At 70.9% G+C, this 57,283-nt stretch carries 50 protein-coding genes (1 of these 50 only partly in view); 25 read left to right on the top strand and 25 right to left on the bottom strand.

Going from position 1 to position 57,283, the window contains the following annotated elements; all coding sequences use genetic code 11:
- Both sthA and IEZ27_RS31670 read left to right on the top strand, forming a co-directional pair.
- Positions 1-580, top strand: the 3' end of a protein-coding gene (gene sthA / locus IEZ27_RS31675) for a Si-specific NAD(P)(+) transhydrogenase (RefSeq protein ID WP_189650580.1). It extends 824 nt beyond the left edge of the window; only the last 580 of its 1,404 coding nucleotides appear in the window; its start codon lies beyond the left edge, outside the window; its stop codon occupies positions 578-580.
- A gap of 71 nt (positions 581-651) precedes the next feature.
- Positions 652-1,566 (top strand): DMT family transporter, encoded by a 915-nt coding sequence (locus tag IEZ27_RS31670; protein ID WP_189650579.1) that lies wholly within the window; start codon positions 652-654, stop codon positions 1,564-1,566.
- Here the strand turns inward: IEZ27_RS31670 and IEZ27_RS31665 are convergent.
- Complete coding sequence (locus IEZ27_RS31665; RefSeq protein ID WP_189650578.1) at positions 1,552-2,211, bottom strand: DoxX family protein; 660 nt, start codon at positions 2,209-2,211, stop codon at positions 1,552-1,554. The genes IEZ27_RS31670 and IEZ27_RS31665 overlap by 15 nt on opposite strands.
- A 35-nt stretch (positions 2,212-2,246) precedes the next feature.
- Complete coding sequence (locus IEZ27_RS31660) at positions 2,247-3,776, bottom strand: MFS transporter (protein ID WP_189650577.1); 1,530 nt, start codon at positions 3,774-3,776, stop codon at positions 2,247-2,249.
- Between the two features lie 255 nt (positions 3,777-4,031).
- Here IEZ27_RS31660 and IEZ27_RS31655 point away from each other — a divergent pair, with 255 nt between their 5' ends.
- The 8 genes from IEZ27_RS31655 to IEZ27_RS31620 all read left to right on the top strand — a co-directional run bounded on the left by IEZ27_RS31655 (position 4,032) and on the right by IEZ27_RS31620 (position 16,028).
- A complete protein-coding gene (locus IEZ27_RS31655) occupies positions 4,032-5,762 on the top strand; it encodes a CHAT domain-containing protein (RefSeq protein ID WP_229824526.1) in 1,731 nt (576 codons plus the stop codon).
- A 15-nt stretch (positions 5,763-5,777) separates the two neighbouring features.
- Entirely contained in the window at positions 5,778-6,674 is an 897-nt protein-coding gene (locus tag IEZ27_RS31650; protein WP_189650575.1) for a haloalkane dehalogenase, read from the top strand.
- A gap of 64 nt (positions 6,675-6,738) precedes the next feature.
- Complete coding sequence (locus IEZ27_RS31645; protein WP_189650574.1) at positions 6,739-9,087, top strand: AAA family ATPase; 2,349 nt, start codon at positions 6,739-6,741, stop codon at positions 9,085-9,087.
- 83 nt (positions 9,088-9,170) lie between these two features.
- Positions 9,171-10,154, top strand: a complete 984-nt coding sequence (locus IEZ27_RS31640; RefSeq protein WP_125639749.1) for an ABC transporter permease — start codon at positions 9,171-9,173, stop codon at positions 10,152-10,154.
- Complete coding sequence (locus tag IEZ27_RS31635; protein WP_189650654.1) at positions 10,154-11,053, top strand: ABC transporter permease; 900 nt, start codon at positions 10,154-10,156, stop codon at positions 11,051-11,053. Before IEZ27_RS31640 ends, IEZ27_RS31635 begins: the two co-directional genes overlap by 1 nt.
- Positions 11,050-13,080: an ABC transporter ATP-binding protein gene (locus IEZ27_RS31630; RefSeq protein WP_189650573.1), complete on the top strand. Its 2,031-nt coding sequence runs from the start codon at positions 11,050-11,052 to the stop codon at positions 13,078-13,080. Before IEZ27_RS31635 ends, IEZ27_RS31630 begins: the two co-directional genes overlap by 4 nt.
- A gap of 20 nt (positions 13,081-13,100) precedes the next feature.
- Positions 13,101-14,795, top strand: a complete 1,695-nt coding sequence (locus tag IEZ27_RS31625) for an ABC transporter family substrate-binding protein (RefSeq protein WP_189650572.1) — start codon at positions 13,101-13,103, stop codon at positions 14,793-14,795.
- A gap of 126 nt (positions 14,796-14,921) precedes the next feature.
- Complete coding sequence (locus IEZ27_RS31620) at positions 14,922-16,028, top strand: DNA glycosylase AlkZ-like family protein (protein WP_189650571.1); 1,107 nt, start codon at positions 14,922-14,924, stop codon at positions 16,026-16,028.
- 9 nt (positions 16,029-16,037) lie between these two features.
- Here IEZ27_RS31620 and IEZ27_RS31615 read toward each other — a convergent pair whose 3' ends face one another.
- Both IEZ27_RS31615 and IEZ27_RS31610 read right to left on the bottom strand, forming a co-directional pair.
- On the bottom strand, positions 16,038-16,289 hold the full coding sequence (locus IEZ27_RS31615) for a hypothetical protein (protein WP_189650570.1): 252 nt from the start codon (positions 16,287-16,289) through the stop codon (positions 16,038-16,040).
- Between the two features lie 81 nt (positions 16,290-16,370).
- A complete protein-coding gene (locus tag IEZ27_RS31610; RefSeq protein ID WP_189650569.1) occupies positions 16,371-17,477 on the bottom strand; it encodes an MFS transporter in 1,107 nt (368 codons plus the stop codon).
- Positions 17,478-17,556: 79 nt separating this feature from the next.
- On the opposite strand from IEZ27_RS31610, the gene IEZ27_RS31605 reads away from it, so the two are divergent.
- From IEZ27_RS31605 to IEZ27_RS31595, 3 genes are all read left to right on the top strand, one after another.
- Positions 17,557-18,012 (top strand): hypothetical protein, encoded by a 456-nt coding sequence (locus tag IEZ27_RS31605; RefSeq protein ID WP_189650568.1) that lies wholly within the window; start codon positions 17,557-17,559, stop codon positions 18,010-18,012.
- An 89-nt stretch (positions 18,013-18,101) separates the two neighbouring features.
- Entirely contained in the window at positions 18,102-18,548 is a 447-nt protein-coding gene (locus IEZ27_RS31600; protein ID WP_189650567.1) for a carboxymuconolactone decarboxylase family protein, read from the top strand.
- A gap of 398 nt (positions 18,549-18,946) precedes the next feature.
- Positions 18,947-19,105, top strand: coding sequence for a hypothetical protein (locus tag IEZ27_RS31595; protein ID WP_189650659.1), 159 nt, complete (start codon positions 18,947-18,949; stop codon positions 19,103-19,105).
- Positions 19,106-19,183: 78 nt separating this feature from the next.
- Here IEZ27_RS31595 and IEZ27_RS31590 read toward each other — a convergent pair whose 3' ends face one another.
- Positions 19,184-19,804, bottom strand: coding sequence for a pyridoxamine 5'-phosphate oxidase family protein (locus IEZ27_RS31590; RefSeq protein ID WP_189650566.1), 621 nt, complete (start codon positions 19,802-19,804; stop codon positions 19,184-19,186).
- A 34-nt stretch (positions 19,805-19,838) separates the two neighbouring features.
- Positions 19,839-20,357 carry a winged helix-turn-helix transcriptional regulator gene (locus tag IEZ27_RS31585; RefSeq protein WP_125639725.1) on the bottom strand — a complete coding sequence of 173 codons (519 nt, stop codon included), beginning with the start codon at positions 20,355-20,357 and terminating at the stop codon, positions 19,839-19,841.
- Between the two features lie 54 nt (positions 20,358-20,411).
- On the opposite strand from IEZ27_RS31585, the gene IEZ27_RS31580 reads away from it, so the two are divergent.
- Positions 20,412-21,746: an MFS transporter gene (locus IEZ27_RS31580; RefSeq protein ID WP_229824525.1), complete on the top strand. Its 1,335-nt coding sequence runs from the start codon at positions 20,412-20,414 to the stop codon at positions 21,744-21,746.
- Between the two features lies 1 nt (position 21,747).
- On the opposite strand, the gene IEZ27_RS31575 is transcribed toward IEZ27_RS31580, so the two are convergent.
- Together IEZ27_RS31575 and IEZ27_RS31570 are read right to left on the bottom strand one after the other, a co-directional pair.
- Positions 21,748-22,833 carry a PrsW family intramembrane metalloprotease gene (locus tag IEZ27_RS31575; RefSeq protein ID WP_189650565.1) on the bottom strand — a complete coding sequence of 362 codons (1,086 nt, stop codon included), beginning with the start codon at positions 22,831-22,833 and terminating at the stop codon, positions 21,748-21,750.
- Positions 22,834-22,908: 75 nt separating this feature from the next.
- Entirely contained in the window at positions 22,909-24,114 is a 1,206-nt protein-coding gene (locus IEZ27_RS31570) for an amidohydrolase (protein WP_189650564.1), read from the bottom strand.
- Positions 24,115-24,231: 117 nt separating this feature from the next.
- Between IEZ27_RS31570 and IEZ27_RS31565 the strand changes: the two genes are divergently transcribed.
- The 3 genes from IEZ27_RS31565 (at position 24,232) to IEZ27_RS31555 (ending at position 25,642) form a co-directional block, all read left to right on the top strand.
- Positions 24,232-24,696 carry a hypothetical protein gene (locus IEZ27_RS31565; RefSeq protein WP_189650563.1) on the top strand — a complete coding sequence of 155 codons (465 nt, stop codon included), beginning with the start codon at positions 24,232-24,234 and terminating at the stop codon, positions 24,694-24,696.
- Positions 24,697-24,725: 29 nt separating this feature from the next.
- The gene (locus IEZ27_RS31560; protein WP_189650562.1) at positions 24,726-25,127 is read left to right on the top strand and encodes an ester cyclase; all 402 of its coding nucleotides are present in this window, start codon (positions 24,726-24,728) and stop codon (positions 25,125-25,127) included.
- Between the two features lie 62 nt (positions 25,128-25,189).
- Entirely contained in the window at positions 25,190-25,642 is a 453-nt protein-coding gene (locus tag IEZ27_RS31555) for a pyridoxamine 5'-phosphate oxidase family protein (protein ID WP_189650561.1), read from the top strand.
- Here IEZ27_RS31555 and IEZ27_RS31550 read toward each other — a convergent pair.
- Positions 25,602-26,993, bottom strand: a complete 1,392-nt coding sequence (locus IEZ27_RS31550) for an MFS transporter (RefSeq protein WP_189650560.1) — start codon at positions 26,991-26,993, stop codon at positions 25,602-25,604. The genes IEZ27_RS31555 and IEZ27_RS31550 overlap by 41 nt on opposite strands.
- Before the next feature lie 99 nt (positions 26,994-27,092).
- On the opposite strand from IEZ27_RS31550, the gene IEZ27_RS31545 reads away from it, so the two are divergent.
- Positions 27,093-29,654, top strand: a complete 2,562-nt coding sequence (locus IEZ27_RS31545; protein ID WP_229824524.1) for a glycosyl hydrolase family 18 protein — start codon at positions 27,093-27,095, stop codon at positions 29,652-29,654.
- Positions 29,655-29,872: 218 nt separating this feature from the next.
- Positions 29,873-30,703 carry a glycerophosphodiester phosphodiesterase gene (locus IEZ27_RS31540; RefSeq protein ID WP_189650559.1) on the top strand — a complete coding sequence of 277 codons (831 nt, stop codon included), beginning with the start codon at positions 29,873-29,875 and terminating at the stop codon, positions 30,701-30,703.
- A 103-nt stretch (positions 30,704-30,806) separates the two neighbouring features.
- Here IEZ27_RS31540 and IEZ27_RS31535 read toward each other — a convergent pair whose 3' ends face one another.
- Complete coding sequence (locus tag IEZ27_RS31535) at positions 30,807-33,611, bottom strand: vitamin B12-dependent ribonucleotide reductase (RefSeq protein ID WP_189650558.1); 2,805 nt, start codon at positions 33,609-33,611, stop codon at positions 30,807-30,809.
- Positions 33,608-34,063 carry a transcriptional regulator NrdR gene (gene nrdR, locus IEZ27_RS31530; RefSeq protein ID WP_103955744.1) on the bottom strand — a complete coding sequence of 152 codons (456 nt, stop codon included), beginning with the start codon at positions 34,061-34,063 and terminating at the stop codon, positions 33,608-33,610. The genes IEZ27_RS31535 and nrdR overlap by 4 nt, the downstream gene beginning before the upstream one ends.
- 2,121 nt (positions 34,064-36,184) lie before the next feature.
- Between nrdR and lexA the strand changes: the two genes are divergently transcribed.
- Together lexA and IEZ27_RS31520 are read left to right on the top strand one after the other, a co-directional pair.
- Positions 36,185-36,892 (top strand): transcriptional repressor LexA, encoded by a 708-nt coding sequence (gene lexA / locus IEZ27_RS31525; protein WP_125639695.1) that lies wholly within the window; start codon positions 36,185-36,187, stop codon positions 36,890-36,892.
- 780 nt (positions 36,893-37,672) lie between these two features.
- The gene (locus IEZ27_RS31520; RefSeq protein ID WP_229824523.1) at positions 37,673-38,782 is read left to right on the top strand and encodes a MalY/PatB family protein; all 1,110 of its coding nucleotides are present in this window, start codon (positions 37,673-37,675) and stop codon (positions 38,780-38,782) included.
- A gap of 35 nt (positions 38,783-38,817) precedes the next feature.
- Here IEZ27_RS31520 and IEZ27_RS31515 read toward each other — a convergent pair whose 3' ends face one another.
- Entirely contained in the window at positions 38,818-41,964 is a 3,147-nt protein-coding gene (locus IEZ27_RS31515) for a S41 family peptidase (protein ID WP_189650557.1), read from the bottom strand.
- 157 nt (positions 41,965-42,121) lie between these two features.
- On the opposite strand from IEZ27_RS31515, the gene IEZ27_RS31510 reads away from it, so the two are divergent.
- Positions 42,122-42,565 (top strand): hypothetical protein, encoded by a 444-nt coding sequence (locus IEZ27_RS31510; protein ID WP_189650556.1) that lies wholly within the window; start codon positions 42,122-42,124, stop codon positions 42,563-42,565.
- 28 nt (positions 42,566-42,593) lie between these two features.
- Positions 42,594-43,562, top strand: a complete 969-nt coding sequence (locus IEZ27_RS31505; protein WP_189650555.1) for a TIGR03557 family F420-dependent LLM class oxidoreductase — start codon at positions 42,594-42,596, stop codon at positions 43,560-43,562.
- Between the two features lie 30 nt (positions 43,563-43,592).
- Here IEZ27_RS31505 and leuS read toward each other — a convergent pair whose 3' ends face one another.
- Entirely contained in the window at positions 43,593-46,073 is a 2,481-nt protein-coding gene (gene leuS / locus IEZ27_RS31500; RefSeq protein ID WP_189650554.1) for a leucine--tRNA ligase, read from the bottom strand.
- A 546-nt stretch (positions 46,074-46,619) separates the two neighbouring features.
- On the opposite strand from leuS, the gene IEZ27_RS31495 reads away from it, so the two are divergent.
- The gene (locus IEZ27_RS31495) at positions 46,620-48,320 is read left to right on the top strand and encodes a chromosomal replication initiator protein DnaA (RefSeq protein WP_189650553.1); all 1,701 of its coding nucleotides are present in this window, start codon (positions 46,620-46,622) and stop codon (positions 48,318-48,320) included.
- A 42-nt stretch (positions 48,321-48,362) separates the two neighbouring features.
- On the opposite strand, the gene IEZ27_RS31490 is transcribed toward IEZ27_RS31495, so the two are convergent.
- Positions 48,363-49,604, bottom strand: coding sequence for a cytochrome P450 (locus tag IEZ27_RS31490; RefSeq protein ID WP_189650552.1), 1,242 nt, complete (start codon positions 49,602-49,604; stop codon positions 48,363-48,365).
- Positions 49,605-49,822: 218 nt separating this feature from the next.
- On the opposite strand from IEZ27_RS31490, the gene IEZ27_RS31485 reads away from it, so the two are divergent.
- Entirely contained in the window at positions 49,823-50,425 is a 603-nt protein-coding gene (locus IEZ27_RS31485; protein WP_189650551.1) for a YdcF family protein, read from the top strand.
- A gap of 96 nt (positions 50,426-50,521) precedes the next feature.
- Here IEZ27_RS31485 and IEZ27_RS31480 read toward each other — a convergent pair whose 3' ends face one another.
- The 11 genes from IEZ27_RS31480 to IEZ27_RS31430 all read right to left on the bottom strand — a co-directional run.
- Positions 50,522-50,833 (bottom strand): gas vesicle protein K, encoded by a 312-nt coding sequence (locus IEZ27_RS31480; protein ID WP_125639672.1) that lies wholly within the window; start codon positions 50,831-50,833, stop codon positions 50,522-50,524.
- On the bottom strand, positions 50,817-51,056 hold the full coding sequence (locus IEZ27_RS31475) for a gas vesicle protein (RefSeq protein ID WP_189650550.1): 240 nt from the start codon (positions 51,054-51,056) through the stop codon (positions 50,817-50,819). Before IEZ27_RS31475 ends, IEZ27_RS31480 begins: the two co-directional genes overlap by 17 nt.
- Positions 51,043-51,825, bottom strand: a complete 783-nt coding sequence (locus tag IEZ27_RS31470; RefSeq protein ID WP_189650549.1) for a GvpL/GvpF family gas vesicle protein — start codon at positions 51,823-51,825, stop codon at positions 51,043-51,045. Before IEZ27_RS31470 ends, IEZ27_RS31475 begins: the two co-directional genes overlap by 14 nt.
- A complete protein-coding gene (locus IEZ27_RS31465) occupies positions 51,815-52,225 on the bottom strand; it encodes a gas vesicle protein (protein ID WP_379478546.1) in 411 nt (136 codons plus the stop codon). The genes IEZ27_RS31470 and IEZ27_RS31465 overlap by 11 nt, the downstream gene beginning before the upstream one ends.
- Positions 52,222-52,599: a gas vesicle protein GvpO gene (locus tag IEZ27_RS31460; protein WP_229824522.1), complete on the bottom strand. Its 378-nt coding sequence runs from the start codon at positions 52,597-52,599 to the stop codon at positions 52,222-52,224. Before IEZ27_RS31460 ends, IEZ27_RS31465 begins: the two co-directional genes overlap by 4 nt.
- Positions 52,600-52,676: 77 nt before the next feature.
- On the bottom strand, positions 52,677-52,901 hold the full coding sequence (locus IEZ27_RS31455) for a gas vesicle protein GvpG (protein ID WP_125639663.1): 225 nt from the start codon (positions 52,899-52,901) through the stop codon (positions 52,677-52,679).
- Positions 52,902-52,944: 43 nt separating this feature from the next.
- Positions 52,945-53,739, bottom strand: a complete 795-nt coding sequence (locus tag IEZ27_RS31450; protein ID WP_189650548.1) for a GvpL/GvpF family gas vesicle protein — start codon at positions 53,737-53,739, stop codon at positions 52,945-52,947.
- A gap of 1 nt (position 53,740) precedes the next feature.
- Entirely contained in the window at positions 53,741-54,160 is a 420-nt protein-coding gene (gene gvpJ, locus IEZ27_RS55820; protein ID WP_189650547.1) for a gas vesicle protein GvpJ, read from the bottom strand.
- Positions 54,161-54,216: 56 nt separating this feature from the next.
- Positions 54,217-55,500 carry an SRPBCC family protein gene (locus IEZ27_RS31440; RefSeq protein WP_229824521.1) on the bottom strand — a complete coding sequence of 428 codons (1,284 nt, stop codon included), beginning with the start codon at positions 55,498-55,500 and terminating at the stop codon, positions 54,217-54,219.
- 5 nt (positions 55,501-55,505) lie between these two features.
- Complete coding sequence (locus tag IEZ27_RS31435; protein ID WP_189650546.1) at positions 55,506-56,042, bottom strand: hypothetical protein; 537 nt, start codon at positions 56,040-56,042, stop codon at positions 55,506-55,508.
- Between the two features lie 808 nt (positions 56,043-56,850).
- Positions 56,851-57,283 (bottom strand): DUF4097 family beta strand repeat-containing protein (locus IEZ27_RS31430; protein WP_189650545.1); only part of this gene is annotated, 433 nt, incomplete at its 5' end.

The following is a 57,283-nucleotide window of genomic DNA, read 5'->3' as shown; positions in this document are numbered from 1 at the left end:
TCTGGAGGCCGCCGGGCTGGCCGCCGACGACCGCGGCAGGATCCGGGTGGACGCCCACTACGCCACGGCCGTGCCGCACATCTACGCGGTCGGCGACGTGATCGGCTTCCCCGCCCTGGCCGCCACCTCGATGGAGCAGGGCAGGGTGGCCGCCCAGCACGCCTGCGGCGAGCCCGTCGAGGAGCTGCGGGAGCTGCCGCCGATCGGGATCTACACCATCCCCGAGATCAGCTTCGTCGGGAAGTCGGAGGACGAGCTGACCCGCGACAGGATCCCGTTCGAGGTGGGCGTCTCGCGCTACCGGGAGCTGGCGAGGGGGCAGATCATCGGCGACTCGTACGGGATGCTCAAGCTGCTGGTCTCCTCGGAGGACCGGCGGCTGCTCGGCGTGCACGTGTTCGGCACGGGCGCGACCGAGCTGGTGCACATCGGCCAGACCCTGATGGGCTGCGGCGGGACCATCGACTATCTGGTCAACGCGGTGTTCAACTATCCGACGCTGGCCGAGTCGTACAAGGTGGCGGCGCTGGACGCGATGAACAAGATGCGTGTGGTGGCCCGGCTCACCGCTGACATGTGAGTCCGTTTCGAAACACTTTCTGTCGGTTCCACTCGCTACGCTCTCGCTGGTTCATCTACAGGAGGCGTCGAGTGCAGAGCAAGGCCGCGGGGAGGTGGCTGCCGGCGTTCCTGCTGCTGGCCGCCATCTGGGGCAACAGTTTCTTCTTCATCAAGATCGCGGTGGGGGCGCTGCACCCGTTGCAGGTGTCGTTCGGCCGCATGGCGGTCGGGGCGGTCACCCTGCTGCTCGCGCTCGCGGTCACCAGCCAGGGGCTCCCCCGCGACCCGCGGCTGTGGGGGCACTTCCAGATCGCCTCCGTCGTCCTCACCACCCTGCCCTTCACCCTGTTCGCCTACGGCGAGCAGTACGTCTCCTCCGTCGTCGCCGCCATCTGGAACGCCACCACCCCCCTGTGCACGCTGGCCTTCACCCTGCTGCTGCGCGCCGAACGGGCGACCGCGGCGCGGGCGGCCGGGCTGGGCCTCGGGTTCGCGGGCGTCATGGTCGTGCTCGGGGTGTGGCAGCCCATGGCGGGCGGGCAGCTCGGCGGCAGCCTGGCCTGCTTCGGCGCGGCGCTGTGCTACGGCGTCGGAGGGGCGTACATGGGCCGGTTCATCACCGGGCGCCGCTCGGAGCCGCCGGTGGTGCTGGCCGCGGGCCAGCTCCTGACCGGCGCGGTCCAGCTCGCGGTGATCACGCTGGTGGCCGGCGTGCCGCTGGTGGACAGCGCGGCGCCCGCCGAGGTCTGGTGGAGCATGCTGGGGCTCGGCGGCCTCGGCACGGGCGTGGCCTACCTGCTGCTGTACTGGGTGCAGGCCAGGGCGGGCGTGACGACGACCTCGACGGTGACGTATTTGCTGCCGGTGTTCGCGGTGGTCTCCGGCGTGCTGGTGCTCGACGAGACGATCAGCTGGAACCAGCCGGTGGGCGCGCTCGTCATCCTGCTGGCCATCGCGCTCACGCAGGGCGCGTTGCGCGTGCCCGCCCGCTCAGCCCTCCGCTGAGGGACGCCGGCCGCGCGGCGCGGGCTTCTTGCGGCCCGCCACCAGCGTGTCCCCGGCGACCGGCGCCGGAGCGGGCTCCTCGGCCGCGGGCTTCTTGACGGGCTCGGCGCGCGGCCGGGGGTGCGGCGCGGTGTCCTCCCCCGGTGACACGGCGTCCTTCGCGGGCTCGGGCGCGGGTTCGTCGGAGTCGCGCAGCGAGGCGATGACGCGGTCGGCCTCGGCGTCGGCGGCGAACTCGTTGGCCGCCTCGGTCTCCCTCCTGCGGATCACGACCATGTGGTCGACCGACAACCGTCCCGCGCCCACGACGGCGAGCAGGATGGAGGCCGTGCCGAGGAGGATCAGCTCGTTCAGGCTGATGGGATTGAGCGGCGGGGCCACCACGAAGACCGCCAGCGCCTCGGCGAACAGGATCAGCCCGGTGGCGGAGACCGCGAGCCCGGCGATCAGCAGCGCGCCGCCGATCAGCTCGGTGAGCATGGTGACCGTGGCCCACGCGCCGGGGGCGGGCGCCCCCTGCTGGAGGAACTTCGCGCCGGTGGCCGTGAGACCGTCTTCAAGCTTGGTCCAGCCGTTGGCGAAGAAGATGCCGCCCACGCCGACGCGGGCGACTAAAGCGGCGATATCACGAAGGCCCTGTTTCACGGTACTTGTCTGCCCGGAGCGGGACATGGCACACCTCAATCACGGCCGAGCAGCACGGCCACGGCAACGGCGGTCAGGCTGAGCAGGACGACGCTGACGACCACGGTCGTGTGCAGCGCGTTGACGAACGCCCAGCGGGCGGCGTCGAGCAGCGCGCCGCCGGTGCTGCCGCCGATCTCGCGGGCGACGTGGGCGGCTCCGGCTAGCGACTGCCTGGCCTGGTCCATGCCGCCGGCGGACACGCCGGGCACGGCGGGCAGCGCGGGCGCGTAGGCGATCGTGGTGATCGTGCCGAGCACGGCGACGCCGAGGCCCGCGCCCAGCTCGTACGCGGTCTCCTCGATGGCCGCGGCCCCGCCCGCGCGGGACTCCGGGACCGTGGACATGATCGTGTCGGAGGCGGCCAGCAGCGCCACCTGCACGCCGAACCCGATGCCCACGAAGCAGACCGCCAGCATGACGGGATGGCCCTCGACGCCCCAGCTCAGCGTGGGCGTCAGGGCCAGCGCGACCAGCCCGAGCCCGCCGCTCATGGTGGCGCGCATGCCGATCCTGGGCAGGATGTGGGCCGCCGCCAGCCCGCCGGTGACGGCCGACAACACCAGGGGCAACATCCTGACCGCCGCGCGCAGCGGGCTGTCGCCCAGCACGAGCTGCAGGTATTGGGCCAGCATGAGCTGGAGGCCGACCAGCGCGAACACGCCCAGCAGCACGCCGGCCACGCCGGTGGTGAACTCCCGCCGCCGGAACAGCCCGAGCTCCAGCAGGGGCGCCGTCAGGCGGGACTGGCGGCGTACGAACGCGACCAGCAGCCCGGCCCCGCCGAGGAACACCAGCACCGAGGCCCAGAACGGCAGCAGGCTCCCCGACCCGGCCTCCTTCAGCCCGAAGGCCAGGGCGAGGATGCCGAGCACCGACAACACGGCGCTCGGGGAGTCCCAAGGGCGTTCCGTACGCCGCGGCGACTCCGGCAGCAGCCGTACGGCCGCGGGCAGCAGCACCAGCAGGATCGGCACGTTGATCAGGAAGACCGCGCCCCACCAGACGCCGACGAGCACGCCGCCGATCAGCGGGCCGACCGCCGCGCCGGCCGCGGCGACCGCGCTCCAGACGCCGAGCGCGACGGCCCGCTCGCGCCGGTCGGTGAACACCTGGCGGATCAGCGAGAGCGTGGCCGGCATGATCATGGCCCCCCCGACGCCGAGCAGCGCCCTGGCCATGATCAGGGTCAGCGGGGTGGGCGCGAACGCCGCCCCCGCCGAGGCCAGGCCGAACAGCACGAAGCCGCCCAGGACCAGCCGCTTGCGCCCGTAACGGTCGCCGAGCGTGCCGAACACGATGAGCAGCGGCGCGACGACGAGCGAGTAGATGTCGATGATCCACAGCAGCTGCACGGCGGACGGCTCCAGCGCGGCCGTGAGCGCGGGCACCGCGATGTGCAGGACGGTGGCGTCGACCGTGATCAGGAGCAGGCTCAGGCAGAGCAGGACGAGGACGGCCCAGCGGTTGTCCCGGGGTTCGCGGCCGGCACGCCGTACGAGGGGTGCGGCCTGTGTGACGGTCATGGGCCTCCTCGCAGGCCGATCCGGTCACCAGGGCCCGCACGTGCAAAATGGTCGAAAGCGGCGAAACTCGCGGGGGGCGATCTCCTGCCCTCTCCTGCCGCGGCTCTCCACTCCGGCTTGCGTGGCAGCTTAAGCCATGCCAGGCGCCGGGGATAGCGGTATCGGCGCATCCACGACCCGCCATACCTCTCTAGAGAGATACAGCCATATGTCGGGATCTACCCAACGCTCCCCCGCCACCAGATCATGGAAGCCGTGGGGATCGATGGCAGTGCCGGGAAAGACGATATTTCCGATAAGTCCTCACGCGAGTGGTGCGCCGAGGCGCTGACCAGGCTGAACGCCGGCCGTCCCGAGTCGGCGCTGGAGGCCGCGCGCCGGGCGGCCGACCTCGACCCGGCCGACGAATGGGCCCACCGCCTCATCAGCCTGGCCCACGAGCGGCAGGGACGCGACGCCGACGCCCTGCCCCCCGCCGAGCGCGCGGTGGACCTCGCGCCCGGCTCCTGGTCGGCCCGCCTGCGCCTGGCCGCGATCTCCCGCCGGATCCCCGGCCGCTGGGCGGGGGCGGTCGCCGACGCCGTCCTGGCCGCCCGGTTCGCCCCCGAGGAGCCCGACCCGGAGGTCCTGCTCGGGGACCTGGCGCTGCTGCGCGGGGACCACCCGGACGCCGAGCGGGCCTACCGCGCCGCGCTCGCCCGCGATCCCGGCCATCCGCAGGCCCGCGTGAACCTGGCCCTGACCCTGCTGCGCTGGGACCGGCCGCGTCCGCACCACGACCCCGCCTGGCCGGTCGATCCCCGCCAGACGGGACGGGCCCGGCGGGCGCTGGAGGTGTGGGCGCGCCAGACCCGGTTGTTGCTCGCCCTGGCCACGATCGCCGTCACGGCGGCCGCGCCGGCGCTTGAGGCGGGGGTGTGGGCCCAGGTGTGCGGGATCGGCGCGCTGGCCGCGCTGGTGCCCCTGACGGTGCGGCAGGCGCGGCGGGTGGGCGTCTGGGCGTACGTGCCGGCGATGGCGGGGCGCGATCCCTGGCTGGGCGCGGCCGTGTTGTCGGCCGGGTTGTCGGTGCCGGCGTTCGCCGCCTGGCTGCTGTTGGGCGCTGTGCCCGCGACGCCGTCCTGGCTCGACCCGGTCTGGGCGGGGCTGGCCGGGATCGTGGTCCTGGGGTGGCCGGCGCTGGCGGTCGTACGGGTGCTGGCGGAGGCGTGGCGGGGGCGGCCGATGTCGGCCCTGGCCGAGCTGGGGGCCGTACCCGGGGAGCGCACGGCGGCGCGCGACACCGGGGTGACGTTGTGGATCGTGCTCATCAGGACGTGGTCGGTGCTGGTGGCGCTGGCGGCCGGGGCTCTGGCGGTCGAGCCGCGGGCCGCGGTGGCGGCGGTGGCGGTGCCGTACCCGATGGTGCGGGCCTGCCTGCGCGCCCGGCGGAGGGGCGACGCCGGACTACTGGCCGCGGGAGCGCTGGTGTCGCTGGCCGCGCTGGGCTGCGCCGCGGGCGGCGCGCTGGGGTCGGCGTGGGGATGGCGGGCGGGCCTGGGCGCGCTCGGCGCGGCGGTGGCGGTGTTCGCGGTACGCGCCCTGCGCGCGTGGTGGCACGGCGCGCCGGGACCCTGGCGGGCCTCCCTCGTCATGTGCGACCTGCCCATGGGCGGCGCGCCCTCGGTGGCGCTGACCTCCGAGGTACGCCAGGCGTTCGCCTACGCCAGGAGCCTCGTGCTGTCCTACGGCGACTCCATGGGCCCGCGGGTCGTCGGCGCGGCCGGCTCCCTCACCTCCTCGGGCGAGTTGCGGCTGATCGCCGAACCCCGGGTGTGGGAGGCCGTCGAGGCCGACCCCCGGGTCGCGGTGTTCGCGGCCGACCCGCTGCAACGCCGGTTCTGGGTCGAGGTGCGCGGCATCGCCAGGGCCGGCCCGGACGTGCTGCGCATCACCCCCAAACAGGTGCTCGTCGGCGAGTTCCCCGGACGTCACCAGCGACGCTGACTAGAGTTTTGTTCTATGCGGACTCTGCGCACCCCCGAAGACCGCTTCGCCGGCCTGCCCGGCTTCCCCTACGAGCCCCGGTACGCCGACCTGCCCGACGGCCCGCGCATGGCCTACGTCGAGGCGGGCCCGAAGGACGGCGAGCCGGTCGTCCTGCTGCACGGCGAGCCGAGCTGGTCCTTCCTCTACCGCCACGTCATGCCCGAGCTGGCCGCGGCCGGGCTGCGCGCGATCGCCCCCGACCTCATCGGCTTCGGCCGCTCCGACAAACCGGCCGACCCGGCCGACCACACCTACGCCCGGCACGTCGAGTGGACCCGCGCGCTGCTGTTCGACGCCCTCGGCCTGAACGGCGTCACCGTCGTCGGCCAGGACTGGGGCGGCCTGATCGGGCTGCGGATCGCCGCCGAGCATCCGGGGCGCGTCGCCAGGATCGTGGCCGCCAACACGGGCTTGCCCACGGGTGACATTCCCATGCCCGAGGTCTGGCACCGCTTCAAGGACGCCGTCACCGGCGCCCCCACGCTGGACATCGCCCGGTTCGTCCAGGCGGGCTGCCGGACCCGGCTCGGCGACGAGGTACGCGCGGCCTACGACGCGCCGTTCCCGGACGAGTCGTACAAGGCGGGGCCGCGCGCCCTGCCCGGACTCGTGCCGACCACGCCCGACGACCCCGCCGCGCCCGCCAACCGCGCTGCCTGGCAGATCCTCACGACGCTCGACCGGCCGTTCCTGGTGGCCTTCTCCGACGGAGACCCCATCACCGGCGGCATGGCGCCCGTCATGCTCAAGGCGATCGCGGGCACGGCCGGGCTGTCCCATCCCGTGATCGCCGGCGCCGGCCATTTCCTCCAGGAGGACGCCGGGACCGAACTCGGACGTCAGATCGCCCTTTTCGTGACCTCCGCCTAGCGTGTCAGGCCCGCCCAATCGTCGGTCCGGTGCGGTATAACCGGGGGCGGACCGGGGAGGCGTGATGCGTGAGTCCGACAGGGCCCAGGCCGCGGGGCGGGCCGCGGCGCGGGATCTGTTCGAGCAGGTGCGGCTGCGTTATTTCCAGATTCCCCCGGCTGTGCGCCGGGTGCTCTACGCCGTGCTGCTCGTGGCCGCCATGGGGGTGGGGGCGGCGCTCGGCTGGGATCTGCTGAAGACGTTCCCTCTTGTGCTGCTGGCGCTCGCCTTCGTGGCGCTGACCATGCGCTTCCCGCGGGCCGCGGCGACCGCGCTGGTCGTGGCCGGCTGGGCCGTGCTGGCGCTGCCGCTGTTCTCCGGGCTCTTCCCGGCCGGTTCCCTGGCGGTGCACGCGATGCTCGGGCTCGCCCTGCCGGTCGCCGCCGCCGCCCATCTCATCCGCTGGGTCACGCCTTGGGTGACCACGCTGGCGGCGCTCGTACCGGCGGGGGTGGTGGCCGCCGCGCTCTCCCCCCTGTCGGCGACGATCGCGCTCTGGGGCGCCTGCCTGGTGGCCGCCGTCGTCCTCGTCTACCGGTTCCTCCAGGCGCGCCGGGCCAGGGCCGAGCTGACCGTCGAGGAGCAGCAGGTCCGCGTACGGGGCCGCGAGAGCAAGCCGGAGCAGCAGTCCGACAAGGCGGGGGCGCCGCCGCAGATCTCCGTCGAGGACGCGCTGGCCGAGCTGGAGGGCATGATCGGGCTGGCGCCCGTCAAGGAGCAGGTGCGCTCGATCGCCGCCTCCATCGAGGCCACCCGGCTGCGCGCCGAGGCCGGCTACACCGCCGGGCGTCCGACCAGGCATTTCGTGTTCGTCGGCCCCCCCGGCACCGGCAAGACCAGCGTGGCCCGCGCGCTGGCCAAGATCTTCTACGCGTTCGGCCTGCTGGAGACGCCCTACGTGGTCGAGGCCCAGCGGGCCGACCTGGTGGGCGAGTTCCTGGGCGCGACCGCGATCAAGACCAACGAGCTGGTCGACCGGGCGCTCGGCGGCGTGTTGTTCATCGACGAGGCCTACAGCCTGGTCAACTCCTCCGACGGCCAGCCCGACAGGTTCGGCGCCGAGGCCGTGCAGACCCTGCTCAAACGGGCCGAGGACGACCGCGACCGCCTGATCATCATCCTGGCCGGCTACGAGCAGGAGATGGCCTCGTTCCTGTCCAGCAACCCGGGCCTGGCCAGCAGGTTCGCCACCCGGGTGCGCTTCCCCAGCTACTCCGCCGCCGAGCTGGCCGAGATCACCGAGGTGCTCCAGCGGCGCAGGGGCGACACGATGGGCCCCGACACCAAACGAGCACTGCTCGGCCTCTACGACGACGTCCAGCGGCGCGGCCTGGTCGACGAGCTGGGCAACGCCCGGTTCGTCCGCACGCTGGTCGAGGCCGCCGCGCAGGCCAGGGACGTCCGGGTCGTGGGCGCCGGCGGCACCCCGACCACGCAGGACCTGGTGACCACCGCCACGCCCGACGTGACCAAGGCGTTCGAGGAGCTGACCGCCCGCTTCCGCGGCTACGTGGCCACCCCCACGCTGGAGGAGGCGCTGGCCGACCTCGACAGGATGGCCGGCCTCGAACCGGTCAAACGCCAGGTGCACGCCATCGCCGCCCAGCTCCAGGTGGCCCGGATGCGGCAGGAGCGTGGGCTGCCCACACCGCCGCAGATGCGCCACTTCGTCTTCGCCGGGCCGCCCGGCACCGGCAAGACCACCGTCGCGCGGGTGCTCGGCCGGGTCTTCGCCGCGCTCGGCCTGCTGGCCAGGCCCGACGTGGTCGAGGCCCACCGGGCCGACCTGGTCGGCCAGCACCTCGGCGCGACCGCGATCAAGACCAACGAGCTGGTCGACCGGGCCCTCGGCGGCGTGTTGTTCATCGACGAGGCCTACAGCCTGGTCAACCCCGGCTACGCGGGCGGCGACGCCTTCGGCTCCGAGGCCGTGCAGACCCTGCTCAAACGGGCCGAGGACGACCGCGACCGCCTGGTCGTCGTGCTGGCCGGCTACCCCCGCGAGATGGACTCCTTCCTGGCCACCAACCCCGGCCTGGCCAGCCGGTTCAACCAGCGTGTGGCCTTCCCCAGCTACGCCCCGCGCGAGTTGTCGCAGATCGCGGTGCTGCTGGCGGAGAAGGCCGGCGACACCTTCGACGAGCAGGCCCAGCGCGACCTCGACGAGGTGTTCGCCTGGGTGTGCGAGGAACGGCTGATCGACGGGCTGGGCAACGGCCGCTTCGCCCGGTCGCTGTTCGAGCGGGCCGCGATGCGCCGCGACGTACGCCTGGCGGCCCAGGCGGCGGGCGGCGGGGCGGCCACCGCCGCCGACCTCACCACGATCACCAGCGACGACGTGCGCACCGCCGTGGACGAACTTTCCGGACGTTAACCCCTCTTTGGCATTTCCCCGCGCCACGATGCTGCTGCCTGTAGCAGTATGACTACCTATCGTGTGCGTCCGGGAGGGGGACGATGGCGGGGTTCCTGGCCCGCAGGCTGCTCAACTACGTGGTGCTGGTCGCCGTGGCCGCGAGCCTGGCGTACCTGCTGGCGGCCGGGGCGCTCGACCCGCGCTCCAACTACGCCGACCGCACCCCCAAGCCGCCGCCCGCCGTCGTCGACGCCCAGCTCACCGCGCTCAACCTCAACGACAAGACCCCGCTGCTGCAGCGCTACGCCACCTGGGCCTCGGGCGTGCTGCACGGCGACTTCGGCAAGACCGTCACCGGCTCGCCGGTCAACGAGGACCTCAAACGCCGGATGGGGGTCACGTTCCGGCTGGTCATCCTGGGGCTGCTGTTCGGGAGCCTGCTCGGGGTGCTGCTGGGCGCGTACGCGGCGGTCAGGCAGTACGGCTGGTTCGACCGGCTCTCGACCGGCCTGTCGTTCGTGGTGCTCGCGGTGCCCGTCGTGGTGCTGGCCAACATGCTGATCCTGGCCGGCACCTGGGCCAACGACAACGTCTTCGGCCGCCAGGTGCTGCTGGTGAGCGGCGAGTACAGCGACGGCCTGCAGACCGGGTTCTGGGGTCACGTGCTCGACCGGCTGCAACACCTGGTGCTGCCGACGATCTCGTTGTCCGTGGGCCTGATCGCGGTCTTCAGCCGCTACCAGCGCAACATGATGCTCGACGTGCTCGGCGCCGACTTCGTCCGTACGGCCAGGGCCAAGGGGCTGAGCAGGCGCAAGGCGCTCACCCGCCACGCGCTGCGCACCGCGCTGATCCCGGTGGCCACCTACTTCGCCTTCACGTTCGGCAGCCTGCTGACCGGGGCCACCTTCACCGAGAAGATCTTCGGCTGGCACGGGCTGGGCGAGCAGCTGATCAACTCGATCTTCACCAACGACGTCAACACCGTGGCCGCGATCTCCTTCCTCGCCGCCGTGGCCGTGTTGTGCGCGGCGCTCGCCTCCGACCTGGTGCACGCCGCGCTCGACCCGAGGGTGCGGGCGTGATGACGCTCTCGGACGAGGAGCTGGCCGAGGAGCTGACCACCGACCTGGGCCGGGCGCCGTCGCGGTTGCAGGTGGTGGCCGCGCGCTTCTTCCACTCGGCGCAGGGGATCATCGGGTTCGCGGTGCTGGCGCTGATGTTCCTGCTGGCGTTCGCGGGGCCGCTGTTCAGCCCGTGGACGTACACCGACAAGGACTTCACGGCGTTCCTGCAGCCGCCCTCGGCCCGCCACTGGTTCGGAACGCTCCAGACGGGCGCCGACGTCTACGCGGTGACCCTGCGCGGCATGCAGAAGTCGCTGATCGTGGGCCTGCTGGCGGCGCTGGTCTCGACGGCGGTCGCGGCCGTGGTGGGGGCCTTCTCCGGCTACTTCCTGGGCTGGACCGACCGGACGCTGAGCTGGGTGACCGACCTGCTGCTGGTGCTGCCCGCGTTCCTGATCCTGGCGATCATGTCGCCGCTGTTCGGGGCCGGGCAGTGGGTGCTGTTCGTGATCATGCTGGCGCTGTTCCTGTGGATGGTGACCTCGAAGATCGTCCGGGGGATGACGATCTCGCTGAAGGAGCGCGAGTACATCCAGGCCGCCCGTTTCATGGGGGTGACGCCGGTGCGGATCATCTTCCGGCACGTGATCCCCAACCTGTCCTCGCTGCTCATCGTGGACGCCACGCTCAACGTCAGCGCCGCCATCCTGACCGAGACCTCGCTGTCGTACTTCGGGTTCGGCATCCAGCCGCCCGACGTCTCCTTCGGCACGCTGATCGCCGACGGCTCGCGTACGGCGGTCTACGCCCCGTGGACGTTCTGGTTCGTGGCGGGGCTGCTGGTGGTGACCGTGCTCGCGGTCAACCTCATCGGCGACGCGCTGCGCGACGCCTTCGACCCGGCGGCCCGGCGATGAGCCCCGAGGCGAACCCGGTCCTGGAGGTCAACGACCTCCACGTGTCCTTCGGCGACGTACGCGCGGTGCGCGGGGTCAGCTACTCCGTCGGCCCGGGTGAGGTGCTGGGCATCGTGGGCGAGTCCGGATCGGGCAAGTCGGTCACCTCGGCGGCGGTCATGGGCCTGCTGCCGCCGTCGGCCCGGGTCACCGGATCCGTACGCCTGCACGGCAAGGAGCTGATCGGCGCCTCCGAACGGGAGCTGACCCGCTTCCGCGGCAAGACCGTGTCGATGGTGTTCCAGGACCCGCTGTCGGCACTCACGCCCGTCTACCGGGTGGGCGACCAGATCGCCGAGGCCGTACGCATCCACCAGCGGGTGAGCAAGGAGAACGCCGCGGTCAAGGCCGTCGAGCTGCTGGAGCTGGTCGGCATCCCGTCGCCGAGCGAACGGGCGCTGGCCTTCCCGCACGAGTTCTCCGGCGGCATGCGGCAGCGCGTGATGATCGCGATGGCCATCGCCAACGACCCCGACGTGATCATCTGCGACGAGCCCACCACCGCGCTCGACGTGACCATCCAGGCGCAGGTCCTGGAGGTGCTGAAGAAGGCCCAGCGGGAGACCGGCGCGGCGATCGTCATGATCACCCACGATCTCGGCGTGGTGGCCGGGTTCGCCGACCGCGTGCTGGTCATGTACGCCGGGCGTCCGGTCGAGGTGGGCGACGTCGACGACATCTACTACCGGATGCGGATGCCGTACACGGCGGGGTTGCTGGCCTCGATCCCGCGGGTCGACCGGGGCGGGCGGCAACCGCTGATGCCGATCGCCGGGAACCCGCCCTCCCCCGCGGCGCTGCCGCCGGGCTGCCCGTTCGCGCCGCGCTGTCCCCTCCACATCCCCGACTGCGACACGGCCGAGCCGCCGCTGTTCGAGGTGGGCGTTCACCACCGGGCGGCGTGCATCCGCTGGGAGGAGGTGCACCCCCAGGGCCCCGGCCGTCACGCGGCCGGGGAGCCGGCCGCGCCGCCGGTTCGCGGCGAGCGCACGGTCCTGGAGGTGGACGGCCTGGTCAAGGACTATCCGCTGCTCAAGGGGGCGCTGTTCAAGCGCCGGGTCGGCACGGTGCACGCGGTGGCCGGCGTCAGCTTCGACATCCGGCAGGGCGAGACCCTGGGCCTGGTCGGCGAGTCGGGCAGCGGCAAGACCACGACGCTGACGCAGATCCTGGAGCTGGTTCCGCCGCAGGAGGGGCGCGTGGTCGTGCTGGGGCGCGACACCGCCCGGCTCGGCAGTGCCGGGCGCACCGAGATCAGGCGGGACATGCAGGTCGTCTTCCAGGACCCGATGGCCTCGCTCGACCCGCGCATGACGGTCTACGACATCCTGGCCGAGCCGCTGCGCACCCACGGGGAGCGCCGTCCGGGCCGCCGGGTCGGCGAACTGCTCGCGCTGGTGGGCCTCGACCCGGCGCACGCGGCCCGCTACCCGCAGGACTTCTCCGGCGGCCAGCGGCAGCGCATCGGCATCGCCCGGGCGCTGGCGCTGGAGCCCAGGCTGCTGGTGCTGGACGAGCCGGTGTCCGCGCTCGACGTGTCGATCCAGGCTGGCATCATCAACCTGCTCGGGTCGCTGCGTGCCAGGCTCGGGTTGTCGTACCTGTTCGTGGCGCACGACCTGGCCGTGGTGCGGTACATCGCCGACCGGGTGGCGGTCATGTACCTGGGCAGGATCGCCGAGATCGGGCAGGTGGACGCGGTCTACGGGGCTCCGGCGCATCCGTACACGCAGGCTCTGCTGTCGGCGATCCCGCTGCCCGACCCGGCGCGCGAGCGCCGACGCGAACGCATCCTGCTCGAAGGCGACCTGCCCAGCCCGGCCGACCCGCCGACGGGCTGCCGCTTCCGTACCCGGTGCCCGAAGTTCCGTTTGGAGCTCGACGACGACGAACGCTCGCTCTGCGTGCGGGTCGAGCCCGAGGTGCTGCCGGTGGGCGACGACCAGGGCGCGGCCTGCCATTACGCCGAGAGGCGCGACGTCGTCTAGATCAGGAGGAATGCGCGCAGATGAAAGCTTCACGTCTTGTCGTGGCCGTCGCGGTGACCGGCTCACTGTCCCTGGTGGGCTGCGGCGGCGGCGGTTCGGGGGGCGGCTCGACGAGCAGCCCGGAGGGCACGCACAAGACCATCAGAGCCTTCGACATCAACCCGCAGCCGCGTGACAAGGTCAAGGACGGCGGCACGCTGCGGTGGGGCATCAACGAGTTCCCCACCCAGTGGAACCGCAACCACGTCGACGGCAACCTGGCGATGGCGGCCGTGATCAGCAACGCGCTGCTGCCCTCGCCGTTCGTCTCCGACGAGAAGGCGGAGATCTCCGTCGACCGCGACTACGTGCTCGACGCCAAGGTCACTGACCAGAGTCCCAAGCAGGTCGTCACCTACACCCTCAACCCCAAGGCCAAGTGGTCGACCGGGCAGCCCATCACCTGGGCCGACTACCAGGCGCAGTGGCAGGCGCTGAACGGCCGCAACCCCGAGTTCCACATCGTCTCCTCCACCGGCTACCAGGACATCCAGAAGGTGGAGCGGGGCAAGGACGACTACGAGGTGAAGGTCACCTTCATCCGGCCGTTCGGCGACTGGCAGTCGTTGTTCGGGCCGCTGCTGCCGGCCTCCACCAACAAGACGCCGCAGGCGTTCAACAACGCCTGGCTGAACCAGATCCCGATGACCGCCGGGCCGTTCAAGTTCAAGGGCTTCGACCAGACGGCCAAGACCATCACGATCGTGCGCGACGACACCTGGTGGGGCGACCGGGCCAAGCTCGACCAGATCATCTACCGGGCCTCCGAACAGGACTCCCTGATCGGGGCGTTCAGCAACGGCGAGCTCGACCTCATCGACGTCGGGCCGTCGGCGCCCGACTACGCGCGGGCCAGGGGCACCCAGGGGGCGCACGTACGCCAGGCCGCCGGGCCCGACTTCCGGCACTTCACCTTCAACGGGTCGAGCGAGCTGCTCAAGGACGTGAACGTGCGGCAGGCCGTCCAGCTCGGCATCAACCGGCAGGCCATCGCGCAGTCCGACCTGCAAGGGCTCGACTGGCCGATCGCGCTGCTGAACAACCACTTCTTCATGAACACCCAGGAGGGATACCTGGACAACGCCGGAAACCTCGGCGTCTACAACCCCGAACGCGCCAAGCAACTGCTGGACGCGGCCGGCTGGAAGCTGAACGGGACCGTCAGGCAGAAGAACGGGAAGCCGCTCGACCTGCGGTTCGTCGTGCCGTCGGGGGTGCAGTTGAGCAAGTCGGAGGGTGAGCTGGCCCAGAACATGCTGGCCCAGATCGGGGTGAAGCTCACGATCAAGGCGGTGCCGAGCGACGACTTCTTCACCAAGTACGTCATCCCTGGCAACTTCGACATAACGCCATTTGCCTACATTGGGACGCCTTTTCCGATTTCGAGCAGCTATGGGATCTATGCGAACTCGGCGGACGGGAAGACCTGGAACGCCAACTTCGGGCGTACGGGCTCGGCGGAGATCGACCAGGCCATGGACAAGGCGGCCCAGAACCTCGACCCGGCGGGGGCCCGTACGCAGACGAACGAGGCCGACGGGCTGATCTGGAAGCTGGTCAACGTCCTGCCGCTCTACCAGCGTCCGCAGAACGTGGCGGCCAAGCAGACCCTGGCCAACGTCGGCGCCCGCGGCTTCTACGACCTGCGCTACGAGGACATCGGCTTCACCGGCTGACCCGGGCCCGGCGGTGGGCGAACGCCGGAAGGCGGCCGTCGAATGCTGTCCGGTATCCTCCCCTGTCTCCCGCTTCGGCACTCCGGTGGCGGCGGAGTGTCGGTGGCGGGCGATAGAAGTGGACGCATGATGCTGGAGCTCACCTGGCCGCAGATCCTCGGCTGGCGGCTGCGCAGGCAGTTCGTGGCCGGCGCCGACGGGCCCGACGCGGTGTCGGTGGCCCGCCGGCTGTGCGGGGTGCAGGCGCAGGTCGCCTCCTCCGCCCAGCTCGCCGTGGCGGTCAGGAGCGCCCGGCCCGACCCCGGCGAGATCGACAGGGCCCTGTGGACCGACCGCACCCTGGTGAAGACCTGGCTGATGCGCGGCGGCACCCTCCATCTGGTGCCCGCCGACGAGCTGGCCGGCCTGTGCTCGGCGCTGGCCACGCTGCGGTCCTGGGAGAAGGGGTCCTGGCAGCGCGGCCACGGGGTGACCGCCGCCGAGATCGCGGCCGTCATCGAGGCCGTGCCCGAAGCGCTCAAAGGCGCGCCGCTGACGCGGGAGGAGCTGGTCGACGAGGTCGTCGCGCTGACCGGCGAAGCCCATCTGCGCGAGGCGCTGACGTCCGGCTGGGGGGCGCTGCTCAAGCCGCTGAGCCGCCTGGGCGAGTTGTGCTACGGCCCGCCCCGCGAGGGCAAGGTGACCTTCACCTCGCCGCGTTCGTGGGTGCCGGGCTGGCCGGAAGCTCTCCCGCCGCAGGAGGAGGCGGGCGTACGGGTGTTGCGGGCGTTCCTGGGGGCCCACGGGCCAGCCACGCCGGAGATGTTCGACACGTGGCTGTTCGGCGGGGTGGCCAAGAAGGCGGTGCTCAAGGGGTGGGTCAAGGCCCTCGCGCCGGAGCTGGTGGAGGTCAGGGCCGACGACGGCACGACCCTTCTTGCCCTGGCCGAGCACGCCGACGACCTGGCCGCCGCCCGTCCCTCGGCGGACGTCCACCTGCTGCCGGGCTTCGACCAGTTCATCCTGGGGGCGCCGCGGTCCCTCGCGCCGCTCCTCCCGCCGTCGCTCAAGCCCAAGGTGAGCCGTCAGGCGGGCTGGATCTCCCCCGTGGTGGTCCACGAGGGGCGGGTGGCCGGCGTCTGGGAGGCGAAGAACGGCGCCATCACCCTCGACCTCGCCGCCCCGGTGCCGCAGGACGCGCTCGACCGCGCCCTGACCCGCATGCGCCTGCTGCTGGGTCCGGCGGCGGCGTAGCGGGGCCGGTCAGCCGGTGGTGGTCGCCATCACCCGGTCGACGATGCCCTTGTTGCCCTCCTCGCGGGCGCAGTGGGCGCAGCAGTACCAGTGCTCGCCCGACTGCACGCCGTGCCCGATGACCTTGGTGCTGCAGTGCTCGCAGATGGGCGCCATGGCCTCGATCGCGCACTGGAAGCAGTCGAAGGTGTGCACGGCTCCCTGCGCGCGCACCTCGAACGCCATGTCGTAGTCGTTGCCGCAGTTATCGCAGACGGCCATGATGATCCCCTCTTCACACGTCCGAATCAATTCGGGCAATACCCGGATCCGTGGCGTCCTTTCCCCAACGAACCGCCATTTTCAGGCCGAGTCACCATCGATCACAGCAAAGCGCGCAATAAGCGGAAGCCCGAGAAGGCCGAGGGCGGCGAGCGCGGCGGGCAGCCCGAACGGGCCGGTCAGGCCCGCCACCAGCAGCGGGCTGATGACGAACCCGGTGTAGGAGACCGTGGAGACGCCCCACACCAGCGTCCCGGTGGGGTCGTCGGCGGCCGAACGGCTGAGCAGGGCCGGCACCAATGGCCCGAGCGTCAGCCCGGTCAGGGCGAAGCCCGCCAACGTCGTCGGCACGCCGCCGCCGAGCCCGGCCAGGCCGATCCCGGCCGCGCCTCCCACCCCCGCGACCAGGTACAACCCGCGCAGCGGCACCCGGGGCAACGCCTGGGCGGCCAGTCGCCCGGCCGTGAGCGCCGCCATGTAGACCGAGGGAGCGAGGCTGGCGGTCAGGGGGCCGGCGTCCCGGTGTTCCTCCAGCAGGAGCACCGACCACTGCTCGACCGCGTTCTCGATCACCAGCACACCCGCGGCCAGCGCCCCGAGCAGCAGCGCGAGCCCCCACAGCGCGCGCCTCTCGCTTGGGTCGCCGGAGGCGGCGGGCAGGCCGCGTCCGACCGCCAGGCCCGGCAGTGACAGGGACGTCGCCACCACCAGCAGCGCGATGACCACGAGCACGGTCCCGACGCCGATCCCCAGCGACCGGGCCAGCCCGGCGAGCGGCGCGGCCACGATGACCGCGACGGGGAAGGCCGCGTGCACCGGCTGGAAGAGCCGCCGCCCGCTCTCGCGTTCGACGCGGCCGGTGGTCAGGTTCAGTGTCACGTCGAGCGCGCCGCTGGCCGCGCCGAGCAACAGCAGCCCGGCCGCGAGCTGCCACAGCTCGGTGACCGCGGCGAGCCCCGCCACGGTCAGCCCGAACAGCGCGGTCGCGGCCGTCAGGGCCCGGCGCTCGCGCCCGCGCGCCAGCCGTCCGGTCAGCACCATCGCGGGCAGGGCTCCGAGCGGCACGGCGCTCAGCGCCGTGCCGAGCTCGGCCGCCGAGACGCCGAGCTCCAGCTTCACGGCCGGCAGCAACGCCGACCACGCCCCCCAGAACACGGCCCAGACGGCGGACACCGCGATGAGCGGCATTCACCAACCCCCTTGAATTACGGTTAAGTCTCCGTAAAGATCGACGACGTCCTTAATATCCCCCGTCGAAGGGAATATCGTGCTGACACGAACGGTCATCGCGGCCGGTCTGGTCGCCGCCGGTATCGCCGCCACCCCCGCCTCGGCCGCCGCCTCCACCGCTGCGGCCACCGAGTCGCCGGAGCAGGTCTGCGGTCCGGGCTACCACCGGGTCCAGGACGGCCACCGTGCGATGAAGACCCGCGAGGGTGCGGTGTTCGGGCACGTCTACCTGATGTACAACAAGCGCGCCGGCAAGAACTGCGTGGCCGCGATCAAGACCGCCTACCGCGGCAGCCGTACGGTCACCGGCGCCTCCATCGAGGTCCGCGGCGGCGGCCGGAGCGAGGACGTGCAGCGTTACCGCTTCTACGCCGAGACCGGCCACATCGACGGCAGCTGGAAGTGCGTGAAGTACGCGGGCTGGACGCGCGACCCGGACGGCCGAGTCGAGGCGTGGGGCGGCCGCAACTCCTGGGGCAACTGCGGGGGCTGAGCCGGAAATCCCGTCCTTCTCTCCGGAGCTGTCACAACCCGCCGGGCTGTCTCGTCCTGTGTCATGGAACCGACACCTAGGAGGATCGCATGACCCAGCGGATCGACATCGCCAAGCTCGCCCCGGAGGCGTACCGGGGGTTCCTGGCAGTGGAGAAGTACATGCACGACAGCGACCTGCCGGACGCCACGATCGAGCTGGTCAAGCTGCGCGCCAGCCAGATCAACGGCTGCGGCTACTGCGTGCACATGCACAGCGGCGACATGAAGAAGGCCGGGGAGAGCGACGAGCGGCTGTGGTCGGTCGTGGCCTGGCGGGAGGCCACGGTCTTCACCCCGGCCGAACGGGCGGCGCTGGCGCTGACCGAGGAGGCCACCCGGCTGGCCGACCGCGGCGAGGCCGTGCCGGACGAGGTGTGGCAGCAGGCGGCCGAGCACTACGACGACAAGCAGCTCGCCGCGCTCGTCGTGTCGATCGCGATGATCAACGCCTGGAACCGGGTCGGCGTGGCCACCCGCATGGTCCCCGGAACCTGACGCGGCCCGGCCGGCGCTCGCGCGGCGTCGTCCGTAGAAACGGCGTCGCCGTGGAAAGCGGCGTCGCCGTGGAAAGCGGCGTCGCCGTGGAAATGCGTTGAACGCACCTGTCAGGCCCGGTTAGGTTGGCGCGCAAGGCGGGTGGCCACCACCCGCCGAGCCGCCATCAGGCGCGATGCATGATCGCGGCGCTGGGAGGGGGAGGACCATGAAGCGGGTCAGAGTCCTGAAGTCGACGTCCAGAAGGCGTCCGCACCCGTCGGCCGAGCCGGATCTGCGCACCCCGTCGGGGCGCAAATTGCCCTATTAGTTACCCTTTACACCGAACTTACGGGTGTCTCGATAGACACAGAGGTAACAGAAACATCACGGGGGGGCTCACCATGAAGAGGCTTGCGGTGGTACCACCGCAGATTGCCAGGCACAAGATCCGCGACATCCGCGCGGCCGTCCGCCGCAGGAGGTCCGTGGTCGCCGACCCCAAGGTCGTCGACCTACGGGCCTACAGCGGCCGGAACGTCATCCGCTTCCCCGGCGGGCCGACACCCGCCGCGTAGCCGGCCCGCACACAGCCGGCCCGCACGTAGCCGGCCCGCGCGCCGAAGGCTCCCGACCGGCCTCCCCCCGCCGGACGGTCAGCCGTAGAGCCTCTTGGCGTACGACTCGCCGTAGTACGTCTCCAGCTGCTCCAGCGTCTCCTCCACGACCTGCAGCTCCTTGATCAGCTTGGCGTGCGAGGGCAGGACCGAGGGGTTCCAGGAGTCGGGCGTCCAGAGCTGCGAGCGCAGGAACGCCTTGGCGCAGTGGAAGAAGATCTGCTCGATCTCCACCACCAGGGCGAGCCGCGGCCGATGACCTTTGACGATCATCTCGTCGAAGAACGGCGCCTCGCGGACGAGCCGGGCGCGGCCGTTCACGCGCAGGGTCTCGTTGCGGCCGGGGATCACGAAGATCAGCCCCACGTGCGGGTTCTTCAACACGTTGAGGAACCCGTCGGCCCGGCGGTTGCCCGGACGGTCGGGGATGGCGATCGTGGTGTCGTCGATGACGTGCACGAATCCGGCCGGGTCGCCCTTGGGTGAGACGTCGCAATTGCCCTGCTCGTCGGAGGTGGCGATCAGGCAGAACGGGGATGCCGCGAGCCAGTCGCGGTCACGTGGGTGCAGCCGGACCCGTTCCTTGGTCACGGCCCTTGGCATGACCTCGCCCAGCAATTCCCGCAGTTCGTCCTCGGACTCGATCTCCGCCCAGCTCATCTGATCTCCTCTCGGGGGTTCCCGCCCGATTTTGTCAGGTGATCGGGGTCAGCATGCGGCGGGGTCCCCGCAGTACCACGCTGACCGGATCGTCCCGGTTGCCCTCCAGGCCCGGGCCGGGACGCACCTCGATCTCCTCCAGCCCGACGTACGCGCCGCAGGACGGGCACCGGGACACGGGGTCGAGCCGGGCGCCGCAGGTCGCGTGGTGGAACAGGCGGCGCGGCCCGGCCCCGCCGAGGTTGCGTTCGCCCCACTGGGACATGGCCAGCAGCGGCACCCACAACTCGCGGCCCATCGGGGTCAGGACGTACTCGTCGCGGGGCGGGTTGTCCTGGTAGCGGCTCCTGACCAGGACCCCGGCCTCGACCAGCGCGCCGAGCCGCTGGGACAGGACGGCCCTGGGGATGTCGAGGTGGGCCAGGAAGTCGCCGAAGCGGCGTACGCCGTACATGGCGTCGCGGACCACCAGGAGCGTCCACCGTTCGCCGATCACTTCCAGGGCCTTGGCCAGCGAGCAGTCCTGGCCTTCGTAGTTCTTGCCGAGTGCCATGGACCCCATGTTAGTTCATTCACCGAACCGTGTTACGGTCCACGAATGAGTTCAATGACCGAACTGACCCGGGTGCGGCCGGGCACGCTCGCCGTGGCGTCGGCGGCGCCGCTGCTGGTGCTGACGAACTACACCGTGCCGATGGTGACATTGCCGCAGACCGCCGCGTCCCTGGGCGCGGGGCCGACGGGACCGGTGTGGATGCTGGGCGGCATCTCGCTCGGGTTGTCGGCGCTGCTGCTGGTCTCCGGCGGGCTGGCCGACGACCACGGGCGGCGGCGGGTGCTGGTGTGGGGGTCGGCCGTACTGGCCGCCGCCGGGGTCGCGGCTGCCCTGAGCACGTCGGTCCTGGTGTTCGTGCTGGCCAGGCTGGCGCAGGGCGGGGCGAGCGCGGCCGTCCTGGCCGCCAGCCTCGGCATCGTCGGCCACGCCTACCCCTCGGGCGCCGAGCGGGTGCGCGCCACCAGCCTCTACGGCGCCATGATCGGCCTGGGCACCGCCGTCGGCCCGCTGGCCTCGGGCGTACTGGCCACGGCGACGAGCTGGCGGGCGGTGTACTGGGTGTTGTCGGGCGCCGCGCTCGCCCTCGCGGCTGCGTCGGCGCGGCTGCTGGCCGAGTCGCGCTCCCCTGCGCCCCGCCGGTTCGACGTGCCGGGTGTGGTGCTGCTCAGCCTGGGCGTGGCGGCGCTGGTGGCGGGCGTGACGGAGGGGCGCGCCGGCTGGGGACGGCCGGTCGTGGTCGGGGCGTTCGTGCTGGCGGTGGCGCTGGTGGCGGCGTTCGTGTCGGTGGAACGCCGGCGGGCCGAGCCGCTGCTCGACCTGGAGCTGTTCCGGCGGCCGGTGTTCCTGGTGGCCACGGGTGGGGCGCTGGTCGTCGGGGCGGCGGTCGTGGGCCTGCTCAGCTACCTGCCGACCGTGCTGCAGGCCGCCCACGGGCTGACGCCGCTGCAGACGGGCCTGCTGTTCTGCCTGTGGTCGGGCACGTCGTTCGTGGTGTCGCTGCTGTCCCGGCTCGTACGCCTGCGCACCGCCGCCCGCCTGGCCCTCGGCCTCGGCCTGACCGCGCTCGGGTTCGCCGGCCTGCTGGGCATGGGCGGCTCGCTGGACCTGCCGCTGGTCACGGCCGGGCTGCTGGTGAGCGGCGCGGGCTCCGGACTGATCAACTCCTCGATCACCCACCTGGCGATCGAGAGCGTGCCCGCCCACCGGGTCAGCATGGGCTCGGGCGCCAACAACACCGCCCGGTACGTCGGCTCCTCGCTAGGCGCGGCCGGCGTGGCCGCGCTCGTCGGCGCGTACGGCCTGGACGTGGGGACGACGGTCGCCGTGGCGGGCTGCGTCGTGCTGGCGGCGGCCACGGCGCTGGCCGCGCTGCTCACCCGGCCGTGAGCTACCAGCGTCTGGCCTGGGCCATCGAGTTCAGCAGCGCGTCGCGCTCGTCCGTGAACCTGTGCGGTTCCATGCCCTGCCGTTCGGCCCGCAGGTGCAGCATGGTCAGCTCGGTCGCCGCCTGCTGGTAGTCGCTCATCGCGCGGCCGAGCCCGGCGCCCCTGGCCCACTTGCGGGCCTCCTTGCGGCCCTTGAGCGTGCTCAGCATCCGCAGGTCGTCCTCGGCGACCAGGCCCGTCGAGGCGTAACCGGGCAGGTAGACGCCCATCTTGGAGATGAGCTGGCGGCGTTCGGCCACGGTCACGACGATGAGCAGGACGAGCGCCACCATGATCACCAGGTACGCCGTGCCGAGCCAGGCCAGCGACTGGGTGGAGGCGGCGCCGTTCCAGAGCCCGTGCAGGAAGACCGCGGCCAGGTAGCCCAGCGGGATCGCGGCGAACCTGGCGGGCGTGCGGCGGGTGAGCGCGTAGGCGACCCCGAGGCCGATCATCGAGGTGTAGATGGGATGGCCGAGCGGGTCGATCAGCCCCCTGAGCACGAACAGCCGCACCGCCGCGCCGGTGCCGTCCTGGCCGAAGGCGATCAGGTAGTAGCCGATGTTCTCCACGGCGGCGAAGCCGAGGCCCGCCATGGAGGCGTAGACGATGCCGTCGGTCAGGCCGTCGATCTCCTGTTTCCGGCGCAGGAGCAGCAGCAGCGCCGAGCCCTTGAGCGCCTCCTCGATCACCGGGGCCAGGAACACCGTGCCCACGTCGTTGACGAGCTGGGTGCCGTAGCCGGCCCGCAGGAACAGCGCCTGGCCCGCCAGCGTCAGCCCGACGCCCAGCACGATCGCCACGCCGCCGCCCCACGCGAAGGCGAAGGCGAGGTGCAGCTTGGGCTCGGGCTCCAGCCGGTCGAGCGAGAGCACGGCCGCCAGCAGTACCGGCAGCGGCGCGATGCCCAGCAGCGCCGACAACCCGAACCCGACCGGCCCGCCTTTGCGCAGCATGAGCCCCAGGACGATGAGGGCGATGACGCCCGAGACCACCAATCCGATCAGGAGGGCCTTGCTGGGTCTCTTGGCGGGCTGCGGTGCTGTCATGGGGGGCGCCTTTCTCCGACTCGGTGCACCTACTATGAGCGTTCCCGGCCGTCGCACACTTGACAGTCGCTTACATCACCGTGACTCGCGGTAATAGGGGTCGGCCACGACGGATTCCCCGTCCACGTACGAGTACACCTCGCGCCCGGAGACGAACACCCGCAGTGCTCTGCTCATGACGTCGAGCGGGTCGCCGGACCAGATCACCACGTCGCCGTCGAGGCCGGGCCGCAGCGCGCCCACGCGGTCGTCGATGCCCATGATGCGGGCCGGGTTGACGGTGATCGAGCGCAGGGCGGTGTCCCGGTCGAGCCCCTCCTTGACGGCGAGGGTGGCCTGGTGGACGAGGAAGTGGATGGGCACCACGGGATGGTCGGTGGTGATCGCCAGCTCGACCCCGGCACGCGCCAGGATGCCCGGGTTGCGCAGGGCGCGCTGCCGCAGCTCGACCTTCGACCGGCTGGTGAACAGCGGGCCGATGATGACGGGCACGTTCCGCTCGGCCAGCGTGTCGGCCAGCAGGTGGCCCTCGGTGCCGTGGTTGATGATCACCCGGTAGCCGAACTCGGCGGCCAGGCGCAGCGCGGTGGCGATGTCGTCGGCGCGGTGGGTGTGCTGGCACCACGGCAGCTCGCCGTCGAGCACCCGGACCAGGATCTCCAGCGTGCCGTCACGGTCGAACGGCTTGTCCTCACGCTCGGCCGCGGCCTTCCTCGCCTTGTAGTCCTGCGCCTTCATGAGCGCGTCGCGGATCACCGCGGCCACGCCCTGCCGGGTGGAGGGCAGCTTCTTCTGGTCCCCGTAGACGCGCTTGGGGTTCTCCCCCAGCGCGCTCTTCACGCTCACCGGCTCCTTGACCAGCATCTCGTCGACGGACCTGCCCCAGCACTTGACCGCGACCGTCTGGCCGCCGATCGGGTTGCCGGACCCCGGCTTGATCACGGCCGTGGTGACGCCGCCGGACAGCGCGTCGGCGAAGCCCTGGTCGGCCGGGTTGATGGCGTCGAGGGCGCGCAGCCGGGCGCCGTTGGGGTCGGTCATCTCGTTGGTGTCGTCGCCGGCCCAGCCTTCGGCCTCCTCGTACACGCCGAGGTGGCCGTGCGCCTCGACGAAACCGGGCAGCACCCAGCCGCCGCCCGCGTCCACGACGGTCGCCGACTCGGGGATCTCCACGTCCCTGCCCACCGCGACGATCTTTCCGTCCGCGACGAGGACGGTGGCGTCCTCGATGGGGTCGCCGTCGACGGGCACGACATATCCGTGGGTGATGGCAAGAGTCATGGCGGCAACTTACAGTCACCTCGGTTCTGGGCCTAAAGCCTGGACCGATAACCATGTTTCGGGCATGCTTGTCGAGATCTTGAGTCAAGGCCAACCGAAAGGGACGTACTAGTGCGTATGCCGTCAAAGGCAATCCTTCTCACGGCGGCGATCGGCCTCAGCGGCGTTGTCGCGGCCCCGGCGAACGCCACGGCCGCGAGCAGCCCGCAGAGCATCTGCGGCTCCGGCTTCGGGCTGATCTCCGACGGCACGAAGCCCGTCAAGACCCAGAGCGGCCAGCGCTACGGCACGGTCTACCTGCTCTACAACCGCGGGACCGGCGAGAACTGCGTCGTCACGATCAAGTCGAGCTTCATCGGCTCAAAGACGCAGATGAGCGCCAGGCTCACCGTCATGCCCAAGGCGCGCAAGGACGAGAAGCAGGACCCGATCGTCCGCATGGACGCCGGCAAGTTCGGGCAGTACGCCGGGCCGGTCAAGTACTGGGCCAAGAGCGCCTGCGTGAAGTTCTGGGGCACGATCCAGGGGACCAACGGGCACATCGCGGGCGGTGGCCGTACCAGCTGGGGCAACTGCGGCTGAGCGCGTCCCGCGCGGGTAGGGCTGCCGCCATGCTGACCGAACTGTACGAGCGCTGGCTGCTCGAACTGTGGAACGGCGACCTCACCCTCGTGCCCGACCTGGTCACCCAGGAATTCGTCGGCCACTGGCCCGGCCTGGACGTGCACGGCCCCGAAGGGCTGGCCGAGGCGATCCGGCAGGGCCGCGAGCCGTTCGACGACGTCCGGGTCACGCTCGACGTGGGCCCGGCCGTCGACGGTGACCTGGTCGCCGCCCGGTGGACGTTCAGCGGCGCCTACCGGGGCGGCGGCCTGCCCGGCGCGAGCGCCCCGCCGGGCACCCGGATCTCGTTCTCCGGGCACGACCTCCTGCGTGCGACGGACGGACGATTCTCCGAATATTGGGTGATCTCCGACGCACAGTCACTCTCCCGACAACTCGGGATAGGCTGATATCTCCGCATCACGACGGGGGTCGAGGGATGTCACAGGAGGCAATAGGCGGTATGGGGGCGATGGGGGCACAGCCGCTGGAGCTGCCCGAGGAGGCTCTGTCGGCACTGCTCGCCGGCCAGCGCTTCGGCGCGCTCGCCACCAACGGCGCAGGCGGCCCCCCGCAACTGTCCACCGTGGTCTACACCTGGGACCCGCGGCCCCGGGTGGTGCGGATCTCGACCGTCGCCGACCGGCTCACGGTACGCCGCCTGCACAAGGACGCCCGCTGCGCGCTCTACGTCGCCAGCGACGACTTCGGCTCCTACGCCGTCGCCGAGGGCGAGGCCGAGCTGTCCCCCGTGAGCGACCGGCCGGGTGACGAGGTGGGGCTGGAGCTGCTGGCCATGCAGCCGTCGTTCGGCGACGCCGGGGGCGAGCTGGCGTTCCTGCACCGCATGGTCGCCGACCGCCGGCTGGTGGTCAGGATCAGGGTCAGGCGCCTCTACGGGACCCTGCTGCCGATGCCTTCCTGACGGCGCGCCGCCGGTTGTAGGCCACCATCGCGACCACGAGCAGGATCAGCGCCAGGTCGATGGCGGCCGACCAGCGCATGGCCCGCGCGTGGTGGCCGCCCTCGGCGACCGCGAAGTAGACCGCCCCGATCACGGCGACGCCGCCCGCGCCGGCAAACTGCTGCGCCGTGCTGAGCACCCCCGACCCGATGCCGGCCTGGTGCGGCGCGACCTCCACCAGCGCGGCGCCGATGAGCCGGGGCAGGACCAGGCCGTTGCCCGCCCCCACGAGCACGAGCGCGACCATGATGTACGGCAGCCCGCGCCCGGCCCCCACCACCAGCAGCGCCAGCCCGAGGGCGGTGACCAGGCCGCCCACCATGACGACGACGAGCCCGTACCGGCCGACCAGGCGGGTGCCCAGCAGCGAGGTCACGGTGAACAGCACGCCCATCGGCGCGAACGCCAGCCCCGCCTGGAACGCGGTGAGCCCGAGCCCGTTCTGCAGCAGCAGCGTCAGCGTGAACATGAACGAGGCGAAGTACGCCATGAACGCGACGATCGCGCCGACGCCCGCCAGGTAGGAGTGGACCTTGAGCAGGCCGAGGTCGAGCACCGGCTGCCCGCCGCGGGCGGCCAGGGTCCGCTGCCACCACCAGGTCAGCGCGAACACCGGCGCGCTCGCCGCCATGGCGCCCCACGTCCAGGCGGGCCAGCCCAGGCTGTTGCCCAGGCCCAGCGGCACCAGCAGCAACGCCAGCCCGGCGGCGAGGCCCGCCGCGCCCGGCAGGTCGAACCCGACCGCCTCGCGCGGGTCGGCCTCGGGCAGCAGCCATCGGGCCAGCGGCACGACGACCAGGCCGACCGGCAGGTTGATCAGGAAGATGACCCGCCAGCCTAGGCCGAACACGTCGGCGGTCAGCAGCAGGCCGCCGAGCACCTGGCCGGCGATGGAGCCGAGGCCGCCGGCGGCGCCGTACCAGCCGATGGCGCGGCCGCGCCGCTCCGGCGGGTAGACGGCCGAGATCATGGCCAGCACCTGGGGCACCATGACGGCGCCCGCCAGGCCCTGGAGCAGGCGGGCGGCCACCAGCCAGGCCGCGCCCGGGGCGAGCCCGCACAACACCGAGGCGACGGTGAAGCCGGCCACGCCGTAGACGAAGAGGCGCCGGTAGCCGTAGCGGTCGCCGAGCCGGCCGCCGGTGATCATGCCCGCGGCGTACGTGAAGGCGTACCCGGCCACGATCAGCTCCAGGGCCGCCGGACCGGCGCGCAGGTCGTGCTCGATGGCGGGCGCGGCCACGTTGACCACGAAGAAGTCGAACTGGGCCATGAACCAGGCCGACAGCAGGACCGGCAGTACCCCTCTCATCTTGTCAGGCTAGATCAGCCGGGCTCTTGCAAGTTCAGTGGGACGGGCTTACTATCCGCGTAATTGTTAGGAAACTTTCTTTAAAGAAAGGTCCTTGACGTGCGCCGATTAGTCACCCCCCTGATCGCCGTTCTCGTGATCATCGGCATGTGCACCCTTCCCGCACAGGCCGCGAGCCGCCTCATCGCCACGTTCTCCCTCTCCGGGAACACCGGCACCTTCCTCGTGAACAACCCCGGCACGACCGCCGTCAGCGGCTGGTCGATCGTCTTCGAACTGCCGTCCGGGGTCACCGCGAGCAATCCCCAGAACGCCACCATCCGCCAGAACGGCACCAAGGTGACGCTCACCCCCGCTTTCTATATCAACACCGTGCAAGCGGGGAAGAACACCGAGCCGTACAGTCCCAAGGTCACGCTGAGCTCGGCCGTCCAGCCGACGAACTGCCTGATCAACGGCGCCAACTGCGACGGCACCGGAGGTGACCCGCCCGCCAAGCCGCCGGTCAGCGCCACGTACGACGTGAGCGGCACCTCGGCCAAGTTCATCGTCGCCAACAACAGCACCACCGCGCTGAACGGCTGGTCGATCGTCTTCGACCTGCCCGCCGGCGTCACCGCGAGCAACGCCTCGAACGGCTCGCTCACCCAGAGCGGACGGACCGTCACCCTGACTCCCGTCCACTACAACACGACCGTGAACGCGGGCGCGACCACCGAGCCGTACAGCCCGAGCTTCACCGTGAGCACGGCCAACGCCGAGCCGACGAGCTGCCGGATCAACGACGTCAACTGCGACGGCACCCCCGACGCGCCGCCCGGCGCCCCCGGGAACCTGCGCTCGCCGGTCAGGACCACCAAGACCGTCTCCCTCGCCTGGGACGCCGCCACCCAGGGCAGCCTCCCCATCGTCGGGTACGAGATCTACAACGGCACGGCCCTGGCCGCCTCGGTCACCGAGACCTCGGGCACCGTCTCCGGCCTGACGCCGAACACCGAGTACACCTTCACCGTCAAGGCCAAGGACCGCAAGGGCACGCTCTCGGCCGCCTCCGCACCGGTGAAGGTCACCACCCGCAACCCGGCCGACGACACGCAGGCGCCCACGGTTCCGTCGGGCCTGCGCAGCACGGCCAAGTCGTCCAGCAGCGTCACCCTGGCCTGGACGGCCTCCACCGACAACTCCGGCGTGGCCAACTACGACGTCTTCGTCGGCCCGACCCTGGCCACGACCGTCACGGGCACCACGGCGGTCGTCTCCGGCCTGTCCCCCTCGACCGAGTACCCCTTCACGGTCAAGGCCCGCGACCTGTACGACAACGTCTCCGCCGCCTCCGCCGAGGTGAAGGTGACGACGTCGGACATCGTCGAGACCGGGTACGCCCGCGTCGGCTACTTCGTGCAGTGGGGCATCTACGGCCGCCAGTACTTCGTCCGCAACCTGGACACCACCGGCGCCGCGGCGAAGCTGACCCACATCAACTACGCCTTCGCCAACATCGATCCGAGGAACCTGACCTGCCTCCAGGGCGTCACCAAGGGCACCACGTCCGACCCGCAGGACCCGAGCCAGGGCGACGGCGCCGGTGACGCCGAGGCCGACTACGGCAGGCCGTTCAGCTCCGCCCAGTCGGTGGACGGTGTCGCCGACACCGGCTGGGAGAAGCTCCAGGGCAACTTCAACCAGCTCAAGAAGCTCAAGGCGAAGTACCCGAACCTGAAGGTGCTGATCTCGCTCGGCGGCTGGACGTACTCCAAGTACTTCTCCGACGTGGCGGCGACCGACGCCTCGCGCAAGAAGTTCGCGGCCTCCTGCATCGACACCTACATCAAGGGCAACCTGCCCGACTACAACGGCAAGGGCGGGCCGGGCACGGCCGCCGGCATCTTCGACGGCATCGACCTCGACTGGGAGTGGCCGGGCGCCGAAGGGCACGCGGGCAACCACATCAGTCCGAACGACAAGGCCAACAACACGCTGCTCATCGCCGAGTTCCGCCGCCAGCTCGACGCGCTGACGACGACGACCGGCAAGCGGTACCAGCTCACGGCGTTCACCCCGGCCGACCCGGCCAAGATCGCCGCCGGCTGGGACCTGCCCGAGGTCGCCAAGTCGCTGGACATCTTCAACATCCAGGGCTACGACTTCCACGGCGCGGGCAGCGACAACTCCTGGGAGCCGAACCGCACCGGCCACCAGGGCAACCTGTACCTCGACGCGGACAGTCCGTACAACCCGGACTTCAGCGTGGAGAAGGCCGTGAACGTCTACCTCCAGGCAGGCGTCAACCCGCGCAAGCTCACCATCGGCCTGGCCTACTACGGCCGCGGCTGGCAGCAGGTGACCGACGGCGGCAAGAACGGCGAATGGCAGGACGCGCACGGCGCCGCGCCCGGCCAGTTCCAGGAGGAGGCGGGCACGCGCGGCTACAGCAACCTGCTCGCCATGGTCCCCGGCTGCACGATCCGGCACGACGAGGTCGCCGTGGCCACCTACTGCTACACCGGGAACAACGGGCAGTGGTGGTCGTTCGACGACGCCTGGTCGATCGGCAAGAAGACCGCCTGGCTGAAGAGCAAGGGGCTGCTGGGCGCGATGATCTGGGAGATGTCCGGTGACCCCGGCGTCCTGACCACCGCGCTGGACGCAGGTCTGAGGTAACACCAGCACACAGAAGGGGCGGACCGCCGGGGGGCGGGCCGCCCCTTTCGACGTTCCGGCGTGCGTTCCGGCGCGTGTTCCGGCCGCTGTACCGGCGGGTGTACCGGCGTGTCGAAGGCTCATCGGACGGGCACCTCTGCGTTACTCTGCCCTCAACTGACAGTCATCCGGCCTTGTCACGGTCGAGTTTGTCGGTCTCTCCCCAACCGAGGAGATCCATGTTCCGGCGACTCGCCCTGTTCCTGCCCCTCGCCCTCCTCCCCCTGGCCTCTCCGCCCGCCACCGCGTCGGCCACCGCGTCGGCCACAGTGGTCAACGTCGCCCATCGGGGCGCTTCGGCGTACGCGCCGGAGAACACCATCGCCGCCTTCCAGCTCGCCGCCCGCCAGGGGGCCGACATGTTCGAGCTGGACGTCCAGGAGACCAAGGACCACGAGCTGGTCCTGATGCACGACACCACCCTCGCCCGGACCACCGACGCCGAACGTGTCCTGCCCGGCCTGGCCCCCTGGCGGGTACGCGACCTCACGCTGGCGCAGATCCGCAGGCTGGACGCGGGTTCCTGGTTCGACCGGGAGTACACCGGCGAACGGGTCCCGACCCTGCGCGAGGCGCTGCGCGCGATGGCCGGCACCGGACTCGGCCTGCTGCTGGAGGTCAAGGAGCCGAGGCTCTACCCGGACATCGAGTCCCGCGTCGTCCGCGCGCTGCGCGACGAGCCCGCCTGGCTCGTGCCCGGACGGCTGGTGGCGCAGTCGTTCGACTGGGACTCGATGCGCGCCTTCCACCAGTTGCTGCCCGAAGTCCCGATCGGCCTGCTCGGCACGCCGGACACCGCCGCGCTGCCCGACCTGGCCAAGTTCGCCGACCACGTCAATCCGCCGTACACCGCGCTCACCTCGTCGTACGTGAAACGCGCCCACGAACTCGGCATGAAGGTCTTCACCTGGACCGTGGACAGTCCGGACGTCATGCGGCGCCTGCTGACGTACAACGTGGACGGCATCATCACCGACAAACCAGACGTCCTACGCGACCTAACCCTGTAAGCGACGGCTGAACCGCTGGAATACGAACGGGGATCCGGGTCATGACCCGGATCCCCGTTCTCACCCCTGCCGGCTCCTCAAGCCGTCAGTACGTGTCGTCGCGTCAGCTGCAACCGCTGGTCGAACCGCAACCCTCGCACACGTAGCAGCTTCCGGCGGGCCGCATCTTGGTGCCGCAGGTCATGCAGAGCGGCGCGTCGGCCGTGAAGCGCTGGTGGCTCTCCAGCGTCAGCTCCTTGACCGGCTGCTCCTTCGGCTTCTCCTCGATGGGCGCCGACTGGGCCAGCGCCTCGCGGTCGACCGCCTCCTGCAGCGCAGCTGGGTCCTCGCCACGCTGCTGCGCGGCGCGCTCGGCCGCCGAGAAGATGCCCAGGGCCGCCCGCTCGTCGTACGGCAGGTGGTCGAGGGCCAGGCGACGGAAGATGTAGTCCATCACCGACGTGGCCATCCGGATGTCCGGGTCGTCCGTCATGCCCGCCGGCTCGAACCGCATGTTCACGAACTTGCTCATGTACGTCTCCAGCGGCACCCCGTACTGGAGGCCGATGGAGATCGCCACCGAGAAGGCGTCCATGACGCCCGCCAGCGTCGAACCCTGCTTGGACATCTTGAGGAAGACCTCGCCGAGCCCGTCGTCAGGGTAGGACGAAGCGGTCATGTAGCCCTTCGCGCCGCCCACGGTGAAGCGGGTGGTCATGCTGGGGCGCTGGTTGGGCATGCGCCGCCGGGTCGGCCGGTTGACCTCGATGACCTTGACCTCGGGCTCGGCGGCCTTCGGCTCGTCCTTCTTGGCGCCGTTGCCGACCGACAGCGGCTGGCCGACCTTGCAGTTGTCGCGGTAGACGGCCAGGGCCTTGAGGCCGAGCTTCCAGCCCTCCATGTAGACCTGCTCGATGTCGTCGATCGTCGCCGACTCCGGCAGGTTGACGGTCTTGGAGATGGCGCCGGACAGGAACGGCTGGGCCGCCGCCATCATCCGCACGTGGCCCATCGGCGCGATGGCCCGCTCGCCCATCGCGCAGTCGAACACCTCGTAGTGCTCCTTGCGCAGGCCGGGGGCGTCGACCACGTGGCCGTGCTCGGAGATGTACTCGACGATCGCCTCGATCTGCTCCTGCTGGTAGCCGAGCTGCTTGAGCGCCCGCGGGATCGTCTGGTTGACGATCTGCATCGAGCCGCCGCCGACCAGCTTCTTGAACTTGACCAGCGCGAGGTCCGGCTCGATGCCGGTGGTGTCGCAGTCCATCATCAGGCCGATGGTGCCGGTGGGCGCGAGGAGGCTGGCCTGGGCGTTGCGGTAGCCGTTCTTCTCGCCGACCTTCAGGCACTCCGACCACTGGCGCGACGCCTCGGCGTGGATCTTCGCGTCCATGGTGCCGACCGCGCGCAGGTTGTCGTTGGCCGCGGCGTGCTTGCGCATGACGCGCTTGTGCGGCTCGGCGTTGCGGGCATAACCGTCGTACGCCCCCACCACCCCGGCCAGCTCGGCGCTGCGCCGGTAGGACACACCGGTCATCAGCGACGTGATCGCCCCGGCCACCGCGCGCCCGCCGTCGGAGTCGTAGGCGTGGCCCGTGGCCATGAGCAGCGCGCCCAGGTTGGCGTAGCCGATGCCGAGCTGGCGGTAGGCCCGCGTGGTCTCGCCGATCTTCTCGGTCGGGAAGTCGGCGAAGGTGATCGAGATGTCCATCGCGGTGATGATCAGCTCGGTCAGCTTGACGAAGTCGGCGACGTTGAAGGAGTTGTCGTCCTTCAGGAACTTCAGCAGGTTGATGCTGGCCAGGTTGCACGAGGAGTTGTCCAGGTGCACGTACTCGGAGCACGGGTTGCTGGCGGTGATCCGGCCGGTCTCCGGCGTGGTGTGCCAGTCGTTGATCGTGTCGTCGTACTGCAGGCCCGGGTCGGCGCACTCCCAGGCGGCCTTGGCCATCTTGCGGAACAGGTCTTGAGCGTCGACCTTCTCGATGATCTCGCCGGTCAGGCGGGCACGCAGGCCGAACTCCTCGCCCTTCTCCACCGCCTTCATGAACTCGTCCGAGACGCGCACCGAGTTGTTGGCGTTCTGGTACTGGACGGAGACGATGTCCTTGCCGCCCAGGTCCATGTCGAAACCGGCGTCACGCAGGGCGCGGACCTTGTCCTCCTCGCGCGCCTTGGTCTCGATGAACTCCTCGATGTCGGGGTGGTCGACGTCGAGCACGACCATCTTGGCCGCCCGGCGTGTCGCGCCGCCCGACTTGATCGTGCCCGCGGAGGCATCCGCGCCGCGCATGAAGCTGACCGGGCCGCTGGCCGTGCCGCCGCTGGAGAGCAGCTCCTTGGACGAACGGATGCGGGACAGGTTGACCCCCGAACCCGAACCGCCCTTGAAGATCACGCCCTCTTCCTTGTACCACTCCAGGATCGACTCCATCTGGTCGTCCACGGAGAGGATGAAACACGCGCTGACCTGCTGCGGCGAGGCAGTGCCCACGTTGAACCAGACCGGCGAGTTGAACGCGAAGACCTGGTGGACCAGCGCGTGCTTGAGCTCGTGGTCGAAGATCTCGGCGTCCTCGTCGCTGGCGAAGTAGCCGTGCTCCACACCCGTCCTGGTGTAGACGCCGACGACCCGGTCCACGAGCTGCTTCAGGCTCCACTCGCGCTGCGGGGTGCCCACGGCGCCGCGGAAGTACTTGGTCGTCACGATGTTGGCGGCGTTCACCGACCAGAACTCGGGGAACTCGACGCCCCGCTGCTCGAAGTTGATCGAGCCGTCGCGCCAGTTCGTCATGACGACGTCACGGCGTTCCCACTGGATCTCGTCATACGGGTGCACGCCGGGCTTCGTGAAGATCCGCTTCATCCGCAACCCCTTACGCGGCCGCTTACCCCCGCGCGCCACTGAACCGCTGGCCGTGTCCGTCATGACTCCCCCTTCTCCGCCTTCAACTGTGAGATCTCGGCCTCGAAGTCCGCCAGGCTCTCGAAACCGCGATAAACCGATGCGAATCGCAAGTAGGCCACCTCGTCCAGCTCCCGCAGCGGGCCGAGGATCGCCAGGCCCACCTCGTTGGACGGCAGCTCGGCCGCGCCCTTGGCCCGGATGGCCTCCTCGACACGCTGCCCGAGCTGCGCCAGCGAGTCCTCACTGACCGGCCTGCCCTGACAGGCCCGCCGCACGCCCGCGACGACCTTGTCCCGCGAGAACGGCTCCGTCACCCCGCTGCGTTTGCTCACCATCAACAGGACGGTCTCCTGCGTGGTGAACCTGCGCCCGCACTCGGGACAGGTGCGGCGGCGCCTGATGGCCGCGCCGTCGTCCGTGGACCGGCTGTCGATGACCCTGGTGTCAGGGTGGCGACAGAACGGACAGTGCACGCTTCGCCTCCTTGACCCTGCCCGGCCCACCACACGCGTAAAACCCGCGCCGCGGTACGCTCGCGCACGCCCCATGGCTGACCATGGAGCGGTCACGGAAACACAAGGTGTGGTGAACCGACATCGGTGTAACTACTAGATGTTGTGGTCCAACCGTAGAAGCGCGCGACCATGAACGCAAGTTGAGCAACACCATCGAGCCGAAGTCGCTGATCAGCCCCTGAGTCACAGCCGTCCCGGGCGTGTCGCGCCTCCGACGCCACCACTTCCCGGCGGACGCGCCCCCACGCCACCCCGAGAACCACCAGGCCAAACAAGCTCCACAAAGGTACCGGAGCCCACACCCACTCCACCCACCTCCCACACCCCGCTCCCAAAGCCCGCACCCCCTGATCCCCATTCCCACAGGGGGTACGACGCGGGCCACCGAACACAGCACCACCGCCCATAAGCCGTGATGGTCTCGGTGCACGCCCGGCACCACCCAAAGTCCCGTCGCACGGGATGGCGGCTTGCCCTCAGAAGAGCGCAGAGCGCCTGGGCGCCGTTCAGGAGTGCCGCCGCTCGCTAGGGCGCGGCGTTGCAGGCCGGATGGCCCATGCGCAGGTCAGCACCACCGCCTCAGTGAGCCCTCACACGGCGAGAAACCACCCTACGAAGCCCCCAGCCGGCCCGATGCACCCCAGCCGAGGGGCAGCCCCCCATAAGAGGGCAGGTCAGAGCCCAACAGCACCCATATCATCGCCCCCGAACACCGGCACATCCGCCGATCCGCACCCCAGCACGTCACCCGCCGACGATCCGGCCGAAAACGTAGGGGCCACCCCGGACCGGATCAGATCACCGAGTCGGCGACCCCGTTCAGCTGCTTAAAGCCCCCGGCACGTCGGCACTCCCCCACAGCGTGTCCCCCGCCCATGACAGCCCCACATGACCGGACCCCACACCACCCGCAGCCGCATGCCCCGCAGCCCGCGTACCGAGCCAGAACCCGCCCAAAGACAGCAACACCATCCCCACCACCAGCACGATCCGCCCCCGCCGAGTCAGCCGCACCGGAGGAGCAGGCGTCCTGACGCCACCACTCCCCCGAGAGACCTTCTCCCCCGTACGCCCGTTCCGCCGCAACGCACGACGACTCCACGCGCGCCCGGCATGTCCGGCGCCGTTCCCGGCCCGAGCATTCCCCGCGCCCACTACACGCCCCAACACCTCTCGCCCCCCGCGAGCCTCGCCACCACCACGTACATCCCCTCGCGTCCCCCGACGCCCCGAGCCACCCGGCCCGCCCCCCGCCTGTCCCCGCTCCCTGCTCCCAGCCGCCCCTTCCCCCGAACGCCGCCCCCGCCCCTCAAGCCGACCGCCCTCCCAAGGACGCCGCCCCCGACCGACGACACGATCGGCCGCCGCAGCCGACCGGCGTTCCCGCCTCTCGACCCGTCCGACCGCCTCGCCCGAACGCCGTTCCCGCATCTCGCCCGCGCCCCCTTCCGGCCGGCGCTTCCCAGGCGCTCCCGTACTCCCTGGGGCGGCGCGGCGGCGGCCGGTCAGCGTGTCATCGCCCCTCGGCGGCACCGCCTGGTCGGCGGTGTCCCCATCGGGACGCGGAGAAGGGACCAGCCACAACCGGGGCCGACCGTCACCGCCGCCCGGCGCCCGGCGGGCGGCAGACTCGGAGCCGCGCGCAGCGCCGGAGGCGCCGACCGTGCGCCGCCGCCGGGTGTTCGAATTCGTCCCCCGCCCCTTTCCCTGGGTGACACGGCGCTCTGAGTCCGTACGGCCGGCGTCCCCCCGCCGGTCCCCGCCCTGCGTGGCGTCGGCGATGAGCGTGAGCCGGTTGACGTCGCCGCTGGTCGAATAGGTGCTCGTGGTCGTTCGCACGATTGACCTCCCGCCGCCCGGCCCGAGGAACCGGCCAAAATTGGATCAGCAAATCGAACACGGTGTCGATCGAACTCCCGTACGATGTTGTACACCACGGTGGCAACAATTTCGAGGAAGACTCGAACAATTGTTTGAAGATGATCTTCAACAGCGATACGGTCGCTGTGTGCGACATCAAGACCACGGACCGGGAGGTTCGCCGGTGAGGCGGGCCGCCGCCAGGCGAGGAGGAAGAGCATGAGTGAGCGGGATGACGCTAACGGGGTCACAGACCTCGCGGTGCGCCGGCGCGACTCCCTGGGCCTGACTCCCAGGCAGCGCAAGATCCTCGAAGTGATTCGCGATTCGGTGCAGCAGCGCGGATATCCGCCCTCGATGCGCGAGATCGGCGAGGCCGTGCAGCTGACGAGCACGTCCAGCGTGTCGCACCAATTGACCGCGTTGCAGCGCAAGGGCTATCTGAGGCGCGACCCGCACCGGCCGCGAGCCCTGGAGGTTCGGCTGCCCGGTGAGCCCGTGTTGTGGGTCGACCCCGACGCCACTGACGACGAGGCGCCGGTGAGCCGGCCGACCGCGGCCTACGTCCCACTCGTCGGCCGCATCGCCGCCGGTGGCCCGATCCTGGCCGAGGAGAGCGTGGAAGACGTCTTCGCCCTGCCCAAGCAGCTCGTCGGTGAGGGCACGCTCTTCCTGCTCCAGGTCGCCGGTGACTCGATGATCGAGGCCGCCATCGCCGACGGCGACTGGGTGGTCGTCCGTCAGCAGCCGGTCGCCGAGAGCGGTGACATCGTGGCCGCCATGATCGAGGGCGAGGCCACGGTCAAGACGTTCAAGCGCAAGGACGGGCACGTCTGGCTGGTCCCCCACAACCCGAACTACGAGCCCATCCCCGGTGATGAGGCCAGCGTTCTGGGCAAGGTGGTGGCCGTCCTCCGCCGCCTCTGACCCTTCGCGACCGGTCGGCAGCCACCCTTTTCAGGAGGGCTGCGACCGTCCACCTCCTCGCGAACCCGGAGTCCCTTGTACGAGGGCTGCGGTCGTCCGCGTCGAGGCGCGGTCCCTCGCACGTCGCACACGCCCGCACTCGCACTCACGCCGAACGACGGTCCCCACGACGAGGCTCCATCCAGTCGGATGGCAGCCACCTTCACGTCGTGGCGACCCTCGACCGGCCCGGGACAGCCCGGAGCAGCCTGAACGATGCCCGGCACACGAACGAGCCAGGCACACGCAACGGCAGGCCGGACACACAACCGGGGCGGTGCGCTCGCGTGGACGGCCCCCATGGGCAGAGGATCACGCGACATCACGTAGCGACGACCCTGGTACGAACGGGCCGCCGAGTGTTAGCGCTAGCATCACACGGTGAACAGCAGTGATCACGGGCAGGCCGCGAAAGAAGCACCGCACAGAGCGTGCACGCCCCTGAGCACCACCGGTTGCCGGGCCGCAGAGGTGCGCATGGTCAGGCTCATCGGACGTCCCGGGCGCCGCACAGGTGCGCATGGTCGGGCTCATCGGACGGCCCTGGCGCCGCAGTACTACCGGGTCGCCCGAGAGGCGCGGCTCCCAGAGGACACACAAGCCCGAGCTGATGGTTGACCGAAAGGATGCGGGCGTCCCTCAAGGGCCGCAATGACCGCTCAACCGGACGCGCCGCCCCGGTCCAGGGATGGGGGTTCACCCGCCGCCTCCCGTCCGGGCGCGGAAACCTAAGATGTGCCCGTGAACGACGTATTCCCCCCAAATGACCTGAAGGCCCTCAAAGAGACGCATGACGGGCTCAAGTGGGCGTTCGTCACGCCCGACGTCATCCCGGCCTGGATCGCCGACATGGACCTCTCCACAGCCCCGGAGGTCATCGACGCCCTGACCCGCCGCGCCACCGGCGACCTCGGCTATCCCACCTGGCTCGACCAGCCGCAGAGCGGCCCCCTGGCCGAGGCGTTCGCCGAACGTATGACCACCCGCCACGGCTGGGCGGCCGACCCCTCGTACGTCCACACGTTCAGCGACATCAACCAGGCGCTCCAGGTGCTGCTGCATCTCTGGACCCGGCCCGGGGACGGCGTCGCCCTGCACACCCCGGCCTACCACCCGTTCCTGACGACCCTCGACGTCATGCAACGCCCCCTCGTCCCCATCCAGCTCGAACCCGACGGCGACGCCTGGCGCTTCGAGGTGCCCGATCTGTCCGGCTGCCGGGTGCTCCTGCTGGTCAACCCGCAGAACCCGACGGGCCGGGTGTTCACGCGGGAGGAGCTGGAAGAACTGGCCGAGCACGCCGAACGCCACGACCTGCTGGTCATCGCCGACGAGATCCACGCCGATCTGACGTACGAGCCGCACCGGCACATCCCCTTCGCCACGATCCTCCCCGAGCGCACGGTCACGCTCACCTCGGCGACGAAGGCGTTCAACCTGGGCGGCATCCGCTGCTCGGTCGCCCACCTGGGGCACCCCGGCGTACGCGCGGCCGTGGCGGCGCAGCCGCCGTTCCTGTTCGGGTCGGCGCACCTGTTCGGGGTGGAGGCCACGGTCGCGGCCTGGCGGCACGGCGACGCCTGGCTCGACGACACGCGGGCGCTGCTCGACCGCAACCGCCGCCTGATCGCCGAACGCCTGCCGGACCGGTACAGGTACCGGATCCCGCAGGCCACGTACCTGGCGTGGCTGCACACCGGGCGGCCGGGCATGGCGGAGGTCATCGAGCGGGAGGCGAAGGTGAGGCTCAATGACGGGGCCGGGTTCGGACCGGGCGGCGCGGACTACGTACGGCTGAACTTCGCCACGACGGAAACCGTGTTGTCGGAGATCCTCACCAGGCTGAGCTGAGGGGCGGCCCGCCGGGCCGCCCCTCAGGAGCCGGGTCAGCCCAGCGGCGGCAGATCCGGCGCGGTGGCGGCCGGGTGCTCCTCAAGGGTGGCGAGCGCCAGCTCGATCGCCTTCTCCAGTTGCGTGTCGCGCCCGGCCACGCGGTCCTGCGGCGTGATCACGACCTCGACGTCGGGGTCGACGCCGTGGTTCTCCACGCCCCAGCCCGGCCCCTCCAGCCAGAACGAGTACCGCGGCTGGGTCACCACGGTCCCGTCCACCAGGGAGTAGCGCGAGTCGATGCCGATGACGCCGCCCCACGTGCGGGTGCCGACGAGCGGGCCGATGGCCCGGTTCTTGATCCCGGCGCTGACGATGTCGCCGTCGGACCCGGCGAACTCGTCGGTGACGGCCACGATGGGCCCGCGCGGGGAGTCCTCGGGGTAGCGCATCGGCTCGTAGCCGCGGGCCCGCGCCCAGCCGGTGACCTTGCGCGACAACTTCTCCAGGACCAGCTCGGACAGGTGCCCGCCGCCGTTCTCGCGCACGTCCACGATGAGCCCCTCGAAGGCCATCTCGGTACGCAGGTCCCGGTGGAACTGCGCCCACCCGGAGGCCACCATGTCCGGTACGTGCAGGTACCCGAGCCGCCCACCGGACGACTCCCGTACGAACGCCCGCCGGTTCTCCACCCAGTCGTGGTAGCGGAGCTGGCCTTCGTCGGCGAGCGGGGTGACGACGACGCGACGCGGCGAGCCGCCGGCCGCGGGCCGTACGGTCAGCTCGACGGGCTGGTCGGCGGTGCCGGACAGCAGCGCGAGCGGGCCGCGTACCGGATCGACCGGACGGCCGCCGACGGCCACGACGGCGTCACCGGGCCGGATCGCGACGCCGGGGGCGAGCAGCGGCGAGCGGGCCGCGTGGTCGGAGGTCTCGCCGGGCAGGACGCGCTCGACCCGCCAGGTCCCGTCCTCGTCCTTGACCAGGTCCGCGCCGAGCAGGCCCTGGCGGCGGCGCGGGTCGTTGACCCCGTCGTTGCCCCGGGCGTAGGCGTGCGAGGTGCCCAGTTCGCCCTGTACCTCCCAGAGCAGGTCGATCAGCTCGGAGTGGCAGCCGAGGCGGGAGACCAGCGGCTCGTACCGGTCGAGGACGGCCTGCCAGTCGACGCCGCCCATGTCCTCGCGCCAGAAGTGGTCGCGCATGAGCCGTCCGGCCTCGCGGTAACCCTGGAGCCACTCGGCGAGCGGGTCGATCTGGACGGTGATCCGGTCGAGGTCGATCGTGACGACCTCGTCGCCCTCGCCGGCCGAGCGCGTCTGGAGGCCGTTCTTGCCATTGGTGACGAGCCTGCTGCCGTCGCCGCTGACCTCGAAGACCCGTACCTCCTTGCCCAGCTCGCTCTTGGCGCGCTTCTTGAGGTCGTAGCGTTCGAGCACGATCTCGGCGGACTGCTCGGTGCCGTCGCCGAGCTGGCCGGTCACGGGGTGGCGGAGCCAGAGCAGCGCGTCCTTGGCGGTCCTGAGGTTGCCGTAGCGGGCCGCCGGCACCGGTACGGCCACCACGCGCGAGGCCAGCCCCTCGGGGTCCACCTCGGTACGCGGCGGCGCGTCGTCCTTCTTGTCCTCCTTGGCGGCCTTGTCCTCCTCGCCGTTGAAGCCCCGCCCCTGCAACGAGGGGTCGAACGGCGACGGCGTGGTGGCCTGGAGCGGCACGATGTACGGCCGGCAGCCCGCCGGGAACGACAGGTCGAACACGTGCGCGTCGTAGACCGGGTCGAACGTGCGCACCGACAGGAACGCCAGATGCTTGCCGTCCTGGGTGAACACCGGGTCGTAGTCGGAGAAGCGCAGCGGCGTGACGTCGATCACCGACGTGCCGTCCACGCGGCCCATCTTGATCTGCGACAGCGGCTCGTGGTCCGGGTGCACCCAGGCCAGCCAGCCGGAGTCCGGGGAGAAGGCGAGCCCGCTGATGTCGCCCTGCGTGGTGCGGTCCAGCTCCCGCAGGTTGCCCGACTCCAGGTCCACGACCAGCAGCCGGCCGTCGTGGGTGGCCACCGCGGCGTGCTTGCCGTCGGGCGCGGCGCTCAGTTCGAGCACCCTGCCGAGCTGCCCTTGGGCGAGGGTCCTGACCTCGCCGCCGGGCGTGCCGATCTCCAGGCCGTCCTCGCCGCCGGCGTCGGAGACCCACACGGCCCGGCCGTCGGCGTCGAGGGCGCGCGGCAGGCGTACCCGGACGCCGGGCTCCACGCGCAGCGCGCCGGCGGGGCCGTCACGGTGGGTCACCCAGTGCGCGGTGCCGCGGATCTCGACCGCGCTGGCCCGCCCGGTCGCGTCGGGCGAGAAGGCCCCGGCGCGCGTGGGCGCGGGCCGGCGGGCGCGTCCGGGCCGCGGCCCGCCGAGCTTGACCTCCAGCTTGTACGGCTCGGCGTCCAGGCTCTCCAGCACCCACAGGTCCCCCGCGTGGCTGTAGATCACCCGCTGGCCGTCGCTGGTGGCGTGACGGGCGTAGAACCCCTCGTGCGCGCTGTGCCGGCGCACGTCGGAGCCGTCCGGGAGGGCCGAGTAGAGATTCCCGGCGCCGTCGGCGTCGGACAGGTAGACGATCCGGTCGCCGACCCAGTTGACCGCCCAGTACTGCGCCGGGCTGTCGGCGAACAACCTGGTGAACTCCCCGTCGCCCTCGGCGTCGACCCAGATCTTGGCCGCGGTGCCGCCCCGGTAGCGCTTCCACTGCGAGGGCTCGCGCCAGATCGAGGACGCCGTGGCGACCTTCGCGCCGCTGACGGCGACCTCGCTGACCCATCCGTACGGCAGCCGCGCCGCCGGTCCCCCGTCGAGCGGGACCGCGTAGGCCCAGGTACGGGTACGCGCCCCCTCGCCGGTGGAGCTGACCGCGAGGACGGCCCCGTCGGCGGTCCAGCCGCGGACGCCGGTCATCGCGTTGCCCCAGTGCGTCAGCCGCTCGCCCTCGGGACCGTCGAGCTCGGCCGCGAACACCTCGGGGGCGCCCTCCTTGCCGCCGGTCCAGGCGATGCGCGTGCCGTCGGGCGAGAACCTCGGGGACGACACCGGCACGCGGTCGGCGGTGAAGCGCCAGGCCCGCCCGCCGGTGACGGGAGCGAGCCAGACATCGTCGTCGGCGACGAAGGTGACCAGGTCACCGGACAGATGTGGATATCTCAGGTATGCGCCATTTGTCACAGCTAGACACTAATGCGCAACACCAAATCGGCTAAAGAATTTCTCTCTCAGCACTCGTTCACCCTCCGGGAACAGCCAAGACCGGCCGGGTCCCCGGATGCGTGGAGGAGGGCAGGGCAGGAGCCAGATCGCCACAAATCACAACTAGTGAGGAATCATGAGATTTTTCGCTCGCCCGCACCAGCTCCCGCCCCGGCTGGCCGCCGCCGCCGTCATCCTGAACTCAGGGCTCGGCAAGGCCCACGCCGACGACCAGACCGCCGCCGGCCTGCACGGCATGGCCTCGGGCACGTACCCGTTCCTGCGCGGCCAGGATCCGGTGGCCTTCACCCGGCTGCTGTCGAAGGGGGAGATCGCCCTCGGGGCCGCGCTCATCCTGCCCTTCGTGCCGTCGCTGCTGGTCGGGGCCGGGCTGACCGCGTTCGCCGCGGGACTCCTCGGGCTCTACCTCAAGACGCCGGGCATGCGCGAGGAGGGCAGCCTGCGCCCGACCCAGCAGGGCATCGGCCTGTCCAAGGACATCTGGCTGCTGGGCATCGGGCTGGGCCTGGTCATCGAGGAACTCGGCCGGTGCCCGCGATCTTCAGACGCCCAACGCTAATCCGGACAAACCGGGGTAGTCCGACCGTATGGTGCAAATCGGCTACACCCTGATGTCGGAGCAGACTCCGGCCCGCGAACTGGTCGACTACGCCGCCACCGCCGAACACGTCGGGTTCGACTATGCGGTGATCTCCGACCACTACTTCCCGTGGGTCGAGGAGATGGGACATTCGCCGTACTGCTGGTCGGTGCTGGGCGCCGCGGCGCAGGTCACCGAGCGTCTGCCGCTCATGACGTACGTGACCTGCCCCATCATGCGCTACCACCCCGCCGTCGTGGCGCAGAAGGCCGCCACGATGGGAGTGCTGAGCGAGGGCCGGTTCACGCTCGGCCTGGGCGCCGGCGAGAACCTCAACGAGCACGTCGTCGGCGAGGGCTGGCCGCCCGTGGACACCAGGCACCGGATGTTCACCGAGGCCGTACGGATCATCAAGGAGCTGTTCAGCGGCGAGTACGTCACCTACCAGGGCGAGTTCTACGACGTGGATTCCGCCAAGCTCTACGACCTGCCCGGCGAGCGGGTCCCGATCGGCATCGCCGCGTCCGGGGGCAGCTCGGCCGAGATCGCCGCGGAGCTGGCCGACGTCCTGGTCGTCAACGACCCGATGCCCGAGGTGGTGCAGCTGTTCAACGCCGCGGGCGGCCAGGGCAGACCGGTCTACGGCCAGCTCCCGATCGCCTACGACACCGACCCCGAGGCCGCCCGGGAACGGGCGCACCGGCTGTGGCGCTGGTCGGGCGTCGGCGGCTGGAAGGTCATGGCCGAGCTGCCCGGCCCGGTGAACTTCGCCGCCGCGGCCGGCTCGGTACGCCCGGAGGACGTCGCCGGAAGCCTGCCCTGCGGCGCGGACGTGGACGCGGTCGTGCGGAGCGTCAAGGAGTTCGCCGACGCCGGTTACACGCACGTGGCGCTCGTACAGATCGGGCACGACCAGCAGGAGCCGTTCTTCGACTGGGCGGAGAAGGAGCTCCTGCCGGCCCTGCGCCGGATCTAGCCCGCGGCGAGGCTCCGGGCCTCGCCGCGGCTACGGGACGATGTTGACCAGCTTGGGCGCGCGCACGATCACCTTGCGCGGCGCACCCTGGAGGTAGCCGGCCACCTTGTCGGAGGCCAGGGCCAGGGCCCGCAGCTCGTCCTCGGAGATGTCGGGCGCGACCTCCAGCCGGTCGCGCACCTTGCCCGCCACCTGCACCACGCACGTGACCGACTCCTGCACCAGCAGCGCGGGGTCGGCGACCGGCCAGCCGGCGACGGCGACCGGACCCGTGCGGCCCAGGCGCTCCCAGCCCTCCTCGGCGACGTACGGGGCCACCAGCGACAACATGACGGCCAGCGACTCGGCGGCCTCGCGCACCGCCGGGTCGGCCGCGCCGGGACCGGAGTCGATGGCCTTGCGCGCGGCCGAGGTCAGCTCCATCATCCGGGCCACCGCGACGTTGAAGCGCTGGGACTCCACCAGCTTGGTGACCTCGTCGATCGTGCGGTGGGTGGCCTTGCGCAGCTCGGTGTCACCGCCCTCGAACGGCACGCCGGGCTCGGCGCTCGCCTCGGACATCACGCGCAGCGCGCGGGCCAGGAACTTCTGCGAGGCGGCCGGCGAGACGTCGGCCCAGTCGATGTCGTCCTCCGGCGGGCCGGCGAAGATCATCGTCAGGCGTACGGCGTCGACGCCGAACGCGTCGATCTGCTGGCCCAGGTCGATGCCGTTGCCCAGGGACTTCGACATGGCCTTGCCGCCGTTGATCACCTGCCCCTGGTTCAGCATGCGCAGGAACGGCTCGGTGAAGTCCACCATGCCCATGTCGTGCAGGACCTTGGTGAAGAAGCGGGAGTACAGCAGGTGCAGCACGGCGTGCTCGATGCCGCCGACGTACTGGTCGATCGGGCCCCACTTGCGCACCTGCTCGGGGTCGAACGGCCCGTCGGTGTAGCCGGGCGAGGTGTAGCGCAGGTAGTACCAGGACGAGTCGACGAACGTGTCCATCGTGTCGGTGTCGCGCTTGGCCGGCCCGCCGCACTTGGGGCACTCGACGTTGACCCACTCGGTGGCGCTGGCCAGCGGGGATACGCCCTTGGGCGCCAGCGCCTCGCCGCGCAGGTCGGGCAGCGTGACGGGCAGCTGCTCGTCGGGGACGGGCACCTCGCCGCAGTCGGCGCAGTGGATGATCGGGATCGGCGTGCCCCAGAAGCGCTGGCGGGACAGCAGCCAGTCGCGCAGCCGGAAGTTGACCGCGCCGGTGCCCCTGCCCTCGACCTCCAGGATCTCGATGATCTTGGAGATCGCCTCGGCCTTGGTCAGGCCGTCCAGCGGGCCGGAGTTGACCAGCGTGCCCTCGCCGGGCGTGGCCTCGCCGGTCTCGCCGGGGTCGGCCAGCCCGGTGTGGACGACGACCTGGACCGGCAGCTCGAACTTCCTGGCGAAGTCGAGGTCGCGCTGGTCGTGGGCGGGCACGGCCATGATCGCGCCGTGGCCGTAGTCGGACAGCACGTAGTCGGCCGCCCAGACCGGGATGCGCTCGCCGCTGACCGGGTTGACCGCGTGGCGGCCCAGGAAGACGCCGGTCTTCTCCTTGTCGGTGGACAGGCGCTCGATGTCGCTCAGCTTGGCGACCTCGGCGCGGTAGGCCTCGAAGGCCGGACGCTGCTCGTCGGTGACGATCTCGTCGGCCAGCGCGGCGTCGACCGCGACGACGAAGAACGTGGCGCCGTACAGGGTGTCGGGGCGCGTGGTGTAGACGTGGACCGGCTCCTCGCGGCCCTCGATCTCGAACAGCACGTCGGCGCCCTCGGAGCGGCCGATCCAGTTGCGCTGCATCGTCAGCAGGCGCTCGGGCCAGCCGGTCAGCTGCTGCATGTCGTCCAGCAGGCGCTGGGCGTAGTCAGTGATCTTGAAGTACCACTGCGTCAGCTCGCGGCGGATGACGTCGGCGCCGCAGCGCTCGCACTTGCCCGCCACGACCTGCTCGTTGGCCAGCACCGTCTGGTCGTTGGGGCACCAGTTGACCAGGCCGCCCTTGCGGTAGGCCAGGCCGCGCTCGAAGAAGCGGATGAACAGCCACTGGTTCCAGCGGTAGTACTCGGGGTCGCTGGTGTGCAGGCGGCGCGACCAGTCGAAGGAGATGCCGTAGCGCTGGAAGGAGTTGGCCTGCGTCTCGATGTTGGCGTAGGTCCACTCGGCGGGGTGGGCGTTGCGCTTGATCGCGGCGTTCTCGGCGGGCAGCCCGAAGGAGTCCCAGCCGATCGGGTGCAGGACGTTGTAGCCCTGCTGCATCCAGTAGCGCGCGACGACGTCGCCGATGGCGAACACCTCGCCGTGGCCCATGTGCAGGTCGCCCGACGGGTAGGGGAACATGTCGAGCATGTAGCGCCGCTCCCGGGGGTCGGCCGCGTCCTCGCTCGCCCGGTAGGGCTCCTGTTCCTCCCATCGCTGCTGCCACTTGGCCTGCAGCGCCTGCGGGTCGTACTCACTCACGGCTACTGTCCTTCTGGCTTGACTCGGACCCATAAGAAAACCCCTCGTGCACAACGAGGGGTAGCCGCGACGGCGAGACCTCTCAGGGCCGTCGCGGCCCGCTAAGAAGCAGGGTCGCGGAACGCATGTGTCAAGCCTAGCGCACGTCTTCGACGGAATGCAGATACTCGATCGACCAGCGCAGGCACAATAGATCCTTCAGGTCCAGCGAGACCTGATGGTGATGTATCCGTTGTGACCTCATATGTCCCATTAGAATACTGTCGTCGCGTGGTGTACCCAGCTGAGCCAGATCGATCGGGGGGCGACCTGCCACTGCAGGATCCGCCAACCGATCCGCACGGCTTCGCTCGTTTCGCTGCGAAACCAGCCGTATCTCCTGGAAAATCCCATGAGATCATGCCTGGTACGTCAAATCCGGATATAGCGGCAGATCCGGACACAACCTCGGGAGGGCCGGCAGCAATGGCAACGGAGAATTCCGCAAGCTCCGGGGCGTCACACCTGCCACCATCCTGGCCGGAGGCTCGCGACGACGTACCGTCCTCCTGGCCGTCCGGCGGGCAGGAGCCGTCCGGGGTGCCGATGTCGTGGCCGGAGGCCGCGCCCGCCCAGCCGTCCTGGCCCGAGGCCCCACAGGCGCCCGCGTGGCCCGACCCGCCGCGCGGCGACGCCGCCTGGCCGGAGGCCCCGCGCAACGACGTCCACCGTAATGACGTCCACCGTAACGACGGCTCGCGCAACGACGTCCACCGCAACGACGGCTCGCGCTCGCCGCGGCAGGGCGGCGACGCCTCGTGGCCGGAGCAGCCGCGGCAGTCCTGGCCCGAGGCGCCCCGCCAGGAGCCCGGCTGGCCCGAGACCCCCCGCCAGCAGGACGTCCCGGTCGCCTGGCCCGAGCAGCCACAGCCGGTCCAGCCGCAACCGATCCAGCCGCAGGACCCGGTGCCCGCCTGGTCCCAGCCGCCGACGCCCTCCGCGAACGCCTGGTCCAACCTCTCCACGCCGGCGCCCTGGCCGAACAGCCCGTCCAACGTCCCGCCGGGCGGCCCGTCCGCCTCCCTCGGCGACCCGCTGGACCACACGGTCACGCTGGGCCGCGCGCCCGGCCCGCTCGACGCCCCCGTCCAGCCCGGCCGGCCCGGTCAGCCCGGCCTCTCGCCGCTCGACGGCCCCGGCGGGCCGTCCGCCGTTCCGGCCGACGAGCGCACGATGATGTACGGCGGCCGCCCGGGCGACGGCATTCTCGGCGACCAGGCGGTGCCGTCGAACCAGCTCGGCGCGGCCCACGTCGGCGCGCCCCCGCCCGGCGACCAGGGCATGCCCGGAGGCCCGGGGATGCACGGCGGCCCGGGGATGCACGGCGACGGCCACCCCGACCAGGCGCGCCCCGGCTCGAACCTCAACCGCGACCCCTCCGACCCCGACCGCCGGTTCGTGACGGCCGGTCAGATCAGCGGCTCGCGCACCCCGCCCCCCGACCGTCAGCAGGAGCTCTGGAACAACGTCTTCGGCGACGAGTTCGAGGGCATGAGCGAGCACGACTCCCTGGACGACGAGCCCGGCAAGCCCATCTGGATCTACGCGCTCGGCGGCTCGGTGGCGATCGCGCTGGTCGCGGCGCTGCTGTGGGCCTTCCTCGCGGGCCCGCTGGCCGGCGAGGACACGCCGGAGAGCAAGACGGCCGCCTCCCCCCCGGCCTCGGCCGGCCCCACCAAGGGGGGCACGGGCAAGACCTCCACGACGATCCCCGCCCTGCCCAAGTACCCGGGCAAGGCGTCGCCGGTGACCGGCCGGGTGGAGGACGCGGCGGCCGGCGTCTCGCTGCCCCGCCTCGGCGGCACCTGGCAGCTCGACCAGCGCGCCACGGTCAAGTCCACCTTCGGCTACGACACCCGCCAGTACGTGCAGGTCGCGCCGGAGAAGTTCGCCCAGATCATGTCGGGCCCGCTCCCGTCGCAGCTGTCCTCCCTGTACGAGGAGGACAACCTGGAGCCGGTCATCAAGCGCATGGTGCTGCAGGCCCGCAAGAACCTCTACCCCGCGGGCAACAAGGTCAGGAAGATCGCGCAGCAGTCGATCAAGGTCGGCGCCTCGACCGGCCGGCTCATCGCGTACACCATGACCGCCGGCACGGACAAGGCCACGATCGTCACGATGGCGATCAACGCCGGGGGCGACGTGCCCGCCATCGTCTTCGTGTCGATCCCGGAAGAGGGCAAGCAGCTCCTTCCGGACATCCGTACGGTGATGAACCAGCTCAAGGTGAGCGCGCAGTAGTCCTGCGACCCGGGCGCCCGCGGCGCCCGGGTCACTCACGGGTCAGAACGTGCACTCCATGTGCTTGATGCCGTTGATGAACGAGGAGTGCAGGCGGTCGGGTTTGCCGCCCTCGATCTGCGGCACGCGCCGCAGCAGCTCCCGGAACATCACCGTGATCTCCCGCCTGGCCAGGTGCGCGCCGAGGCAGAAGTGCGGCCCCGGGCCGCCGAATCCGACGTGCGGGTTGGGGTGGCGGGTGATGTCGAAGCGGTACGGATCGGCGAACACCGTCTCGTCCCGGTTGGCCGCCCAGTAGAACAACACCACTTTCTCGCCCTTGCGGTAGAGGTGGCCGTTCATCTCGTGGTCGCGGGTGACCTTGCGGCGCATGAAGTTCACCGGCGAGGCCAGCCGGACGATCTCCTCCACGGCCCCGGGGGCGCGGCCGTCGATGTCCTCCAGCCACAGGGCGCGCTGGTCGGGGTTCCTGGTCAGCAGGCGCAGGCCGTAGGAGATGGCGTTCCTGGTGGTCTCGTTGCCGGCCACCACCAGCAGGATGAAGAACGACCCCAGCTCCTGCATCGTCAGCCGCTCACCGTCGATGTTGGCGTTGACCAGCGAGGACGTCAGGTCGTTCGTGGGGTTGGCGGTGCGGTGGGCGGCCAGGTCCTGGACGAGCTGCTGGAGCTCCATGCCCGCGGTGAGCAGGCGGGTGGCGAGCTGGTCGAGGTCGCCGCCGGTGTACTCGGGGTCGAAGCCGCCGAGGATGATGTTGGAGCGGTCGAAGACGAAGCGGTAGTCGCGCTCGGGGATGCCCATCATGTCGCAGATGATCTTCAGTGGCAGGCGCGCGGCCACGTCGGTGACGAAGTCGGCGCCGGGGCCGGCGGCCAGCAGGTCGTCCACGATCCGGACCGCGGCGGCCTCGACGTCCGACTCGAACTGTTTGATCATCTTGGGGGTGAACGCGCGGGAGACGATCCTGCGCAGCCGGGCGTGCCGGGGGTCGTCCATGTTGATCATGGAGCCGAAATACTCGGTGAACTCGGCCGGCATGTCGGGGATGTTCGTCGCGCCGCCGTCGCCCGAGCAGAAGACCTCCGGGTTGCGGCTGGCCTCCAGGATGTCGGCATGCCTGACCAGCGCGTAGTAGCCGGGCCCCTGAGGCGCGAAGTCGATCTTCATCTCGTCGAAGAAGGCGGGCGTCGCACGGGCTCGTAACCGGTCGAACGCCTCCTCGCGCTCATTCATGGGCCTGGCCCAGAAGTTCCGGTCCGACAGGTCGAAGTCGAGGACGGTCATAGGAACATCATTCGGAAAGCGACCACTTACGTCAATGGTTGTGACGTACACCGTACGTGGGGGTCGGAAAACCTGTGGCTCCTGACGCCAGGGGCTTTGTAGGGTTCCGCGCATGACGTTCCTCTTCCTCCTCGGCTAACGATCCGCCGGCGGCGGCCGTGGTGGACGGGGTCGGCCACGGCCGCGCGCGCCGGCTCCGAGCCGGGTAAGAACCGCTCATGACCGGAAGCATCAGCCTCGACCAGATCGCCGGGATCACCGCGTTCGTGGACGTCGAAGCACCCCCGCCAGAAGAGACGCCGACCGCGCTCATGCTCTTCGGCACCAATCAGGCCGCGCCCGTGAAGATCGCCGCTGAGCGCTATCACGCCGGGCTGGCCCCGCTCATCATCGCCACCGGTGGCGTGAACCGTCACAACGGGATCATCGAGGGACAGGTCTTTCAGCGGCTGCTCCTTGAACGGGACGTGCCCGAGCGTGCGATCCGGTGCGAGGACAAGTCCGCCAACACGTGGCAGAACGTCGAGTATGCGCTGCCGTTCCTGGACGAGGCGCTACGCTCCGGGCTGGCCATCACCGGCGTCTCCAAGTGGTACCACTGCAGAACGGTGCGCATCCTGAAGACCCTGCTGCCCGAGATCGGCTCCTTCTACGCCGTCACATGGGAACCCGTCTATGCCGGGAAGCTTGTGACCCGTACGGATTGGCCCTCCATCCCGGACGGCAAGCGGCGGGTGATCCGCGAGTGGGAAGAAGTCACCCGCCGTGTCGCGGACGGCAGCCTTGCTGCGACACAACGTACGGATGGGGCGTGGCGCTGAGTCGAGCGCATCGGATCGCGACGGCGATCTGCCGCGATCCGATGGCGCCGCCCTGCCGGCTCGGCTCATGATGTGCTCGGCCACGTGAGCGTGCGGTCAATCCGCCGGGAGCAGGGTGCCCAGGGGGCCGAGGTCGAGGTTGAGGTCGGCGGGCGAGAGGCCGAACCGGTCGCACAACTCGGCCATGGCCTCCTCCAGCCGCATGAGGGTCAGCCCCACTGCCTCAAGCTGCTCCCCGGTCAGGTCGCCGTTGTCCATCCGCCGGACGCACTGGCGTTCCACCAGCTGGCGGATCAGCTCGACCAGTGTCAGCACGAGACGGCTCAGGTCGTGCTGCACCGAGTCGGCGTCCGTCTCCAGCCGCCACTCGCCGGGTCTGGCCGCCTGCCGGTCAGTCGGGCTCGTCATGTCGCATCCCTCCTTTTACCGCGTCGCCCTCGCGCACGCTGACCAGCAGGGCCCTCAGGGAGATCCGTACGAGGTCGATGCCGGAGATGGACAGCACGAGGTCGCCGGTCACGACCGCCCCACCCGCCAGCAGGCGGTCCAGCAGGTCGACGAGCGCCACCCGCTGCTCGGGCAGGCGGCCCTGGGCGGCGAGCCGGCCTCCTCTCGGCTCAGGGGGCGTCACCGCGGGCCGCCTCACCGTCCTGGTCGAGGGCGGCGAAGGAGTAGGGCGCCCAGGGGCCGACGAGCTCCACGGTGACCCCCCGCTCGGCGACGTCCTCGATGACCTGCGCGAACTCGGCGGCGCGTTCGTCGTCCACCAGGTAGGCGCCGTTGAGGACCATCTGCTCCCGCCGTCCGGACAGCTGCGGGTCCTGGGCCCGGTGGCATCTGCCGACGACGGCGACGTCCATCAGCGCCTCGTGCACGGCCCGGGCGTGCTCGCCGGCCCGGCGCCAGTCGGCCTCCCGTCCGCGCAGGGCGGCCCGGCGGCGGTTCAGGTAGGCCGCACCCGGCGCCGCGTCCTGCGGGTCGGCCACCGGTTCCGCCCGGCCGGGAACGGCGTACGCCTTGACGCCCCACTCCCGCCGGCCGGCCACCCGCGCCAGCACCGCGTCGAACTGTTCGTGCCGCTCGTCAAGAAGGTCCCGCACCTGCGCCTCTCCGGTGTAGACGGTGACCAGCCGCACCGGGGCCGTGGGCCTGAGGGCGGCGACGGCCTCCACCACCCGGTGGTGGGTGCGCGCGGTCTCCTCCAGCCAGGTGAGGTCCTCCATCGAACGACGCAGCGCCTCCTCCCCGAACTCCGCCAGCGAGACCGTGCTGACGAAGGCGGCCAAGACCCGGTGCGTGAGACGGCGTACGGGCGCGCCCGCCACCCCCGTCAGGCCGTCGGGCTCCTCGCCCTCGTCGCGGGTGACCGCGTAGAGGTAGACGCCCTGGTCAGTGGCCACGCTCGACCGCCTCAGGCACGTGGCCGGGCGCGCGCCCGGTCGCGGCGCCGCCTTCCAGCACCCGGGCGGACACCATCTCCTCAAGGGCCGCGAGACGGCGGCGCAGCTTGCGGTTCTCCTTCGCCAGCTCCTGGGTGTCGCCGGTGAGCCACGGGTCGTGCTCCCACCAGTCGATGCCCATCTCGCGGGCGGTGTCGACCGAGGCGATGAGCAGGCGCAGCTTGATCGTCAGCAGCTCGATGTCGAGCAGATTCACCTGGATGTCGCCGGCGATCACCACGCCCCGGTCGAGCACCCGTTCCAGGATGTCGCCGAGGTTGGCCGACTCGCGGCCGCCATGGGAGGCCGGCTGGAAGGAGGACCCGGGCACGTACGGGCTCGGCCGTACGTTGGCGCTCACCGCGAGCCCTCGGCGAGGTCGCCGCTGCCCCGCTTGTAGCGGCGCACCCGGCGGTAGGACAGGAGGCTGCCCGTCAGGTCGAGGTCGATCTCGTACATGGCCAGGGTGTCACCGGAGGACGGGATCCGGCGGTCCTCCACCATCTCCACGCCGACCAGCCATCCGTCCTCGGACGGCTCGACCAGCGTGACGCTCTCGGCTTCCTTGCCGGTCAGCTCGGTCATCATCCGCAACCCGACCCCGGCCACCTCGGCGGCCGGCAGATCCGCGGAGCGCGTACGCGGCGGCCGCTCGTCGCCGGTGTCCGCACGCTTCGTCCCCGGCACGCGCTCGTGCTCGGATCTCGGCACGCGCTCGTGCTCGGATCTCGGCACGCGCTTGTGCTCGGTTCCCTGCCTGGCAGGCACCACATCACCCCCGTACTTTCCTGGTGTGGCCCCCCGCTAGCGCCTCACCAGCCGACCATCCCCCGCAAGATCTCCTCCACCGCCCGGTCCTCCTCCTCCGCGGAGATCCGGCCGTCGGCCCTGGCCTGCTCCACCTCCTCCAGGCGGCGCCGGACCACGGCCGGGTCGTGCAGCTCCCGCTCGACCTGGTCGCGCATGAGCTCGCCGAGCTTGACGACCGCGTAGATCGGCATGAGTGGCCAGCCAAAAAGCAGCGTCCCCAGTCCCAAGGATGTTCACTCCTCCCCGGCGTCGGCGTCCGTGCCGGCGCGGTCAGCTCGTGCCGACGAAGTCGTACGGCGCCATCGGCCCCAGCAGGCGCAGCTCGACGCGGCCCGACCAGCGGCGGGCCAGCTCGTCCACCGCCTGTTCGAACTCCGTCCGCCGGTCGCGCGCCACCAGCGCGGCCACGTGCGCGGCGTCACGCTCGTGGGAGGGCTCGCGCACGGCCAGCTGTTCGCAGAGGTCCGAGAGCTCGTCCACCACCGTCGCGGTGTCCGCCTCGCGCTTGTCCGCGATCGTGCCCTCGATGATCTCGCCGAGCCGCATGCGCTCATTGCGCGTCGCGTCCTCCGGGCGGCCGGTGATCTGCCGCCGAAGGCTCGCGGCCTCGCCGTTCTCCCGCAGGATCTCGGTCAGGATCGCGCGCTCGTCGTACCGGCCGTTGACCACGTACTGCGTCCGGCCCTCCACCTCCTGGAGGGCGTCGGCGAACTGGTCGTGGTACGGCTTCAGCAGCTCCTCCACCACGGCCTCGGAGTTCGTCAGCACCGCCCCGAACCGGAACGGCAGCACCGGCACCTCCGCGGCGGTCTGGTCGAGCAGCCGCTGGTGCGTCTGGAGGTCTCGCGGGCGGCCGAGCGGGCGATCCGCCTCGACATCGCTCACCAGAGCGGCGATCTGGCCGAACGGCACCAGCCGCACCTGCCCCCCGGGGTCCCCCACCCCCTCGGTCCCGGCCTCCACCTCGACATCCATCGGGACGATCCCGTACACATAGGACGCATAGCCGTTCATGCTCGCCTGCGACGCGTCCTCGGACCCGGCGGCCTCTCTGCGTGGCGACATCTCACTCATCCTCTCCACGACGTGCCCGGCGCGGCCGTTCCTCGCGGTCCACGACCTCACCCGCGAGCTCCTGCAACTCGTCGGGCTCGTCGGACGCGGCCTCCAGCTCTCCGCCGGCAGGCCGGCTCGCCTGGCTGACGGCCCTGGCCGTCGTCACGTCCTCGACGACCTCCGGCAGGCCCTTCTCCGTGGCCGACAGGTCGAGGCGGTTGGCCGCCTCCGCGAAGCGCAGGTACGTGTCCACGCTGGCCACGACGATCCGGCTGTCGATCGTCAGCACCTCGATGCCGACGAGCGAGACCCGGACGAAGGCGTCGATGACGAGGCCCTTGTCGAGGATGGTGTCGATGACGTCCGCCAGACTTGTCCCCGCAGTACCGCTGCTGGCCGGTGTGCCGTGACCGGCAGGCTGAACGGTCATGTCGTTCCCCCTGGTTCTGGGTGGCCGGGCCTTCGGCGACAGGCCCTGACGAGTGGCTACTCGGCTCGGACCCGACGCCGGCGTACCGGGCGGTCGCGCTCGGCGGACCGGCGGGCGGACGCTCCGGCGCGACGCCGCGCCACGGGCGGAGCCGCGGGACGCTCCTCTTCCTCCCCTTCCTCCTCTTCTCCTTCTTCTTCCTCCTCGGGCTCCTCGAACTCTCCCTCTTCCTCCTCGGGCTCCTCCTCCTCGTACTCCTCCTCGGGCTCCTCTTCGGGTTCTTCCGCCTCCGCCCGCTCGACGTCCTCCGGCTGCTCTTCCTCGGCTTCCTGCTGCTCCCGTTCCTCCTGGACGGCGGTCTCGTGATCCTTGACGACCTCGCTGTCATGGATCTCGCCGCGCCAGCCCTCCAGCTCGTCGGGATTCAGCAACAGGTGCGCCATCACGTGCCGTCTGAAGTGCTTGAGCTCCAGGCGTACGCGTCGTCCCTGCGCGCGCCACAGGTTGCCGGTGCGCTCGAACAGGCCCTGCGGGTGGTACTCCAGCACGACCAGGACCCGGGTCAGGTCAGGCGTGACCTCGTGGAAGGTCACCGCTCCATCGACATGCCCCTTCTGTCCCTCTGAGCGCCAGATGATCCGCTGATCCGGGATCTGCTCGACGATGTGCGCCTTCCAGCTCCTGTGCGACAGGAAGACCTGGGCCTTCCAGGAGAGCTCCTCGTCGGCGTCCTGCTTGACGGTCTCGACCTTCTTCATGAACGTCGGGAAGTCCTGGAACTGGGTCCACTGGTCGTACACCAGACGCCGTGGGGCACCGATGTCGATCGTCTCCACGATGTTGGTGATCTTCTCGTGGCCCGCTTTCGCGCCGCCACCGCCGCCGGTGATCCGCTCCCAGATGCCTTTCAGACCACCCTTGAGACCTCCCTTCAGACCTCCCGCGAGGCCGCCCTTCAGCGCTCCGCTCACGAAGCCGCTCGGCTTGTCCGAGCCCGTGACCGCGCTCATCAGGCCCTTTCCGCCGTGTTCCACGTAATCGGTGAGCCGGCCGGTCAGGTCTTCGAGCTTGTCCCCCGCGGAGGACAACACTCGCGTGCCCGCCGCCTGCAAAAGCCCCTGAGCGGATTGCACGAGCCGGTCCATCGGCAGGGCGTCGGCGATTCCCTGGCCGGCCTCCCCGGCCTTCCCCGCGACGTCTCCGGACTTTCCCGTGACGTTCCTGGCTTGGTCTTCGAGCGTGTCCGTCGCAGCCCGGCCGGCTCTACCGGCCGTTCCGGCGGTTTTGCCCATGGCTTCCCCGCCGCTTCCGCGCGCCGTTTTCTTCGCTGCCTCAGCCACCGCACTCACCTCCGTGACTGGCCGACCCGCCGGACAGGACGTGTCCGCCGCTGCCCCCTGTGACCCTCATGACCCTCGGGCCTCCGTCTGGCCTGCTCCGGTACCTCGGGTTCCTCTTCGTAGTCGTCCTCCTTGTAGCGATCGTGTTCGTCGTAGTCCTCGTCGCCGTAGTCCGTTTCCTCGTCTTTGGGCGCCTGCCGCTTCGTGGGCCGAGCTTCGGCTTCCTCGTCCTGCGGGGCCCCGGGCTTCGCCCCGTGCTCCTGGAGCTTCTGGGTCAGGGAGTCGATCTGCTTGGTGGCCGCGGAAATGGCCGCCGCCTTGCCGACTTCCATGAGCTCGCCCCGAAGGCGGCCGGTCATCCGTTGAAGCTCGGGACTGGAGCCGAGGGCCTTGACGCCTTGCGCCAGCAGGCCACCCTGGCCGCAGCTGGCGCGTCCCGCCAGCCCGGCCGCCGCCAGTGCCGCCGCCGTACGCAGCTTGTGGCGCCTTCCGAGGTAGTACCCGGCGAGTATGGCAAAGGCCATCTGCAACCTGCTCGACATGATCAGCGCTCCTTCCGCTCGCTCACCATCTCGACCCGCACTGGGTCCTTGCGCGCGGCTTGACCTACCCGGAAAAGCGACAAAGCACCCAACTGGCGAAAAAAGGGACAGGGAGTTGGTGTGAGGCGGCGAATCCGAGCCACCTCATCAGCGGGCGTTTAGCCCTGCCTGCCCCTGGGCTCAGGACACACCGAAGGTCAGGACCTGGCCCTGGCCCGCCCAAGGAACCGCCAACTCCCGAACCGGAGCCTGCGCACCGAGCGTCATACGGGACCAGACGGCAACGATCTGAGCGTGATCTCGGAGGCGACCATGAACGACCTGCCATCTTCCGTGTTCATCCGTCCGGCCCCGGCCCGGCCCGCGTCACGCGGCAAGGCCGTGCTTCCGCCGTCCGCGCTCTTCCGGGGATCACCGCTCGCCCCTCGGCGAGGCGTCAGCCACGTCTCGCTCGTCATCGCGGTCGGCCTCGCGCTCGGGTTGGGCGGGTTCGTCGGCTTCACCGTCAGCCGCGGCCTCCAGGAGGAAGCCCAGGGCCGTGGCCCGGCGGGCGTCGTCCTGAAGGCGGCCGTCCCGCAGGCGCCCCCCTCAGCGCTCCCCCGGCCACCGGCCACGCAAGCGCCCCCGCCTGCCCCGCCGCCGAAGACCGCGGCGAAGCACCGGATCAGGACGAGGAAGGCCCACCACTCGAAAGGGCACAGACACCACCACTCGCCGTGCGCCAGGTTCCAGGGGGTGCGGATGCGTATGTGTCACACGATCTTCCGATGAACCCTCGCCCGCCCGCCCTCCCTCCGGAAGCCGGGGGTCACAGGCTGCGGGCGGTGATGTCGCCGCTGGAGGTGGTGGCGTGGATGTCGAGGTCGGCGTTGCCGTCGTTCTTGAGGGCGTTGCTGATACGGCCGTAGCTGGTACCGGCGTCCAGGGCCGCCGAGACCCCGGCGGCGGCGATGATCGAGATGTCGCCGGACTGGGTGGCGAGCACGACCTTGCCGCCCGCGGCCTCGGCGACCCGGATGTCACCCCGTGCGGTGCTGATCTCCGCGGGACCGCCCAGCCGCCCGACCTCGACGTCGCCGTCGACCGCCGTGAGGCGCAGGCTCGCCACCTCCTCGATCTTGATCTGGCTGTACGCGCCGTCGAAGGCGACCTCACCGAGACGGCCGGCGGTCAGCAGCTCGGCACTGGCCGCCTTGGCCTCGACGCCGGAACCGGCGGGCAGGTTGACCGTCACCTCGATC

Origin of the sequence: Nonomuraea spiralis (assembly GCF_014648435.1) — a bacterium.
In the GTDB taxonomy this organism is placed as follows: Bacteria; Actinomycetota; Actinomycetes; order Streptosporangiales; family Streptosporangiaceae; genus Nonomuraea; species Nonomuraea spiralis.
This window is presented reverse-complemented; position numbering and strand designations above follow the sequence as displayed.

What these genes read in the sequence shown, in the direction of transcription:
- IEZ27_RS31645 (WP_189650574.1), top strand. Translation starts at nt 6,739, where the DNA reads ATGCGTGAGTCCGACAGGGCCCAGGCCGCGGGGCGGGCCGCGGCGCGG.
- IEZ27_RS31625 (WP_189650572.1), top strand. Translation starts at nt 13,101, where the DNA reads ATGAAAGCTTCACGTCTTGTCGTGGCCGTCGCGGTGACCGGCTCACTG.
- IEZ27_RS31535 (WP_189650558.1), bottom strand. Translation starts at nt 33,611, where the DNA reads ATGACGGACACGGCCAGCGGTTCAGTGGCGCGCGGGGGTAAGCGGCCG.
- IEZ27_RS31490 (WP_189650552.1), bottom strand. Translation starts at nt 49,604, where the DNA reads ATGACCGTCCTCGACTTCGACCTGTCGGACCGGAACTTCTGGGCCAGG.
- IEZ27_RS31650 (WP_189650575.1), top strand. Translation starts at nt 5,778, where the DNA reads ATGCGGACTCTGCGCACCCCCGAAGACCGCTTCGCCGGCCTGCCCGGC.
- IEZ27_RS31600 (WP_189650567.1), top strand. Translation starts at nt 18,102, where the DNA reads ATGACCCAGCGGATCGACATCGCCAAGCTCGCCCCGGAGGCGTACCGG.
- IEZ27_RS31540 (WP_189650559.1), top strand. Translation starts at nt 29,873, where the DNA reads ATGTTCCGGCGACTCGCCCTGTTCCTGCCCCTCGCCCTCCTCCCCCTG.
- IEZ27_RS31450 (WP_189650548.1), bottom strand. Translation starts at nt 53,739, where the DNA reads ATGTCGCCACGCAGAGAGGCCGCCGGGTCCGAGGACGCGTCGCAGGCG.
- IEZ27_RS31615 (WP_189650570.1), bottom strand. Translation starts at nt 16,289, where the DNA reads ATGGCCGTCTGCGATAACTGCGGCAACGACTACGACATGGCGTTCGAG.
- IEZ27_RS31505 (WP_189650555.1), top strand. Translation starts at nt 42,594, where the DNA reads ATGGTGCAAATCGGCTACACCCTGATGTCGGAGCAGACTCCGGCCCGC.
- lexA (WP_125639695.1), top strand. Translation starts at nt 36,185, where the DNA reads ATGAGTGAGCGGGATGACGCTAACGGGGTCACAGACCTCGCGGTGCGC.
- IEZ27_RS31435 (WP_189650546.1), bottom strand. Translation starts at nt 56,042, where the DNA reads ATGTCGAGCAGGTTGCAGATGGCCTTTGCCATACTCGCCGGGTACTAC.
- IEZ27_RS31590 (WP_189650566.1), bottom strand. Translation starts at nt 19,804, where the DNA reads ATGAGCTGGGCGGAGATCGAGTCCGAGGACGAACTGCGGGAATTGCTG.
- IEZ27_RS31550 (WP_189650560.1), bottom strand. Translation starts at nt 26,993, where the DNA reads ATGAGAGGGGTACTGCCGGTCCTGCTGTCGGCCTGGTTCATGGCCCAG.
- IEZ27_RS31565 (WP_189650563.1), top strand. Translation starts at nt 24,232, where the DNA reads ATGCCGTCAAAGGCAATCCTTCTCACGGCGGCGATCGGCCTCAGCGGC.
- IEZ27_RS31635 (WP_189650654.1), top strand. Translation starts at nt 10,154, where the DNA reads ATGACGCTCTCGGACGAGGAGCTGGCCGAGGAGCTGACCACCGACCTG.
- IEZ27_RS31630 (WP_189650573.1), top strand. Translation starts at nt 11,050, where the DNA reads ATGAGCCCCGAGGCGAACCCGGTCCTGGAGGTCAACGACCTCCACGTG.
- IEZ27_RS31510 (WP_189650556.1), top strand. Translation starts at nt 42,122, where the DNA reads ATGAGATTTTTCGCTCGCCCGCACCAGCTCCCGCCCCGGCTGGCCGCC.
- gvpJ (WP_189650547.1), bottom strand. Translation starts at nt 54,160, where the DNA reads ATGACCGTTCAGCCTGCCGGTCACGGCACACCGGCCAGCAGCGGTACT.
- IEZ27_RS31570 (WP_189650564.1), bottom strand. Translation starts at nt 24,114, where the DNA reads ATGACTCTTGCCATCACCCACGGATATGTCGTGCCCGTCGACGGCGAC.
- IEZ27_RS31640 (WP_125639749.1), top strand. Translation starts at nt 9,171, where the DNA reads ATGGCGGGGTTCCTGGCCCGCAGGCTGCTCAACTACGTGGTGCTGGTC.
- leuS (WP_189650554.1), bottom strand. Translation starts at nt 46,073, where the DNA reads ATGGGTCCGAGTCAAGCCAGAAGGACAGTAGCCGTGAGTGAGTACGAC.
- IEZ27_RS31620 (WP_189650571.1), top strand. Translation starts at nt 14,922, where the DNA reads ATGATGCTGGAGCTCACCTGGCCGCAGATCCTCGGCTGGCGGCTGCGC.
- IEZ27_RS31555 (WP_189650561.1), top strand. Translation starts at nt 25,190, where the DNA reads ATGGGGGCACAGCCGCTGGAGCTGCCCGAGGAGGCTCTGTCGGCACTG.
- IEZ27_RS31480 (WP_125639672.1), bottom strand. Translation starts at nt 50,833, where the DNA reads ATGACGAGCCCGACTGACCGGCAGGCGGCCAGACCCGGCGAGTGGCGG.
- IEZ27_RS31660 (WP_189650577.1), bottom strand. Translation starts at nt 3,776, where the DNA reads ATGACCGTCACACAGGCCGCACCCCTCGTACGGCGTGCCGGCCGCGAA.
- IEZ27_RS31580 (WP_229824525.1), top strand. Translation starts at nt 20,412, where the DNA reads ATGACCGAACTGACCCGGGTGCGGCCGGGCACGCTCGCCGTGGCGTCG.
- IEZ27_RS31560 (WP_189650562.1), top strand. Translation starts at nt 24,726, where the DNA reads ATGCTGACCGAACTGTACGAGCGCTGGCTGCTCGAACTGTGGAACGGC.
- IEZ27_RS31585 (WP_125639725.1), bottom strand. Translation starts at nt 20,357, where the DNA reads ATGGCACTCGGCAAGAACTACGAAGGCCAGGACTGCTCGCTGGCCAAG.
- IEZ27_RS31485 (WP_189650551.1), top strand. Translation starts at nt 49,823, where the DNA reads ATGACCGGAAGCATCAGCCTCGACCAGATCGCCGGGATCACCGCGTTC.
- IEZ27_RS31575 (WP_189650565.1), bottom strand. Translation starts at nt 22,833, where the DNA reads ATGACAGCACCGCAGCCCGCCAAGAGACCCAGCAAGGCCCTCCTGATC.
- IEZ27_RS31610 (WP_189650569.1), bottom strand. Translation starts at nt 17,477, where the DNA reads ATGCCGCTCATCGCGGTGTCCGCCGTCTGGGCCGTGTTCTGGGGGGCG.